The sequence below is a fragment of the Verrucomicrobiota bacterium genome, from assembly GCA_016200005.1.
In the GTDB taxonomy this organism is placed as follows: domain Bacteria; phylum Verrucomicrobiota; class Verrucomicrobiia; order Limisphaerales; family PALSA-1396; genus PALSA-1396.
In genome coordinates this window covers 1-41851 of sequence record JACQFP010000075.1, presented here as the reverse complement: position 1 = coordinate 41851, position 41851 = coordinate 1, and the positions used below count along the sequence as shown (strand labels likewise).

35 protein-coding genes and 1 pseudogene are annotated in these 41851 nt (G+C 57.2%); 27 read left to right on the top strand and 9 right to left on the bottom strand.

The window, feature by feature from the left end; genetic code table 11:
* Positions 1–332: 332 nt before the first annotated feature.
* Together HY298_24425 and HY298_24420 are read right to left on the bottom strand one after the other, a co-directional pair.
* Positions 333–1052 carry a hypothetical protein gene (locus HY298_24425; protein ID MBI3853405.1) on the bottom strand — a complete coding sequence of 240 codons (720 nt, stop codon included), beginning with the start codon at positions 1050–1052 and terminating at the stop codon, positions 333–335.
* Positions 1053–1056: 4 nt separating this feature from the next.
* On the bottom strand, positions 1057–1665 hold the full coding sequence (locus HY298_24420) for a hypothetical protein (protein ID MBI3853404.1): 609 nt from the start codon (positions 1663–1665) through the stop codon (positions 1057–1059).
* Positions 1666–1892: 227 nt separating this feature from the next.
* Between HY298_24420 and HY298_24415 the strand changes: the two genes are divergently transcribed.
* The 3 genes from HY298_24415 (at position 1893) to HY298_24405 (ending at position 4913) form a co-directional block, all read left to right on the top strand.
* The gene (locus tag HY298_24415) at positions 1893–3092 is read left to right on the top strand and encodes a PQQ-like beta-propeller repeat protein (protein MBI3853403.1); all 1200 of its coding nucleotides are present in this window, start codon (positions 1893–1895) and stop codon (positions 3090–3092) included.
* Between the two features lie 266 nt (positions 3093–3358).
* Entirely contained in the window at positions 3359–3517 is a 159-nt protein-coding gene (locus tag HY298_24410; protein MBI3853402.1) for a hypothetical protein, read from the top strand.
* Positions 3518–3578: 61 nt separating this feature from the next.
* A complete protein-coding gene (locus HY298_24405; protein ID MBI3853401.1) occupies positions 3579–4913 on the top strand; it encodes a transglutaminase domain-containing protein in 1335 nt (444 codons plus the stop codon).
* Positions 4914–5041: 128 nt separating this feature from the next.
* Here the strand turns inward: HY298_24405 and HY298_24400 are convergent, their stop codons facing one another.
* The gene (locus tag HY298_24400; protein ID MBI3853400.1) at positions 5042–5533 is read right to left on the bottom strand and encodes a winged helix-turn-helix transcriptional regulator; all 492 of its coding nucleotides are present in this window, start codon (positions 5531–5533) and stop codon (positions 5042–5044) included.
* A 150-nt stretch (positions 5534–5683) separates the two neighbouring features.
* Between HY298_24400 and HY298_24395 the strand changes: the two genes are divergently transcribed.
* The 8 genes and pseudogenes from HY298_24395 to HY298_24360 all read left to right on the top strand — a co-directional run bounded on the left by HY298_24395 (position 5684) and on the right by HY298_24360 (position 13955).
* Positions 5684–8014: a PQQ-binding-like beta-propeller repeat protein gene (locus HY298_24395; GenBank protein MBI3853399.1), complete on the top strand. Its 2331-nt coding sequence runs from the start codon at positions 5684–5686 to the stop codon at positions 8012–8014.
* Between the two features lie 16 nt (positions 8015–8030).
* Positions 8031–8275 (top strand): annotated as a pseudogene (locus tag HY298_24390) (DUF4160 domain-containing protein).
* Positions 8276–8277: 2 nt separating this feature from the next.
* Positions 8278–8571, top strand: coding sequence for a DUF2442 domain-containing protein (locus tag HY298_24385; GenBank protein MBI3853398.1), 294 nt, complete (start codon positions 8278–8280; stop codon positions 8569–8571).
* Positions 8568–10322, top strand: coding sequence for a PQQ-binding-like beta-propeller repeat protein (locus HY298_24380; protein ID MBI3853397.1), 1755 nt, complete (start codon positions 8568–8570; stop codon positions 10320–10322). Before HY298_24385 ends, HY298_24380 begins: the two co-directional genes overlap by 4 nt.
* A gap of 46 nt (positions 10323–10368) precedes the next feature.
* Positions 10369–12042 (top strand): MFS transporter, encoded by a 1674-nt coding sequence (locus HY298_24375; protein MBI3853396.1) that lies wholly within the window; start codon positions 10369–10371, stop codon positions 12040–12042.
* A gap of 33 nt (positions 12043–12075) precedes the next feature.
* The gene (locus tag HY298_24370) at positions 12076–12480 is read left to right on the top strand and encodes a nucleotidyltransferase domain-containing protein (GenBank protein ID MBI3853395.1); all 405 of its coding nucleotides are present in this window, start codon (positions 12076–12078) and stop codon (positions 12478–12480) included.
* Entirely contained in the window at positions 12470–12862 is a 393-nt protein-coding gene (locus HY298_24365) for a HEPN domain-containing protein (GenBank protein MBI3853394.1), read from the top strand. The genes HY298_24370 and HY298_24365 overlap by 11 nt, the downstream gene beginning before the upstream one ends.
* 16 nt (positions 12863–12878) lie before the next feature.
* A complete protein-coding gene (locus HY298_24360; protein ID MBI3853393.1) occupies positions 12879–13955 on the top strand; it encodes a hypothetical protein in 1077 nt (358 codons plus the stop codon).
* An 84-nt stretch (positions 13956–14039) separates the two neighbouring features.
* Here HY298_24360 and HY298_24355 read toward each other — a convergent pair whose 3' ends face one another.
* The gene (locus HY298_24355) at positions 14040–15347 is read right to left on the bottom strand and encodes an exo-alpha-sialidase (protein ID MBI3853392.1); all 1308 of its coding nucleotides are present in this window, start codon (positions 15345–15347) and stop codon (positions 14040–14042) included.
* Positions 15348–15476: 129 nt separating this feature from the next.
* Here HY298_24355 and HY298_24350 point away from each other — a divergent pair, with 129 nt between their 5' ends.
* Positions 15477–16121 carry a hypothetical protein gene (locus tag HY298_24350; protein MBI3853391.1) on the top strand — a complete coding sequence of 215 codons (645 nt, stop codon included), beginning with the start codon at positions 15477–15479 and terminating at the stop codon, positions 16119–16121.
* A gap of 261 nt (positions 16122–16382) precedes the next feature.
* Here HY298_24350 and HY298_24345 read toward each other — a convergent pair whose 3' ends face one another.
* The 4 genes from HY298_24345 to HY298_24330 form a co-directional block, all read right to left on the bottom strand.
* Positions 16383–17714: an NAD(P)/FAD-dependent oxidoreductase gene (locus tag HY298_24345; GenBank protein ID MBI3853390.1), complete on the bottom strand. Its 1332-nt coding sequence runs from the start codon at positions 17712–17714 to the stop codon at positions 16383–16385.
* Between the two features lie 9 nt (positions 17715–17723).
* A complete protein-coding gene (rsmH, locus tag HY298_24340) occupies positions 17724–18773 on the bottom strand; it encodes a 16S rRNA (cytosine(1402)-N(4))-methyltransferase RsmH (GenBank protein ID MBI3853389.1) in 1050 nt (349 codons plus the stop codon).
* Positions 18774–19153: 380 nt separating this feature from the next.
* Positions 19154–19681 (bottom strand): NUDIX hydrolase, encoded by a 528-nt coding sequence (locus tag HY298_24335; GenBank protein MBI3853388.1) that lies wholly within the window; start codon positions 19679–19681, stop codon positions 19154–19156.
* A 5-nt stretch (positions 19682–19686) separates the two neighbouring features.
* Positions 19687–22314 (bottom strand): hypothetical protein, encoded by a 2628-nt coding sequence (locus HY298_24330; GenBank protein ID MBI3853387.1) that lies wholly within the window; start codon positions 22312–22314, stop codon positions 19687–19689.
* A 171-nt stretch (positions 22315–22485) separates the two neighbouring features.
* Here HY298_24330 and HY298_24325 point away from each other — a divergent pair, with 171 nt between their 5' ends.
* The 11 genes from HY298_24325 to HY298_24275 all read left to right on the top strand — a co-directional run bounded on the left by HY298_24325 (position 22486) and on the right by HY298_24275 (position 33075).
* Positions 22486–24009: an adenylyltransferase/cytidyltransferase family protein gene (locus HY298_24325; protein MBI3853386.1), complete on the top strand. Its 1524-nt coding sequence runs from the start codon at positions 22486–22488 to the stop codon at positions 24007–24009.
* A gap of 115 nt (positions 24010–24124) precedes the next feature.
* Complete coding sequence (locus HY298_24320) at positions 24125–25144, top strand: SDR family oxidoreductase (GenBank protein ID MBI3853385.1); 1020 nt, start codon at positions 24125–24127, stop codon at positions 25142–25144.
* 33 nt (positions 25145–25177) lie between these two features.
* Positions 25178–25792, top strand: a complete 615-nt coding sequence (locus HY298_24315) for a hypothetical protein (GenBank protein MBI3853384.1) — start codon at positions 25178–25180, stop codon at positions 25790–25792.
* A complete protein-coding gene (locus HY298_24310) occupies positions 25770–26840 on the top strand; it encodes a hypothetical protein (protein ID MBI3853383.1) in 1071 nt (356 codons plus the stop codon). Before HY298_24315 ends, HY298_24310 begins: the two co-directional genes overlap by 23 nt.
* 25 nt (positions 26841–26865) lie before the next feature.
* Positions 26866–27672, top strand: coding sequence for a transketolase (locus tag HY298_24305; GenBank protein ID MBI3853382.1), 807 nt, complete (start codon positions 26866–26868; stop codon positions 27670–27672).
* A complete protein-coding gene (locus HY298_24300) occupies positions 27672–28601 on the top strand; it encodes a transketolase (GenBank protein ID MBI3853381.1) in 930 nt (309 codons plus the stop codon). Before HY298_24305 ends, HY298_24300 begins: the two co-directional genes overlap by 1 nt.
* A 53-nt stretch (positions 28602–28654) precedes the next feature.
* On the top strand, positions 28655–29320 hold the full coding sequence (locus HY298_24295) for a methyltransferase domain-containing protein (protein ID MBI3853380.1): 666 nt from the start codon (positions 28655–28657) through the stop codon (positions 29318–29320).
* Positions 29317–30363 carry a zinc-binding dehydrogenase gene (locus HY298_24290; protein MBI3853379.1) on the top strand — a complete coding sequence of 349 codons (1047 nt, stop codon included), beginning with the start codon at positions 29317–29319 and terminating at the stop codon, positions 30361–30363. The genes HY298_24295 and HY298_24290 overlap by 4 nt, the downstream gene beginning before the upstream one ends.
* A 9-nt stretch (positions 30364–30372) precedes the next feature.
* Complete coding sequence (locus HY298_24285; GenBank protein MBI3853378.1) at positions 30373–30915, top strand: cupin fold metalloprotein, WbuC family; 543 nt, start codon at positions 30373–30375, stop codon at positions 30913–30915.
* 49 nt (positions 30916–30964) lie between these two features.
* Complete coding sequence (locus HY298_24280; protein ID MBI3853377.1) at positions 30965–32206, top strand: class I SAM-dependent methyltransferase; 1242 nt, start codon at positions 30965–30967, stop codon at positions 32204–32206.
* 41 nt (positions 32207–32247) lie between these two features.
* Positions 32248–33075 (top strand): SDR family oxidoreductase, encoded by an 828-nt coding sequence (locus tag HY298_24275; protein MBI3853376.1) that lies wholly within the window; start codon positions 32248–32250, stop codon positions 33073–33075.
* On the opposite strand, the gene HY298_24270 is transcribed toward HY298_24275, so the two are convergent.
* Positions 33072–33260: a hypothetical protein gene (locus HY298_24270; protein MBI3853375.1), complete on the bottom strand. Its 189-nt coding sequence runs from the start codon at positions 33258–33260 to the stop codon at positions 33072–33074. The two genes, HY298_24275 and HY298_24270, sit on opposite strands and share 4 nt — an antisense overlap.
* Positions 33261–33323: 63 nt before the next feature.
* Here HY298_24270 and HY298_24265 point away from each other — a divergent pair, with 63 nt between their 5' ends.
* The 4 genes from HY298_24265 to HY298_24250 all read left to right on the top strand — a co-directional run bounded on the left by HY298_24265 (position 33324) and on the right by HY298_24250 (position 41432).
* Positions 33324–34457, top strand: coding sequence for a class I SAM-dependent methyltransferase (locus HY298_24265; protein MBI3853374.1), 1134 nt, complete (start codon positions 33324–33326; stop codon positions 34455–34457).
* Between the two features lie 430 nt (positions 34458–34887).
* A complete protein-coding gene (locus HY298_24260) occupies positions 34888–35997 on the top strand; it encodes an FAD-dependent oxidoreductase (protein ID MBI3853373.1) in 1110 nt (369 codons plus the stop codon).
* 22 nt (positions 35998–36019) lie between these two features.
* On the top strand, positions 36020–37258 hold the full coding sequence (locus HY298_24255; protein MBI3853372.1) for a hypothetical protein: 1239 nt from the start codon (positions 36020–36022) through the stop codon (positions 37256–37258).
* A 208-nt stretch (positions 37259–37466) separates the two neighbouring features.
* Positions 37467–41432, top strand: coding sequence for an immunoglobulin domain-containing protein (locus HY298_24250; protein ID MBI3853371.1), 3966 nt, complete (start codon positions 37467–37469; stop codon positions 41430–41432).
* Positions 41433–41851: the final 419 nt, after the last annotated feature.

The following is a 41851-nucleotide window of genomic DNA, read 5'->3' as shown; positions in this document are numbered from 1 at the left end:
GGGGAGAAAAACGGTCAAGAACCGCTTGCGAGAGTGCAGGGAAACGGTGTGGCGTTGAGTAACAATAATTTTGCTCAGGCGCAGAACGGCACCAGAAGGCTCCGCCACAGCAACCCAATTCTAAGTCCGACAAATTCCTAGCGGTGAGCAGATACTTGCTTATCAAACCACGCCATCAAAACTCCTGCCTGATATGAAGTGGCCATCTGTAGAAGTTGAAAAGCTTATTTTGGTATTTGACGAAGCCGCCTGTAGCGCAGGGGTGATTTTGGATAAACTCCGAACGTGAAAGAATACTCGGGGGAGCACGGTCCCCTTACGACACATCCAATTTATTTTCCAGCCGGTTCATTCGTTGCTGGTACTGTAATCGGCTCCGGCATTGAATTCGTGATTTCGTTTGTGAATTCACTTGGGTGTCTTGGAAAATCGATGCGCCCCTGTTTGAGCATGATCAGGAATAGTCCGCCGTAAAGGTCGCCCACCGATTTCACGTCGGTGACCACTTCGTTCGTCCAGCCGATGTCCCGCTCCTGGTTTTTGGCGGGGTGGCCCAGATCGGTGAAGCTCGCTTTACCGAGCGTCAGTTCCAAAGTGTCAATGCCGTCAAACTCGTATTTCGTTCGACCGATTCTGATCTTGTGTTGATGTTCGGCACGCGCTTCAACTCGTTCCAGCAACGCTGTCACATTGGTTTGGCCACTGGTGTTCTTGACCAAGTGCAGTTCGGCCAGGTTGAAGCGCAGGAGCAAGAGGTGCAGCCTGCGCAAGGCGAGCGCGTGGCGGTCGTACTCGACGTGAAACTCCGGAACGTCCAAAAAAACCGAACCGCCAAACTCCGCGGAATTGTAGAGCTTGAGATTCTTGATTGTGATGGTCGGAGAAAGCAGCCCGAAGTCAAACGCGCCGATCTTCACCTCCATCCCGGTTTCAGCGCGAATCCGGCGGACCGCGACCGGCTTGAGGATGTCGTTTTTGAAAATGATCAGCGCCATAAGCAGCGCCACCACGATGAGACCGGCTCGCTTCGCCCAACGGATAAAAACTTTCATCCGCTCAAAGTTGAATATCTTCCGGCTGGACATCGAGGCACTCGTCCTGGTCTTCCCACACCACGGCGGGATAATGTTCGACCAGCTTGGGCAGCAGCTCGCGCGCGGCAAACACCAGCAGACTCTCGGCCTCCTTGGCTGCCTGTTCAAATGCGCGATCGTAATTGCCCGCGCTTTTGCGCTGCCGGTCGTCCCAGTGCGCGACGGCATGAACCGGCGCATACTTGGACGCCCACGATTGCAATTCGGGCCGTAGCTCGGCGGGAATTTCCTCGAAGGGCACAAGCGTTGCGCTGCAATGCTCGCAGATCAGACCCGACTCCTGCACGTCGCGCGTGAGCAGGGGCAGCAGCGGCGCGCGGCAACATGACGATTCCGGATAGGCGGGCGGCAACGTGACCAGCCGTTTCAACCACACCTGCCGATCATGCGCCAGTTGCGCGCCGAGCCGATACGCGCCGAGCAACGGATGCGACAACCGCCACGCGCGCCCTTGCAATTGACTCAACGTCTGCGACAACCACCGGGCCAGCGTGAGGTCGTCGAAGTCGCGGAACACCAGGCCGTATTCCTTCCACAGTTGATCGAACGGCGCATCAGGATCGTTTGCCATTGTCGGCAGATTGAACTTCAAGAAATGATTTGTCGAGAAGCGACATGGTGGGAGCGCGGCTGTGTCGTCCTCGGCCAGCCGCAGCACGTCGAAATGCCCGGCGGCATCAGGTCCATTCCTACGGCCACTCGTTGCGAAGTTGCTGCGGCTGGTCTTCGACACAGCCGCGCTCCTATAAGGTTAGTCCGCACGGTTGACAGCCTTTGCTGACTGGTTAACTTGGCGACATGAAAACTCACTCGCTGCTTGTGTTGCCCGTGTTGTTCGCGCTCTCGACATTCGCAGCCGAAGCGCTGGACTGGTATCGCTGGCGCGGGCCGGACCTCGACGGCATTTCCAAGGAAAGCGGCTGGCAGACGACGTGGCCGAAGGAAGGGCCGAAGCAACTTTGGAAAGCCGCCGTCGGCATCGGCTTTTCATCGATGTCGGTCAGCAATGGTCGCGTCTATACGATGGGCAATGAGAAGGACACGGAAACGGTTTTTTGTTTTGACGCCAACACTGGCGAACTCCGCTGGAAACATTCTTATCCCTGCCCGATTGATCCGCACGTTTATGAAGGCGGACCGAACGCCACGCCCACGGTGGACGGCAAGCAGGTTTATACGTTCAGCCGCAAAGGTCATTTGTTCGCCTTCGACGCCGAGACCGGCAACGTAATCTGGTCGAAAAACGTTCACGACGAGCTGGGCCTGAAAATTCCGGAGTGGGGACTTTCGAGTTCGGTGCTGGTGGAAGGGGATTTGTTGATCATCAATGCCGGCGTCGCCGGTTCCGCGGTGAACAAGACGACCGGCAAAGTTGTTTGGACCTCCGGCAAAGAATCCGCCGGGTACTCGACGCCCGTGCCGGTCAATCAAGGCTCGCAACTAGCGGTGGCTTTGTTCTCCACGACGGAGCTCGAAGCTGTGTCGGTGGCGGATGGCAAACTGCTGTGGACGTTTCCGTGGAAAACCAAATACGGTGTCAATGCCGCCGACCCAATTATCAACGGCGACAACATTTTTATTTCCTCCGGTTACAATGAAGGCTGCGCCCTGTTGAAGGTGAGCGGCAACAAGCCGTCCGTGGTCTGGCAAAACAAAAACATGCGCAACCATTTCAACAGTTCTGTTTTGATCGCGGGCAACATCTACGGCTTCGATGAAGCGGACCTGAAATGTCTGGATGGATCGAACGGCGCCGTCAAATGGACCGAAGGCGGTTTGGGCAAAGGCTCGTTGATGGCGGCGGATGGCAAACTGATTGTGCTGAGCGAAAAGGGAATGTTGGTGGTGGCCGCAGCGTCGCCCGCTGGTTTCAAACCGATTTCCCGAGCACAAGTGCTCGGCGGCAAGTGCTGGACGACGCCCGTCCTTTCGAATGGGAAAATTTATTGCCGCAACGCCAGGGGCGATTTGGTTTGTGTGGATGTGAGTGGGAAATAAGCAGCGTGGTTTATCGAATCTTGAACTGGCTGAAGGTGTGATTTTAGGGCCACTCTTTTCTTCACAGCCGATTCTTTTGTTGCCGACGTCGAAAGCGCGAATGGCGTCTGCAAGGGTTTGGCCAGCCGATTCTGCAGTCGTACCTGCGGAAAAGCTGCGCTTCGATTCGGGGAGCCGGAGAGTTTTTTTGTGGAATGTTCGACTGGCGTGAGGCATTTAATCTGTCGGAAAGCGTAAACCATGTAGAGATTGGAATTGCTGAAACTATGAAAAATCAAACCCTCCAGAAATGGTCGTGGCTGCTGGTATTGTGTTTTATTTCAACGCTGGCGCTCTCCGCGTGCAAGCACACGGAGGAACATCCCAGCAAGGAGCATCCGAAAGCGGAGCATCCGGGGACCAACGCGCCTTCCTCCAAGCCCTAACCACTGAACCAGACGGGGCGACGCATCGTTCGACGATTCGTCACGCCGGGGAGCTCCAACAATGTCTGCACGACACGCTTCTGTTTTTGCGTGGTTGGTGAGCCTTGCTGCGCTGATGCCGTTTTGCACGGCCTTGGCGGCGCAGAAGACCACCAAGCCCGCCGTCACGATTGACGACATCGCGGCCGGGATCGAGAAACACATCGCCGAGCAATCAAAGGCGAGCGGTGGCTACTTCAAACTTCAACACAATAAAAAGGAGCTAAACCTCCAAATCGTGCGCGTCCATCTCGAGTATTTGTCCGATCTCGGCGACGGCGTCAGCTTCGCGTGCGTGGACCTCGTCGGGACTGACGGACCCGTTTACGACGTGGACTTCTTCCTGAAAGGTCCGCCCGGCGCGATGACGGTCACGGAAACCAGCGTCCACAAAATCAATGGGCAACCGCTTTACCTTTGGGAACAAAAGCGAAACGGCACCTGGCGCAAAGTCGCGGCCAAGAATGCGTCCCGGCGTCTGCTGGGCGTCATCAACGGCACCGATGAGTTTGAGTTCGTTTACCGGGTGAAATTGCCGGCGATCACCAACGCTGCGCGGCTCTGGCTGCCATTGGCCACGTCGGACACGTTTCAGCGCGTCGAAGTCAAAAACATCACCGCGCCCGAACAGTGGCGCGAGCTGGATGAGCGCAAATACGGGAACAAGGTTCTTTTTCTGAACGCCGGCCCGGCGGACAGCGGCAAGACCATCGAAGTCCGGTACCACGTCAAACGCTTCGAGAAATCGGAATATGCGGTTCGGGAGCCAATGACGCAAAAATATCTGAACCCCGAGCGTCTCGTGCCGACCAATGAAACCTTCCGCAGCATCGCGCAGCAAGTCACGCGCGGCAAAACCGCCGATCTGGCTCGCGCCCGTGCGCTGTACGACCACGTGATCGAAAAACTGCGCTACGCCAAATATGGTCCTGGCTGGGGCCGCGGTGACGCCGTGTACGCCTGTGACGCGCGCACCGGCAATTGCTCGGACTTCCACGCCTACTTCATCGCGCTGGCGCGCGAGGTTGGCATCCCGGCCCGATTTGCCATTGGCGCTGCCATTCCCTCGGAGCGGAATGACGGCGGGATTGATGGTTACCACTGTTGGGCGGAATTTTTCGCCGACGGCAAGTGGGTGCCCGTGGACATCAGCGAGGCCGATAAGAATTCGAGCCTGGCGGATTATTACTTTGGTCATCATCCGGCGAATCGGTTCGAGTTGAGCAAAGGCCGCGACCTGATCGTCGATCCGCAACCCGCTTCCGGACCGATCAACTTCCTCGCGTATCCTGTGATGGAAATGGACGGCAAAACGATCAAAGTCCAGACGGAGTTTCTATTCCAGCGGCACGGATGAACATCCTTACCCGATCCAGACTGATGGGAGTCAGCAGGGCGGCGACGCCTGGAATCGCACCCGGTTGATCCCGTTGGTGAAGAAATGGTTTGGCGGTTGGTTGCGTTGGACGCGGCAAAGCAACCCCCTCAGCGGGTTCGCTTGGAAGATTTTCCCGCCACGGCGCGACATGCGTCAGCCACCATCGTTAAATGCTCCAGGAATTCCTCTCGTCGATCTTCTGGCAGCCTGGTCAGAATCTCCGTCTGCAGCGCCAGTGCAACTTCACGCGCCGCTTCGTATTTGCGTTTGCCGGACGGTTTGAGGTGGATGCGATGGGCCCGCCGGTCTTTTTCGTGGAGGTGGCGCTCGACCAACCCGGCCTTCTCCATTCGTTCGAGCAGCGAGGCGACGGTGTTTGGATCGCTCGTCATGAGTTGGGTCAGTTCCCGCTGGGTCACGCCTTCATTTTCCAGCAAGGTGCGCATGACGGTGAACTGATCGGGGGTCACCCCAATGTGCGCGATGCGGCGTCGGAACGCCTGGTTCAAGCCATACCAGGCGCGGCGGAGCAGGAGCGGCAGCCGCCGGCGATCGGGCGAATCAATGGGCGACGCAGAAGCTCGGTTGGTTGACGGCATGATTAAATTTGAACGTTGTCAGCATTTTATACGTATAAGTATTATTGTCATTGCAAACTTTTCAGACCTGCAGAATAGTGTCAGCCGTCTGGGGAGAAAACCAGCAGCGCGCGTTGAGCGTGGCTGCTGTTTACGAACCGGAGTGCAACCATGAAACTTTCAACTGTCTTAAGCGCGCTGGGTCTTTTCCTCGCTGGCGGACCTGCCATTCCTTCCCAAACTTCAGCCGCACCGGTGCAGGGCTGGCTCAGTTGGCGCGGGCCCAATCAAAACGGCACCTCGAACGAAAAAAATCTGCCGGATACAATCGACGTCGGGAAACCACTCTGGATCGCCGACCTGCCCGGTCAGTCCGCGCCGGTGATCGCGAACGGCCGGCTGTACATCATGGGCTATGTGGGCGACGGCCCGGATTTGCAGGAGGTGCTCGCGTGCTTCGACGCTGAAACCGGCAAGAAACTGTGGCAGCAGGGCTACAGCGATTTTTTGAGCGACATCATTTATCACCGTTACGCAACCTCGAGTCCGACGATCGATCCTGAAACCGGCAATGTTTACATGCAAGGAACGCAAGGAATTCTCGCTGGTTTCACGCCCGACGGCAAAAAAATATGGGACATGTCGATGATGGAGCTTTACGGCCGGTTGACATTTCCGAATGGTCGCACGGCGTCCCCGTTGATTGATAAAGACCTGCTCATCACACGCGGTATCACGGCGAACTGGGGCGCGCAGGGACCGGGCGGTGACCGCTTTTACGCCTTCGACAAAAAGACTGGTGAACTGGTCTGGGCGTCGTCGCCAGGTGATCGTCCACATGACAATTCGTTTTCGCTGCCAGTGCTCGGCTGGCTCGAAGGCCGGCGCGTGTTTTACACTTCCACTGGCGACGGCAGCATCGTGTGCGTGAACGCGCGCACGGGCGATCCCATCTGGCGCATCCCGCTTTTCAAAGCCGGCATCAATTCCTCGGTGCTCGTCCATCACAACGACAAGATCATCGCCATTTACGGCACGCCGTACGAACCAGGCCAGATGGTCGCCATGAAAATTCCCCATGTCTTCCCCACGAATACCGTCGCCGGGCCGGTCGTTGTGGAGCGTTCGCAGGTGGAACTTTGGAATAACGAACTGCGCACTTCCACCAGTTCGCCGATTCTCGTTGGCGACCGCGTTTATCTCACGAGCGAAGTCGGCAACCTCGCCTGCATCGACGCGAACAGCGGAAGGATTCTTTGGAAACTCAAGCTCGGCATCGAGCAGCGCAACGCGTGTCCGATTTACGCCGATGGCAAATTGTATGTGCCGGTCTTGAACGAACCCGGTCAGAACGAACAAGCCAGCGAGGAAACCGCCGGCGGCAGAGGCGCGTTTTACATCGTCAAACCCCGCGACACGGACGGCCAGATTCTTTCTCATGTGGCGCTGGAGGGGCGCTGCTTCGGGGTTCCCACGCTCTATAACGGCAAAATCTACGTCCAGACGAGCAAGAAACTGTATTGCTTCGGCAAGAAAGGAAATAATCCCGGTCTGCCGCGCGAGATGGCCGACGAGAAATGGCCGGCACCTGGTCCGGCCAAACAACTGCAAGTGATTCCGTCGGAAGTCTTGTTGAAGCCCGGACAGGTCGCGTCGTTTCGCGTGCGCAAACTCGACGCCAACGGACTGACGGTTGAGGAAGTCAAGGACGTGAAATCCGTGAAATGGGCGCACTATGTTCCGCCCACGGCCAAGGTGCGCGCTTCTTTGGCGGGGGAGTTCAATGCGGAGGGCAATTTCGTCGCCGCTTCCGACGTGAAGGCGTCGGCCGGCGCTTTCGAGGCGTCGCTGGACGGTTTGAAGGGTTACATTCGCGGTCGGGTTTTGCCGGGGGTGCCGATCAAGCAGGACTTTGAATCGTTTCAATTGAGCGAAGTGACTTCCAACAACATCGAGCCGGCGACGCATTTCGCGTATCCGCCGTTGCCGTGGATCGGCGCGCGCTTCAAGTTCGATGTGCGTGAGAAGGACGGCAACAAGTGTCTGGTCAAGACCATCGACAACCGTTTTTTTCAGCGCGCCACGGTTTTCATGGGCGATCCGGCCTTGCAGAATTACACGATTGAGGCCGACGTGATGAGTGAAGGGAACAAACGCAAGATGTCGGATGTCGGCGTGATCAATCAGCGCTACAAAATTGTGCTCAAGGGCAACGAGAAAAAACTGGAGATCAGTTCCAACGACGAGTTGTTCCGGTTCAGCACGCCGTTCGATTGGTCGCCCAACGTCTGGTATCACTTGAAGACGCGGGTGGACGCGGTCGCCGACGGTTCCGGTGTGGTGCGTGCGAAGGCGTGGAAAAAAGGCGAGCCTGAACCTGACAAATGGACATTCGAAGCGCCGCACAAACACGCGCATCAAAGCGGCTGCCCCGGATTGTTCGGCTTCTCGCCGCAAGACATGCGCGTTTATATTGACAATGTGGAGGTGACGGCGAATTGAAACAACCACCGCGACCATGCCAGCAATTCTGTTCATCAACGGCTGGCGGTTTCACTTTTACTCGAACGAGCGCGGTGAGCCGATGCACATTCACGCTGAGAAGGCAGAAGCAGAATGCAAATATTGGATCGAGCCGGAGGCGTTTAACATTCGGGAGGCGTTTGCCTACAACATGACGCCAAGGTATGTCGGCAAGTTCGGCAGATCATTTTTGAAAACTTTGACTATATTGTGAGCGAGTGGCAAAGAATTCATGGATAACCATGAACACGAAATTTCACAACGTCGAAAGCGTCGGGTTTGACGGCGGCAGTCTGGTGTTGCGCGTGGACGGTAAAGTATTTCGGGTTGCCGTGGCAGCAGTTTCCGAGCGACTGACTCATGCAAACGAGGCGGCCAGGCGCAATTATCGGATCTCGCCTTCTGGCTATGGCATTCACTGGCTGGAACTGGATGAAGACTTGTCGGTGGACGGGTTGATCCGTGTGGCCAGCGGCTTGCCGGCTAGACCAGAAACGCAGAAGGTATACGTGATGAAAGACGAACCAAAGAAATGAAAATCAAAATTCCAGATTCCAACTCCAATGAAACGCCTGAGCGCATCCAGGCTCCAACCTGTCATGCGGGACAATCATCAAGAATCAGGCATGGCCATTGGCGCCTGGCGCTTGGTGCTTCTCTGATACTTGGTGCCTGGAGTTTGGAACTTTCCGCCTCCGCCGCCGATTGGCCGCGATGGGGCGGCAATGATCCGGGGCGCAACATGTATTCGCCCGCAAAAGGTCTGCCCGATCGCTTCGACCCCGGCAAACCCAAGGCCGGCACCGAGGAGATTGACATGAGTACCACCAAGAACGTCAAGTGGGTGGCCAAACTCGGTTCGCAAGCCTACGGCAATGTCGTCGTCGCTGGCGGCAAGGTCTTCATCGGCACCAACAACGAGAACCCGCGCGACCCGCAACACCAGGGGGATCGCAGCATCTTGCTTTGTTTCGACGAAAAGACTGGTGATTTTCTCTGGCAACTGGTCGTGCCCAAACTCGCCTCGGGCAAAGTCAACGACTGGGAAGGTTTGGGGTTGCTGTCTTCACCGTGCGTCGAGGGCAATCGCGTTTATCTTGTGACGAGCCGGTGCGAAGTCATCTGCCTCGACACCGAAGGCATGGCCAACGGCAACGACGGCCCGTTCCAGGACGAAGCGCAATATGTCGTCGGTCCCGGCAAACCGAAGGCGAAGATCGGCCCGAAAGACGCCGACATCATCTGGGTCTATGACATGATGGACGACCTCGGGGTTTTCCCACACAACGCGTCGAACTGCTCCTTGCTGATTGTGGACGACCTGGTTTATGCCTGCACCTCCAACGGTCAGGATTGGTCGCACGTGAACATTCCGTCGCCCAATTCGCCGAGTTTCATCGCGCTCAACAAAAAAACCGGGAAACTTGCGGCGGAAGACAACGCTGGAATAGGCCCGCGGATTTTCCACGGCCAATGGGGTTCGCCTTCAACCGGCAAAGTCAACGGCAAGCAGCTTGTCTTATTCGGCGGCGGTGACGGCGTTTGCTATGCGTTCGACGCGCAACCGCAAAAGGGCACGGGCGCGCCCATAGTGCCGGTATTGGCGGGGCCGGAATACAAACGCGATGAAGACAAGGACGCGGAGTATCTCAAGAAAGTATGGTGGTTCGACTGCAATCCGCCCGACCGGAAAACATTCAAATATCCTGCTGCCGAAGGCGTGAGCGAGATCAATGCGACGCCGGTCTTTTACAAAAACCGGGTCTATGTCGCCGTCGGCCAGGACCCCGAACACGGTGAAGGCGTGGGCATTCTGACCTGCATCGACGCCACCAAGACCGGCGATGTCACCAAGACGGCCCGGCTCTGGAGTTACGACAAAATTCATCGCAGCATCTCGACCGTTTCGATCGATCCGGACACGGGCCTGCTGTTCGTCGGCGATTTCTCCGGCTTCGTCCATTGCCTCGATGCCGAGACCGGCAAGGTCTATTGGGTGCATGACATGAAGGCGCACATGTGGGGTTCGACGATGGTCGCGGATGGCAAAGTGTATTGCGGCGATGAAGACGGTGACTTTGTGGTGATGGCTGCCAGCAAGGAAAAGAAAGTTCTGAGTGAAGTGAATTTAGGGTCGCCGGTTTATTCCACGCCGGTTGTGGCGAACGGCGTCGTCTATGTTGCTTCGAACGATCATCTTTACGCGTTCTACGATGCCGCGCGCGCGGCCGCCGGCAAAGACGAAGTGCCCAAGGTCGATTTGAAGAAACCGGACGATAGGAAATAACCGGTTTGGACTGACAAGCAAACCAGTTGATCAAAGCCGACTGAATATGTCCTCCGAGTCCAGTTCACGCTTTACGCTGACGCAGTGGTTGATCATCGCCATTGCCGCCATCGGCTTTCTGTTCGACACCTACGAACTGCTGATGACGCCGTTGGTGGGCGTGCCGGCCATCGCCGAATTGCTGCAAGTGCCCGCCAATAATCCGCTCGTCACGAGATGGATGGGCAACATGCTCTGGCTATCCGCGCTGTGCGGCGGGGTATTCGGCCTCCTCGGCGGTTGGCTCATTGACCGCTTCGGGCGCAAGCGGATCATGGCGGCGAGCATTTTTGTTTACTCGCTCTCGCCGGTGGCGGCGGCGCTCAGCACGAGCCTGGGTTGGTTCGTATTCTTCCGCTGCACCACGTTCATTGGCGTGTGCGTCGAATTCGTCGCGGCGATTACGTGGCTGGCAGAATTGTTTCCCGATAAACGACGCAAAGAAATCGTCATCGGCAGCACGCAGGCGTTCGCGTCGGTCGGCGGACTATTGGTGACGGGCATCAACGTCTGGGTGGTTTCGCACGCGAATACATTGCCCGCGCTGCCGCTGCCGGACGTATTTAACACGCACGCGGCGTGGCGCTACACTTTGTTCACGGGATTGATACCGGCGCTGCTGATTGCATTCCTCCTGCCGTTCGTACCCGAATCGCAAATCTGGCGCGAACGACGCCGGGCCGGCACGCTCAAACGTCCGAGCTTCGCCGAATTGTTCGCACCGGAACTTCGCCGCGTAACGCTGGTGACCGCGCTGCTTTCCGCGTGCGCGTATGCGGCAGCCTTCGGCGCGCTGCAACTCACGCCGTTACGCATTGCCCCCGGACTGCCGGAACTTGCCGAGCAACGCAACGCGCTGCGACCGCTCCAGGTCGGGGCCATCCAACTCAACACGAACCTTCTCGCAGTCATGCCGGCGTTCCTGCAGGCGGAGAAAAACGTGCCCGGACTTGCTGAACTCGCGGCGCAACGGGCGAAAACACGCATTGCCCAGCGCGCTGCGCGCAAGGCTGACAACAAGGAATTGCTCGCAACGCTTGGAACGCGCTTCAATCAATTGGAGACGAATCTTGTCCAGTTGACGGAGTCCAGACCCGACGCAAGGAAGGCTGTCGTCGAGCGGGAGAAAATCTTGAAGCTGCTCGGTGACAACCGCGATTTACAGGAGCCCTTCGACACCGCCATCAAAACGCGTGGCAACACCATTCAGCTTTTCCAGGAGACCGGCGGACTGGTCGGGCGAATTCTTCTGGCCGTGCTGTTGCTAGCGGCCATCACGCGACGGAATTTGCTGCGGCTCTTCCTCGTGCCCGGGCTGGCTTTGTTTCCGGTCACGTACTGGGTGCTCTACCACCAATCCGCTGCCGCGATGCAGTGGGGAATTTTCTTCTGCGGCCTGATGGTCGTGGCCCAGTTCAGCTACTTTGGCGAATACCTGCCGAAAGTCTTCCCGCTCCACCTGCGCGGCACGGGTGGTAGTTTCGCGACGAACGTCGGCGGGCGCATGGTCGGGACCTTCGCCGCGTTCGTCACAGCGAATTGGATCGCGCCCATGATTGGCGCGAAGAGCACGTTCGATTCCGTTGCCGTGGCCGCTGGCATCGTCGGCACGTCCGTTTTCATCATTGCGCTCGCGGCAACCTTCATTCTACCTGAGCCGAAAGAACAACTTGAGCCGTGAGCATCGCCGCGTGAAACTGGAATTGAAGATTCGATGAACCGCAAAGGCCGAAAACAAGCCAAACGACCCACAAACGGACAGGCACCCATCCGGCTGTGGCATCCAGAAGTGCCTGGCCCACTTTGGAACGGCACCCGGCGCGTGGGCCGCAATCAAATCGAACGCTATTGCCGCGTGGTGGCACGTGAGTTTCGTCCGAAGAAAATTATCCTGTTTGGTTCGTATGCGTATGGCAAACCAACACTGGATTCCGATGTGGACCTGGCGGTGGTCATGCCTTTCCGGGGACGCGACATCCAGATGATGGGAAAAATTCGCGGGCAGGTGGGAGCGCCATTTCCGATGGACCTGCTGGTTTGGAGTCCCGCTCGTGCGCGGAAGACGGATTACTTCACACGCGAAGTGCTGACGCGCGGCAAGGTGATGTATGAAGCCTGATACGGAGGAGTGGGTGGCCACCGCCGAGGAAGATTACACGATCGCCGGCCTGGCGTTGCGGAGTCGCACCCGGAAACCGACCGCCAACTCGATTGGATTTCATTGCCAGCAATGCGTCGAAAAATATCTCAAGGCGCGGATGGTTGAAGACGGAGCGCCCGTCATCAAGACCCACGACCTTCAAGTCCTGCTGAATCAATTATTAGTTCGCCATCCGCTTTGGGCCGCTTTCCACACGACGCTTGGCAACTTGACAAATTACGCTGTAAAGTTCCGTTACCCCGGACACGTCGCGACGCGGGCGGATGCGCGGGCAGCGCTGAAAGCGTGCCGCTCCATTCGCGCCGAAGTCCGCCTGAGTCTTGGCCTGCCCAAAAAGTGAAATTTGAAATTGAATTATGCCCATCACTGAATCCGAAATCAAATCCGCTCAAACTCAACTCGACGCTCACTTGCGCGAAATCATCGCGTGGCATTTCTCGCCGGAAACCGGCTGCCCGTTCTGGCTCGATTGGGCGAAGAAAAATTTCGACCCGCGCAAGGAAGTGAATGCCTTCACCGATCTCATCGCGAAGTTCCCGCACTTTCAGGACGAGACCCTGCGCGACTTGCAGCCCGAAGTCTGGGTGCCGGCAAAGCTCAAGGGTCGCCCATTCAATATTTTTGAGACCGGCGGCACGACCGGCATGCCCAAGCAACGCATCGGCTGGGACGATTACAAAGTCGATTACAGTGAGTTCTCCGAAAAGATTTCCGACACACATTTCCCGCGCGGTCAGGCCTGGCTCATGGTCGGCCCAACCGGCCCGCGCCGATTGCGCCTCGCCATCGAGCACCTTGCCAACGTTCGCGGCAGCTCCTGTTACTTCATCGACCTCGACCCGCGTTGGGTGAAGAAGATCATCAGTGCCAAACAATTCGATCAGGCCAAAGCCTACATGGAACACGTCGTTGATCAGGCGGTGACGATTTTGAAACACCGTAAAATCAGCGGGCTTTTCACAACGCCCAAGTTGCTTGAAGCGCTCGCGGAAAAAATCGATCTTTGGGAAGCGGGCATCCGCGGCGTCTTTTGCGGCGGCACGACCATGGCCCCGCAATACGTCCGCTTCATCGTCGAGGAGGTGCTGGAAGGTCGCATCGGATTTTATCCCACTTACGGCAACACATTGATGGGATTGGCCGCGAGCGTGCCATTGAAGCCGGAAGACAAATTCTCCATCACCTACTACGCTCCGCAACCGCGCGCCGTGCTCCGGGTCGTGAACCCGCAGCAAACCAGTCAGCTCGTCGGCTACGGCGAATGGGGCCGTGTGGAACTGACGACCATGACGAAGGAATTTTTCATGCCGCGCTTTCTCGAACGCGATGAAGCCATCCGCCGCGAACCGCGCGCGCCCTACCCCTGGGACGGCGTGGCCGAAGTCCGCCCCTTCGGCGCGATGGAGAAGAATATTGTGGAGGGGGTGTATTAAAGTGGCGCCGTACCGGGAATTGACGATTTGTTTTGGTCTGGCAATCCCTTCAGGTGAGTGGACGAGGATGGCGCCAGACAGATTTCAATTAAAGGTCAGCGTGTACTTGTAATTGTCGGCGCTGAAAATGTTGGTGGCATTTTCGCCATACAGCGTCAGGTAACATTCCAGTTTGTGAGACTCACGGTCCTCCAGCAATGAAAAGTTCGAGAATTGAATCGCGTCGCCTTGGCCGGGCTGGCGATCATCGATGGCGGTGACGGTGGCGCGTTTGAGGGCAGGAATTTTTTCGTCAACTTCAGCGATCACGAGCGGATAACGCGGCGAGTTGCCGTTGGGCGGCACGGCGGAGATGTTGCCGATCCAATACAGTTTCCCGGTCACACTGTGACGGATCATGCGGTGGTAGGAGGAAGGTGAGTAAAAGCGTGAGCCGTCGTCGTATTTCAACTCCTGCACTTTGCTCAAGGTCTTGCCGCCGTCGGAAGACGTGCTGAACCATTTGCGTCCCGGAGTTTGTGCCGTGTTCGAGCCACGCCAGATAACGAGGACGCGATGGTCGTTCAACTCCGCGACTTCCGGCTCCATTAAACCACGCGACGAAATCGTTGGCGCAATTTCAACCCGCTTGCCCGGCGTCCATTGGTAATCTTGTGCGCGGGCATTCCACTTGCCGATGAAGCACAACGAGCCCATCCGCCAGGCGCGTTTGTCGTTGGCCGGATCACCGGGAGCATTGGCGTGCGCGACGCAGAGAATGAGGGTGCCGTTGCTGAGCGGAAGGATGTGGCTGCCGAAGTATGCTTGATTGCGCTGGAGGAAATCCGGCCGAAGCGGGTCGGCAGGGTCGAAGTCCGCACCATCCTCATACCGCAGTTGTTTCGGCACACTCCAAGTCTTGCCGTGGTCGCGCGACAGCCGGTAGTAGGTAAAGCAGTTGTACCGTCCCTGCACCGCAATCTGCCGCAACCAAACCTCGACCAACACTCTTGCCTTCGAATCGTACAGCTTTGCGCCACCGCCTTCCCAGACCTCAACCTTGTTCGGATAACTGAGCGTGGGGGGTTGCGGTTCAAAGGCCGACCAGGTCCGTCCATTGTCCGTGGAAAAACGCCGCCTCGGCTCGCTCGGCACGTCGTCCCGAACCTCCAGCGCGTGGATTTCCATCCGCTCCAGCTTCGGCCCGACGTAACACACCGACACCAAGGCCGCCGCGCCCGGTTGGGGACGTTTTTTGTAGAGTTCCTTCGTGATTTGGACAATCGGCCGGTTGGTCCTCCAGGGCAGAACCTGGAAATTCTCCTCCGCAAAAGAGATTTGAGTCAGTGCCAAAAAGACCATCAACAACGCGGGTCGTTTCACTCCAAAGTTGCCCGGGGGGTTCGTGGTCACACGAGTTCTCTTACCTCGTTTGGCCGCCAAATGGCAACTCATTCAATCGTGACCAGATAAATACACTGTCCTGCGCGCGCTACGCTTGACAGGACGGGCGTGACGCATCAGCCTGGTGCCCGGTTCACCATGAAACGCGCGCCGCTTTTGAAATTCCTTTTCATCGGTGCGCTTTGTTCCCTCGGTGCCAACCTTGCGTTTGCCGATGATACGCCGGCCGCTCAAATTCCCCAACCGACCACAACCGATGTTGGCGTCGCGGACGTGCAGCGAGCCTATTTTCAGTTGCAACAGGAAATCCAGGCCACGCAACTTGCCCTCGAACGCAGCCAGCAGGACGCGCAGGCGGCGGTCCGGCGCGCGATTGAAGACATGACGGCGCGGTTCCAACTCCTGGAAGAATCCTTGAACACCCAGCGTGCCGGTGAATTGGCGGCCATGCAAAGAATGAATCATGTCGTACTGGTGGTGGCGGGCGCGTTCGTGGCGCTCGTATTCATCGCCCTGCTGTTCATTTCCTACTTCCAATGGCGGGTCGCCCATCGTCTCGCCGAATTGTCCTCTGTGCGTCCTAGCTTACTGACGATGGCGAGCAGCCGCGCCCTGTCGGACGGCGGACAGTCCGCGTCGAACCAGGCCGTCGAACAGGCGAACGCCCGTTTGCTCGGCGTAGTGGATCAACTCCAACGCCGCATCCTTGAATTCGAAAAAGCCGCGCGCGCGCCGTTGAAGGAGAATATCAGACCAACCCCGGCGCGTGTCGGCAAGGTCTGACGGCCCGTTACAGAAGTGCGCCAAGGTAACGACGCGGACGGGAGGTTTTGATTTGCCAGGGAATCCGCCTATCCACGTCGCCGGAGCGCGGACAGCCTTGTCCGCGCGTTTCTTTCACGGCTTCGCGAACTTGCGGACAAGGCTGTCCGCGCGGCGCAGCGACGCGAGCACGATGCCCGGCAACAAACCGTGGAGTTCTCCTTACGTCGGCGGCTGGCTCGCGGCCCGACATTTTTGAACGCGCGGCGCAGCCGCGCTTGATCAACAACTCCGCGCCATCGCTCGTCCGGCAATCCAGCCCGTCGTCCAGGCCGCCTGAAAGTTGAAGCCGCCTGTAAGGCCGTCAATATCCAGCACTTCGCCGGCGAAAAAAAGACCGGGACAGATGCGGCTCTCCATCGTCTTGAAATTCACCTCGCTCAACCGGACGCCGCCGCAGGTCACGAACTCATCCTTGTTCAGGCTTTTTCCGGTAACTGGGAATTCCGTGCGGCGCAATTGTTCAATGAGTTGGTGTTGCGCTGAACGTGAGAGTGCCGACCATCGCGTCCCGCGCGCCACTCCAGAGGCGAGAACCAGATGTTCCCAAAGCCGCGCGGGCAATGGTGCGATGGGTGAATTCACGATGAGGCGCGCCGGTTGCAAGCGCCGACGCGCCTGAAATTCCGCCGCGAGTTTCTCCGCGTTCAGGTGCGGCAACCAATTGACGTGAAGCGCGAAGCAATAATCCGTTTTGTGCAACGCGCGCGCGCCCCACGCCGACAAACGCAGAATCGCCGGCCCGCTCAACCCCCAATGCGTCACCAGCAGCGCGCCACGCTCGCATAATCCGGCGCCCGCAACGGAGGCTTCAACGGTTTCCACAGAAATTCCCGCCAATTCCCGCAACCACGGTGTGGCAATGTGGAACGTGAACAGCGACGGCACGGGCGGTTCGAGTGTATGCCCCAGCGCGACCGCCAATTGACCCAGCGCCGGCGTCCGGCATCCGCCAATCGCCAGAAGCAGCCGGTCGCAAGTAATGGGAGCGCCGGTCTCCCCCTCCGCGCGTTGGAGTTCACGCCTCACCGTGTCAGCCGAACAAGCTGAAGCTTGAACGCCAACCTCATCCCGCTGGAGCAGAGAGCCGCGCTCGGTTGCCAGCGCCACCTCAAACCCACGTCCCGCGCGCGCGACACGCTCGACGCCACAATTCGTCATCAGCTTCACGCCCGCCCTGCGCGCTGCGTTGACCAGGCAATCAATGATGGTCTGCGACGAATCCGTCGTGGGAAACATCCGCCCATCGCTCTCGGCCTTGAGCTTCACACCGCGCGCCGCGAACCACGCCACCGTGTCGCGCGCCTGAAATTGTTTGAATGGCGCGATCAATGCGCGCTCACCGCGCGGAAAGCGCGTGGCAAATTCGCGTTCGTTAAAGCAGGCGTGCGTGACGTTGCACCGGCCACCGCCGGAGATTTTGACCTTGGAAAGAAACTGGGAAGTCTTTTCGAGGATGACAATTTCATCCGTGCAACCGGAATCGACGCACGCCAGCGCGGCAAAAAATCCCGCCGCTCCACCGCCCACGATGACCATGCGCCGTGAATTCATCCACATCCCCTAACGTTCAACTTTTCGCGCCCAGCGAAGTTTGGCGGGTGAGGAGCGAGGATTGTTGCGCCGCTCGTCGGGCGTGGGACGAACGATTTCGCGAGCGATGTCCGCGTAGAGCTGGTCACGCAAACCGGCCGCAAACGCCTTTTTCACGCGTCGATCCTCACCGGAATGGAACGTGAGAATCGTCACGCGGCCGCCCGGATTCAGGCACGCAGGCAAATGACGCAAAAACATATCCAACGCGGAGAATTCGTCATTCACAGCAATTCGCAAAGCTTGAAACACACGGCGCACGGTGAGTTCAACCTCTTCCTTGTTCACCCGCCGCAAGGTGGCACGGATGGCTTTGGTCAACGCTTTGGTCGTGGCAAAGCGGCCTTTCGCAAGGACGACAGCCAGTTCGCTGGCGCGGGGTTCATCGGCGTTTTCCCGGAGTAACTGGGCGAGTGCATCGGGTGAAATCTTTTCCAGCCACACCGATGCCGGAAAGCCGCGTTGCGGATTCATCCGCATATCGAGCGGCCCATCGGACTTCGCCGAGAAGCCGCGCGACGGATCATCGAGTTGCATGGATGAAACGCCGAGGTCAGCAAGGATGCAATCCGCGCCAGGTAATGCGGCTCGGGCCAGCGCCTGTGGCAAACCGGCGAAGTTGCTGCGCAGGACGGTGAGAATCTCCGACCCAAAACCGGCGGCCCGCAGGCGGGCCTCCGTCCTCGGTAATTCGATCGGATCGGTATCGAGGCCGAGCATTCGCCCACCGGGCTGGAGGCGCGCGAGGATTTCCTCGGCATGACCGCCGTATCCAAGCGTGCCATCCACCGCCACTTCACCGGGTTTGGGCGCGAGGACTTCGAGAATTTCTGCGACCATGACGGGCCGGTGTGTGCCGGCGGGCGTCTTGCCGGACGCGAGCACTTTCGCGACGGTTTCGCCGTAACGCTGCGGGTCATGCTCCTTGTATTTGTCGCCGAACCGGCGCGGATTTTTGCCGGCATAACGCGGGCGACGGCGATGCGGCGTCGCCGGCAGCGGATTGTTTGAAGATGGCAAAGGGTCGCTCACAGCTCAGATAAAATGAGACAGAATCAACCGATTGAACAGACTTGAATCCATTTGGGATTCGGAATTGGAGCGGGACTCTGTGAATCGCAGCGCGGGGAAAACGGGAAGCGGTGGTAAGGTTGGGCGCGGCTTGCGAGTGGGAGTGGCCGCGGCGACTGCAACTGCCGCTCGGAAACAAAGTTCGTTCAACGCTTGCCCTCCCCATAAGACTGGCCGGGGATCGTCTCCCAAACTTTGTCGCGTATGCGACAAAGTTTGTGAGTACCGGATTCATGGATACGGTGGCGGCAAGGCCCTGCAAGACGCTGTTGGGACTCCGGGCATTTCTGTGGTGACGCCCGGTCTCGCCCGAAAATGTTCCGGCACGGTCAGACTTTCAGTTTCCCTCGCAGCACGGCAGCAAACAAAGCCGCATGACTGGGTGCGCTCAAGAATTCCTTTTCGGTCAGGAGCGATGGCAAAGGCTTCTCAAAAAAGACCGGTTCGATTCCGGCCTCGCGTTTCAAGTCCGGGCGCGAACCCGGCTTGACGTCGGCGGCGAAGAAACACCATAGCCGATTGGTGAAACGCGCGGTGGAGGGCGAGAGCTTTGTCAACAACTCCAACGTTCCAGCTTCGTGGCCCGTTTCCTCCCACAACTCCTTGCGCGCCGCGTCTTCGGGAGTTTCGCCCGGCTCGATGTGGCCGGCTGGCAATTCGAGCGTGAATGCATCAACCGCCGGTCGGAACTGGCGCACCAGCAAAAGTTTTCCCTGACAATTCACCGCCACAATGACAACGACATCAACCGCCTGGATCGAGTAATGTGGCTGGTCAAAACCCGCCGGACGGTTGGCGAGGATTTGAAACCACGGTGTCGTGAAAACAATTTCCCCTTCGGGATTCAATGGGGCCATATTCGTCACGCGGCCGCCCGCTTGTGCGACAGCATTACGAAAGCCAGCAGGGCGAAGCCGGCGAGGATCGCTGCCAGCGTGAGGTAAAGACTTCCCTCGCCGGACGAGAAACGAAATTCCACCAGATGCTCACCCGGCGCGAGTTGAACCCCGCGCATCAGGTAATTGCAGCGCAGCAGGGTGGCGGGTTGGGAATCAACGACTACGCGCCAGTTCGGATCAAAGTGATCGTTTAACAAGAGCACCGATGGGACTTCGGCCCTGGCGCGTAGGACAATATGTTTGGGCGAGTAGCTGACAAATCCCACCGTGCCTGCGTTTTGATTGGTGGCAACGGGAGAGTTGATGGCCAGAAGTTTGTCGGCCACGAGCACCGTTTGGGATGGATCAAACGTCGGGCTGGCCAGTTGTTTCAAGGTTGCTTCGTCGTTGGTGCTCACCTGCCAGTTCGCGTAAAGTTTTGCTCGCGGCAACGCGCCGGTAAATTCGATCAAAGCGTATGGGCCGGTGGCATTGGTTTGCACCAGGATGGGGCCGCCTTGAGCGGTTTGATAAAAGTTAAAAAGCGTGTGAATTTTGAAACGCTTTTGTGCCGGGTCGATTTGTTGATTCAGCGGATCGAGAAAACCCGCAGCTCCGAGCAGGTAGCGCGTATTGGTCAACTCCCAACGTCGGGTCAGCGGCGTGCCTTGAGCCCGCACAGCCCCTTCGAATGCCGCGAGGTCTTCCGGCGTGCGCGACATCTGAACGATGTCCAGCGACTGAATCTTGTAGTACTGAAAGAGATGTTGCAGCCATTCGATCTGATAAACCTGCTGCATGGCGGAGAGTTGCGGCGGAGACTGGAAGGGCAGCAGCGCCACGCGATGGTCGTAAGGTCGTTGCTTTAGAAAATCGATGACGGCGTTGTTGCCAGCCTGGATGTATTTCTCGTCCGCGTTCCAATAAAAAATCCACGGCGCGTTGGCGCGGGCCAGATCAACCGTCAGCAGCAGACCCAGGAGAATTCCGGCCCATTTCGCGCGTGCCCCGACGAACAGACCACTCATGATCCAGGTGACCAAACCCAGTGTCAGCGTCAGGAACAGGACGAACCAGCCGACTTGATTCACGCTGAACCTTGCCATTTCGGCTGCGCCCGTGGGTTCGAAACCAACGGTCTGCAAGTAACTTTCCAGATTCGTGCGCGACGAGGCATAAACCAGCCAACCAAGCACGCTGGCGAGCAAGGTGATGATGGAGCCAAAGATCCATTTTGGGTCGGCGGCTTTGACCTTGGCCCACCAGTTTTGAGGTTGCACTCCCTTTACAACGGCCCGGGCTTTTTCCAGGTAAACGCGGCTGAATCCCTGCAAGCCGTAGCCGAAAACTACCAGGAGTGCCCAATCAAAAATGTGCAAAAACTTGGCCGGGTTTCGAATCGTTGACGCATACGGTAAGGCGTAGAAAAGCTTGTAAAATGGCGCATACCGGCCAAAGGCCAGCAAGAGCGAAAGCGCCGCCATGCCCGACCAAAACCAGATGTATTTCCGTTCGCTGACGCTGAAAGGAGAACTGGACTTACGGAAAGATTGGAGCACACCCCAAAGAGCCAGCACCAAAACAACCAGCCCGCCGTACGTACTTCCACCAGTAAAACGAAGCATTCGGCCAGTTGGCGGCTGCCCTTGCCGACCAGAATCCAGATACCGCGTCCATTCGGGATCCTGTCCCATGGAGCCCCAGTAATTGCCCCCTCCGGGCGTGTCCATGCGATATCCAAACAAACCGGGCACGAGGTACTGGAGCGTTTCGATCTTGGGCAGACTCCATTGTGTGGCCCAATCCCAGCGTTCGGCCTTGGTCTGTTCATCTTGTTTTGTGCCGGCCACTCCTTTGATCTGTGTGCCCACCAACGAACTCAAAGTTTGCGCGGAAATCAAGGCGGCAAAAATGGCCACCAGCACGATGCGAAGAATGCCTTGAGTCCATCTCTTAGCGAGTGAACCTTCGCCAAACAATGCCTGAAAAAGCGCGAACGCCGCGATGAAGACGCTGAAGATGGCACCGATGTCGAAGCTATCCATGATACTGAAGCCCACCGCCATGCCGGCCAGCAGAGCTTTGACCCAGCGATATTTGGACGAATTATCTTGCAACGCCGCCAGGGCGAGAAACGCGGCCCCCAAGGTCAGCGGTCGCGAAATCTGTCCCCAGCAGGCGCTGGTAAAATAATTCATGTTGAGCGCCGCCGCGAGGCCGCCGATGACGCAAACCGTGGCATTGAACCGCATCTGCCGAAAATAAAACCAGGCGCACAATCCCAGGACCAAAAGACAAATTGGGACGATGATTTTCGAGTAAAGGATCGGGCCGGTGAGCAGAAGAATCAAAGTAACCAGCGAGGGCGGAACGCTCGGCTGCGCTGTCCCCAGCCAGTTCAATGGTTGCCAGACGCAATCAAGATTGTTCAGGGTGACGTCCGACTGTGAAACAAGCGCGCCCAAGGGACCGTCGTTGCTGAAAATCACCTGCCCCGATTGAAAGCTCTTATGGAACAGCACGACCAACACCGCGATCAAACCAAGCAACAGGATAAAAAAATCGCGCCGGACAGAACTGGCCGGCGTGGTTCGGTTCTCATTGGTGCGCATAAAGAATTGGTGCTAAACCAACAACGCCCCAAGCATACCGACAAAACATTCACCGCCAACTGCAAACTTTTCCGCCGATATTGCTTTGTACTTGGCGCTAATGCGCTCCATGTCTTAAATGAACCCAGCCCGACGGTGGAAGCGGTATGGACAAAGTAAAACGAAATGGAAATGACCAGCAATAAAGTCAAGCGACTGGGAGACCTCGCCAAAACCCTGGTATCGCTTCGGGAGCAGGGGAAAAGTATCGTCCACTGCCATGGAGTTTTCGATCTGCTTCACATCGGGCATATCAAACACCTGGAGGCGGCGCGCAAGCTGGGCGACGTGCTGGTCGTGACGCTGACTCCGGACAGCTTTGTGCGCAAGGGACCACATCGCCCCGCTTTTCCTGAGAAACTGCGGGCGGAGGCCCTGGCCTCGCTGGCCTGCGTGGATTACGTGGCCATCAACGAATGGCCGACCGCCGTTGAAACAATTCAGTTGCTCAAACCCAGCCTCTTCGTGAAAGGGCTGGTTCGTGAATCGGGCAAGCGCGACCATTCCGACGCCATCGAACGGGAGGAGCAAGCCATCATCGGCGTGGGCGGCAAGCTCGTTTACACGGATGAAGAGACCTATAGCGCGTCCACGCTCATCAACCGCTTCATGGAAGTCTTCACGCCGGAAACCAAGACCTTCCTAGAGCAATTCCGCAATCAGCACACCCCCGAAGAAGTCTTCGGCCACCTCCAAGCCATCCGCAAACTCAAGGTCCTGGTCCTCGGCGAGACCATCATCGATCAGTACCAGTTCTGCACCGTTCTGGGCAAATCCGGGAAGGACTCGATCCTTGCCGCGCAACACGACCGCACGGAGCAATACACCGGGGGCGTGCTGGCCATCGCCAACCACGTGTCCAACTTCTGCGACGAAGTGGCCGTGTTGAGCGCGCTCGGCGATATGAACTCCTGCGAGGATTTCATCCGCGCCAACTTGAACAGCAATGTGGCCTGCCATTTTGTCTGGCTGCCTGGCTACCCGACCATCATCAAGCAACGGTTCCTCCAGGAATACCCTGGCGGCAAATTGTTTGAAGTTTACGTCATGCGCGATGAGGAGTTACCAGCCGCGGTCGAGCTTGAGTTCTGCCAGCGCTTGGAGCAGCTCCTGCCCCGGTATGATGTGGTAATCCTGGCCGACTACGGGCATGAGTTGATCACCGAACAGGTCAAACGGCTCGTGTCGGAAAAGGCCAAGTTCCTCGCGGTGACCACACAAACCAACGCCGGCAACCGGGGGTTCAACACCATTTCGAAATATTCGCGCGCCGACTATGTCACCATCGGCGAGATGGAATTGCGGCTCGATGCCCGGCAGTTGACGGCGAATCTGGACCATCTTGTCCAACAACTCGCCGGCAGAGTCAGGAGCCGGAAGCTGCTGGTCACTCAAGGCAGTTACGGCGTATTGATTCATGATCGCGCGCAGGGAATCGTCCAGGTGCCGGCCTTCGCCATCCGCGTGGTGGACCGCGTCGGTGCCGGTGACGCCGTGCTCGCGATCACGGCCCCCTGCGTCGCGCTCGACGCTCCGCCCCTGGTGCTGGGGTTCATCGCCAATGTGGTCGGCGCCGAAGCCTGCACCATCATGGGTAATCGCAGTTTCATCGAACCGACCAACCTTTTCCGCCACATCACCTCGCTGATGAAATGATTCTCTGTGCTCCGCGCGCTTCGCCTTTCACCAGGCGTCCGTCCTGCGAGGCGGGACAAACGAATTGACTAAAGCCGACCCGCCAATAAGCTGTCCCGCCTTGAAGTCGCAATCTATGAGCAGCAACAATCCGAACGGGTTTGGTTCGATTCTGGTCACCGGCGGAGCGGGGTATGTCGGCAGCGCGTTGGTGCCGGATCTTCTGCAGCAGGGCTACCGCGTCAAAGTGGTCGATCTCTTTTGGTATGGACGCGAAGTCTTTGGCGAATGCAATCGTCATCCGCAACTTGAGCTTTTGGAGTTGGACATTCGAGACAGCGCGCGGTTGAAACAGGAGTTGAAAGGCGTGGACGCGGTGATTCATCTGGCCTGCATCTCCAACGATCCGAGCTTCGAGCTGGATCTCAAGCTCGGCAAATCGATCAACTACGACGCATTTGCCGGCTTGCTTCAGGGCGCCATTGACCAGGGCGTGCGGCGGTTCATCTACGCCAGTTCATCGAGTATTTACGGCGTGAAAGAAGAGCCTGACGTGCGCGAAGACGCCGAACCGAAGCCGCTGACGGACTACTCCCGGTTCAAACTCGATTGCGAAAGGGATTTGCTCGCGCATTCGAAGGTCAACGGCATGGAGCGCGTCATCGTCCGTCCCTCAACGGTCTGTGGTTACGCGCCGCGTCTGCGCCTTGACTTGACCGTCAACATTCTGACCATCCATGCGCTGGTGAATCACAAGATCCGCATCTTCGGCGGCAAACAACTCCGGCCCAACTTGCACATCAAAGATATGGTGCGTGCGTATCACACTTTCCTGGAAGCGCCGGGGGCGAAGATTGATTGTGAAGCCTTCAACGTCGGTTTCCAAAATCGTTCCGTGGAGGACATCGCCAAACTCGTGCGCGAAACGCTTGGCGATCCCAACATCGAACTGGAATACACGCCCTCGGATGACAACCGCTCGTATCACGTCAATTCGGAGAAAGTGAAACGCGTGCTCGGTTTTGAAACCCGTTACACGATTGAGGATGCGATCAAGGACATCGCCGATGCGTATCGCCGCGGCCTGATCAAAGACCCGTTCACCAACCCGATATATTCCAACATCAAGCGGATGCAGCAGTTGAAAGTAAAGTAGCGCCGGGGCATCGCGGCGATTCGTGAAGATACCATGGTCCTCGGCGTCGATTTTGATAACACGATCGTTCGATACGACGAACTGTTTCATTCAGTCGCCGTGGAGCGAGGGCTAATTCCCGCCACACTGCCCGCCCGCAAGAACGACATTCGCGACTTCCTCCGGAACCAGAACCGCGAGAGGGATTGGACGGAGTTGCAGGGTTACGTTTACGGCCCGCACATGGCGGGAGCGCAGCCGTTCCCGGGCGTGCTTGAATTTTTCACCCACGCAGTCCGGCACCGGTTGCCGGTTTACATCATCAGCCACAAGACCCGCACGGCTGTTTCGGGACCGGCGTTCGATCTCCAGCAATCCGCCCGCGAATGGCTGGCAGCGCAAGGCTTCTTCGATCCGCGACGCATCGGGCTTTCGCCAGAGCACGTGCATTTCGGCGAGACGCGGCAGGAGAAAATTCGCTTTATCCGGGAAACGGGTTGCACCTGCTTCATTGACGACCTGGAGGAAACTTTTCTTGAGCCTGCATTTCCGCATTTTGTCGTCCAGGTTCTGTTCGGACGACACGAAGCGCCCCACAACCTGCCCGCCGTGATACCCCTGGCTGACTGGACACAAATTTTCGACTATGTCTTCAACGCCGCGAAGTGAACTGCGCCCGGACGAGATGCGTGCGGCGCTGACCCGATTGCTCAACCGGAACGTGTCCGGCGTCGAACGCATTGGCGGCGGACGCAATAGCCAGGTTTATGAAGTGGCATTGGAAGGCGCGCAGCATTTTGCCTTGAAGGTTTATTTTCGCCACCACTCCGACCAGCGCGACCGGCTCGCCACCGAATACAACAGCTTTGTCTATCTCTGGGCGAGCGGCTTCCGCGATATTCCACAGCCCATCGCCGCTGACCACGAACTGGGCTGGGCGGTTTATCAATTCATCGAAGGCGACAAACTTCTTCCCGGTCAGGCCGGTGACGCGGAGCTAACCGCCGCCCTGGGCCTGCTGTGCCGGCTGCGTGAGCTCAGCCGGAAACCCGAAAGCCGAAAGTTGGGCGCAGCGTCCGAAGCTTTTTTTGCCGCGGGTCAGGTGGTGGATAACGTCCGCCAACGCTTGCAACGCCTTCGCGCCGCCGAAGGAAACACGCCCGCTTACCACGCCTTGCGCGACTTTCTCGAAACGGACTTGACGCCACTGTTTGAACAGGTGACGCACTGGAGCGAATCGCGGTTGAAAGCCGCAGGCGGCGCTTTTGCAGAGGAATTGAGTTGGGAGCAGCGCACGCTCAGTCCGTCGGATTTCGGTTTTCACAACGCCCTGCGCCAGCGCGACGGCCGGATGATCTTTCTGGACTTCGAGTATTTCGGTTGGGATGATCCGGCGAAGATGATTGCGGACTTTTTGTTGCACCCGGCCATGGACTTGTCGCCGGCTTTGAAAAAGAAATTTGCCTCGGGCATGTTCCGATGTTTTTCGGACTGGCCCGATCTGCTCCAGCGCGTGGAGAGCCTTTATCCACTCTTCGGCCTCAAGTGGTGCATGATTTTTCTCAACGAGTTCCTGCCGGATCAATTCCAGCGCCGCCAGTTCGCCGCCGTCGCAGCCCCGGATCGTGCCTCTCTTCAAATGCAACAACTGGACAAGGCCCGCCAGATCCTGAACCGGATTCGCCACGAATACGAACGCTTCCCTTACCGTGATTAAACCGCCGCCCGTCAACACCACCCCGCTGGACCGGCGCTCGCGCGAGCTGCGCTGCCAGATCGTCCGCATGTTGGAAAAAGGCGGGCGTGGTCACGTCGGCTCGGCGTTCTCGCTCGTTGAAATTCTGCGCGTGCTTTACGACGACGTGTTGCGCTACGACGCGAAAAATCCACGCTCAGCGCAACGCGACCGATTCATTTTGAGCAAGGGCCACGGCTGCCTCGCGCTTTACGTCTTGCTCGCGGAGAAGGGTTTCTTTCCGGAGGCGGAGTTGTGGAAATTCTGCAAGACCGACGGGATTTTGGGCGGCCACCCCGAATACGGCAAAGTCCCGGGCGTGGAAGCGTCCACCGGCAGTCTGGGTCACGGGCTGCCGATTGGCGTCGGATTCGCGCTGAACGCCCGTTACGAACAGGCCAACCATCGCGTCTTCGTCGTGGCGAGCGACGGTGAATCCAACGAAGGTTCGTTGTGGGAAGCCGCTCTGAGCGCCGGCAAACACAAGTTGAGCAATCTGACCGTGCTGGTGGACTACAACAAACAACAATCCTACAGCACGACTTACGAGGTGCTGGACATGGAACCGTTTGCGGACAAATGGCGCGCGTTCGGCTTTGCGGTCGAGGAAGTGGACGGCCACAGCGTCGAACAATTGCGAGCCGCGTTGAAACGGACGCCGTTCGACGCCGAAAAGCCAAGTGCTATCATCTGCCACACCATCAAGGGCAAGGGCGTCAGCTTCGTGGAGAACAATTTGAACTGGCACCACAAAAACAAGGTCACTCCGGAGGAAATCAAATCCCTGTTGGCTGAGTTGGAGGTAAAGGCGTAATGCGCAAGACCTGTTTGGACATGGTGTATGAGCTGGCCAAGAAGGACCCGCGTATTTTTTTCATCGGCTCGGATCTCGGCGTCGGCACGTTGAAGCAATTCAAGGCCGAAATGCCCGACCGTTTCCTGATGGAAGGCGTAAGTGAGGCGAACATCGTTGGCGTCGCCGCCGGGTTGGCGCTCGAAGGAAAAATTGTTTACGTCAACACCATCGCCACGTTTCTGACACGCCGATGTTTCGAACAGGTCGCCCTCGACCTCTGCCTGCATAACGCCAACGTCCGCCTCATCGCCAACGGCGGCGGCGTCGTCTATGCCCCGCTCGGACCGACGCACGAGGCCATCGAGGATCTGGCCATTTTCCGCGCGCTGCCGCGCATGACCATTCTCGCCGTGGCGGATGCCGAAGAAATGCGGCGCATGATGCCGACCACGGTGGACCATCGTGGCCCGATCTACATTCGTCTCGGCAAGGGCGGCGATCCGGTTGTGACGAATGATCGTGTGCCGTTCGAGATTGGCAAAGCCATTCCCATGAAAGAAGGTTCGGACGCATTGATCGTATCCACCGGAATCACGTTAAAGGCTGCACTGGATGCGGCGAGTTCGTTGGAAGCTGCCACGATTAAAGCCGCCGTCTTACATGTCCCGACCGTAAAGCCGTTCGATCAAGAAAAAATTTTGGAACTGGCCGGCCGCGTGCCGGTCATTGTTTCCGTGGAGGAACACACTGTCATCGGCGGGTTGGGCAGCGCCGTGGCGGAAGTAATGGCGGAGGCCGATTTCAAAACGCTAAAACGCTTTCGGCGGATCGGCCTCCCGGATGTTTTCCCCGACCAATACGGTTCACAGGCCAGCTTGATGAAGCGTTACGACATCACGGCTGAAAAAATTGTTTCCGTCGTCCAGGAACTTTCTCATACTCGGTAGCTGAACCGCGGGCAGCCGCTGGGGTTGCCCGAAGATTCCGAACCAAAAATATCATGGGCCGATTGCTGAACATCGTTACGCCGCTGCATAAGGCCACCAAACGCGATTACCTCGCGCGCATGGTGGACGACAAAGTCACCTGCATGCTGAAGGCCAAGGAATATGAGGCCGACTATTGGGACGGCGACCGGCGGTTTGGCTACGGCGGCTACAAATACCTTCCCGGACGCTGGAAGCCGGTGGCGCAGGCGCTGATTGATATTTATGGACTCAAGGCCGGGTCGCGCGTGCTCGATGTTGGCTGCGGCAAGGCGTTTCTCCTGTACGAAATGCAACTGATCGAGCCGGGACTCGAACTGGTTGGTTTCGATGTTTCCAAACACGGCCTTGCTTCGAGACTTCCGGAATTCAAAGGCCAGACGTTCCAGCATCGCGCGCAAGATCCGTATCCGTTCGGTGACAAACACTTTGATCTCGTCATCTCGCTGACCACGCTGCACAACCTGCGGGTCTTCGAATTGGAAGCCGCCCTCAAGGAAATCGAGCGTGTTGGCAAAAACAAATACATCGTGGTCGAGAGTTATCGCAACGAACTGGAGATGTTCAACCTGGAGTGCTGGGCGCTGACGGCCGAATCGCTGTTCGATAAAGAGGAGTGGATCTGGCTCTTCCAACACTTCGGCTACACCGGCGATTACGAATTCATCTACTTCGAATGAAAGCGGCGATCCTGGTTGAAAACAACAAGCCGCTGGTCGTGGCCGAATTGCGCGTGCCGGAGAAACTCTCCTTCGGCCAGGTGCACGTCAAAATCCATTACAGCGGTATCTGCGGCGCGCAGATCAACGAGATCGAAGGCGCCAAAGGCCCGGACAAATTTCTCCCGCATCTCCTGGGACATGAAGGTTCCGGAACAGTCACGGCAGTTGGTGCCGGCGTCAAAACCGTCAAGCCCGGCGATCACGTCGTGCTCCATTGGCGGCCCAGTGCCGGGCTGGAATGCGAAACGCCCAAATACGATTGGAACGGACGCACCGTCAACGCCGGATGGGTGACCACTTTCAACGACGAAGCCATTGTATCCGAGAACCGTTTAACCGTCATCCCGCCGGATTTCGATCTGCGGTTGGCACCGTTGTTTGGTTGCGCAGTGACCACGGCCATCGGGGTCATCAACAATGACGCGCAACTCAAGATCGGCCAGTCCATTGTCATCTTCGGCATCGGTGGTGTCGGGTTAAATATCGCCCAGGCCGCGGCAATGGTTTCTGCGTATCCCGTCATTGGCGTGGACATCGTGGACGCTAAAATGGAGCTGGCGAAACAATGGGGCGTGACCCACACGTTCAACTCCAGCAAGACGCCGGACTTGAGTGAGCGCATCCGGGAAATCGTCGGCCCGCAAGGCGCGGACGTCGTGGTGGACACCACCGGTAATGCTCGTGTGATCGAGTCGGCCTACGATCTGACGCATTCCGATGGGCGAACCATCCTGGTCGGGGTGCCGCGCAAGGGCGACAAGGCCAGCATCTACACGCTGCCGTTGCATTTCAAAAAAGTGCTCAAAGGTTCTCATGGAGGCAGCGCCGCTCCCGACGTGGAAATCCCGCGACTCATTCGCCTGATTAGGCAGAACCGGATGAAGCTCGACGGACTGTTCACTCACGAATTCAAACTCGACGAAATCAACGAAGCCATTCGCACATTTCGCTCCGGCGAGGCGGGCCGCATCCTCATCAACATGCAAAATGCGCCAGCCTAATTGTTCACCATGAACATCAAGACAGTATCCGACGAAGTTTTTTACGCCGAAGGCGAAATTGTCACCTTTAGCGCAGCCGATCTTGCTTTTCTCAAACAGCAGACGCAACGCAACCCGCGCAAACGCGCCCGTCTCTGCACCCATCACGACGTCAGCGACCCGTTGCATGAAATGATTATCGTCAATCTGCGCGACACCTACGTGCGCCCGCACAAGAACACGAACAAACCAAAATCGTTCCAGATGCTCGAGGGGATGATGGACGTCGTGGTGTTTGATGATGCCGGAAAGGTGACCGGCGCGACCCGTTTGGGCGCCTATGCGTCGGGCTACCCGTCCTACTTCCGGCTCCACGAGACACGCTTTCACACGCTTCGCACGATCACCCCCCTTGGAATGTTTCAGGAGACCACCCGCGGGCCATTTGTCGCCGGGGACACGGTGTTTGCCGCGTGGGCGCCGGAAGATCAGGATATCGCCGCCTGCACCCGCTTTCTCGAGCGCATGGACGCTGACGTGGCAACTCTTCGAAGTCTAAAGTCTAAATGCTAAATTTCAGCCTTCAGCTTTCAGCCTTTAGCCTTTAGCCTTTGCCCATTGCATGACCGCCTCCTTTCAAACGCGAAAAACCTGCCGCCTCTGCCACTCAGCCAAGTTGACGCCCGGTCTGCCAATGCAGCCCACACCCATCGGCGACAATTACGTCACCGCCGACGGTCGCAATGAGCGTGAGGAGATTTTCAATTTGGATTTGTTTCTCTGCGAAGACTGCGGCCAGGTTCAACTGCGCGACGTGGTCTCGCCCGATCTTCTCTACCCGGCGTTTCCGTACGTCACGTCAGTGTCCGTTGGACTGCCGGAACATTTTCGAAAATTCGCCGAGGATTTGATGAACCAGCACCGGATTGCGGCGGATTCATTGGTCGTTGAAATCGGGAGTAATGAAGGCCCGATGCTGCGCGCCTTCAAAGAACGCGGCTGTCGCGTGTTGGGTATCGAGCCGGCCGCGGAAATTGCGCGCGCCGCCACCAATGCCGGAGTGCCGACCCTCGCGCGCTATTTCACCAAGGAACTGGCCCGTGAAGTCCAGCGCGAACATGGCTACGCCACCGTCATTGCCGCCAACAACGTGCTCGCCAACATTGATGACCTCGACGCCGTGATGCAAGGCTTCAAACTATTGCTGGCTCGGGATGGAATTTTAGTGATGGAAACTTCCTATTGGCGCGACGTGGTGGGCAAGGGACTCATAGACACGATTTATCACGAACACATTTCATATTTTTCCGTTGTGCCGTTGCAGGCCTTTTTCCATCGACACGGGTTGCAGTTGATAGACAGCCAGTGGAATTCCAACAAGGGCGGCTCGATTCGTTTGACCGTGCAATGGAATGGCGGAACGCGAGCGGTCAATCCATCGGTCGCCCAACAGATCGCCATCGAGCAGCGGGAACAAATCCACGCGCTCGCAACCCTCGCCACCTGCCGCCGCCGTTTGGATGAACTGACTGGTAAACTTCAAAAAGCCCTCGGTGATTTCCAACGCGAGGGCAAATCGGTGATGGGTTACGGCGCGTCCGTCGGCACCACCACGATGCTTTACGAATTCAAGCTGGGTTCGTTGGTGAAGGAATTGTTCGACGACAACACGCGGAAGCACGGCAAGTTCAGTCCCGGCCTGCACATACCGTGCGTGCCGGCAGGCAAACTTGACGAATCGAGGCCCGACTACGTTGTCGTTTTCGCCTGGCGTTATCTTGAACAGATACAAAAAAAACATCCTCGTTACGGACAAGGCCAGGGTCATTATGTTTTGCCATTGCCGGAATTGAAAATTATTTGACCGGCGTCCGCTTGACACTTTCCTTATACTCCGCCGCGAGAATGAAAGCCGCCAATAAACCAAAACACGCATCCACCAAATCCCCGACGGTGAAGAGGCCGAGTTTGAGTGGCTTGGAGGGCCGGCACTTGCTGGTAATCGGCGGCACGCGTGGCATCGGTCGCGCCTTCACGCGGCTGGCGACAGAATTGGGAGCAAAGGTCTCACTGGTTTCCCGTACAGGAGGGACGCCTGCGGTTTCGACGGTTCATTCTTACGTCGCTGATGTGACCGACGCAAAAGCCGTGGAGCCGGTGATTTCCCGCGTGATTGCGGATCAGGGCAAATTAAACGGGCTGGTTTTTTTTCAACGTCACCGTGGAAAAGAAAACGCCTGGGCGGGCAATCTGGCCTCCACGCTGACCGCCACGAAGGAGGTTATTCAAAAAAGTTGCGCTCACTTCGACAATTCCCAGGACGCCTCCATTGTAATCCTGGCGTCCAGCGCCGCGCGGTTTGTTGCGGACGAGCAGGACGAGGGGTACCACGCAGCGAAAACGGGCGTGCTTGGACTGGTGCGGTATTTCGCGTTCAAACTCGGACCGCAAGGCATCCGCGTGAACGCCGTTTCGCCCGGCACATTGCTGAAGGAAGTATCCAAAAAATATTTTCTGGAAAATCCAAAACTCCACCGGATGTATCAGCGCATCACGCCGCTGCGTCGGATGGGCACCGCGGAAGAGGTCGCGCAAGTGGTGGCTTTTCTGTTGAGTCCGGCGGCCTCCTTCGTCACCGGACAAGAGCTTCTGGTGGATGGAGGAGTGAGCCTGCACTGGCATGAATCCATGGCGCGAGCATGGCTTGACAACCCGCTGCAAGATGAAAACTAAGGCGCAAGGATGCAGTTGAACACGCCCCTCACCCCGACCCTCTCCCCATCCGATGGGGAGAGGGTGAAACTCCAGCGACGTTGCGCCCAATTACCGAACGGTGCGTGTCGTCCCCGCGCGCGAAAACGTTCCCTCTCCCCGTCGGACGGGGAGAGGGCGAGGGTGAGGGGTTCGTCGGTCTGCATCGTTCCGGCTAAACCGCTGATTTCGGTTGTTCACCGTAAATCGCAACCGCATTTCCACTGACGATGCCTGCATCAAAAACACCTTTTGTTCATTTTTATTCCGCGCACGGAATCATCCCGACCCGGCAGGACATTTCCGATTTGGGCCGCCACATCGAACGTCGCCATTCCCTGTATCGCCATCTCGGTCTGCCGCCCGGAACTTTTCACCGGGCTTCAGTATTGGAATTTGGTCCCGGCAGCGGGCACAACGCGGTCGTGACCGGATTGCTGGGACCGAGCCGCTACCTACTGGTGGACGGCAACCCTCCCAGTCTCAAGAGCACCAACCGGGTTCTCAAACAACATTGTCCGCGCCTGAATTTTCAACTCCATCAATCCTCGATCTCAAGTTTCCGCTCCAAGGAAAAATTCGACATCGTCTTGTGCGAGGCAGTCATTCCCACACAAAAAAATCCGCCCGCTTTCCTGCGGCACGTCGCGAGTTTTGTTCGGCCGGGCGGCGTGCTGGTGTTCACCTGTATGGACCCCATTTCCCTGCTGCCGGAAATGTTGCGCCGTTGGCTGGCGTGGAATCTGGTCGAAGACATTTCGGATTTTGACGCGAAGGTTGCTCGGCTGGTGAGCTTTTTCCGCCCCGATCTCGCCGCGTTGCCGGGCATGTCCCGCCGTCCGGAGGATTGGGTCATTGATCAAATCCTGCATCCGTGGGTTGGCCCCTTGTTTTCGATTCCTCAAGCCTTGATCGCGCTTGGTAATCGTGGCGCATTGTTGGGCTGCTCGCCGCGGTTTCTGATCGATTGGCGTTGGTATAAGAGCATTGTTGGATACCGATGCGCTGACAACTCATTCGCCGTGGACTCCTACTACGAGTTGGGCCTCAACTTGATGGATTTTCGCGTCCGGTTGCCGCAAACTGAACGAAGTGTTGTCCGTCGCGCGGAAAACATTTCGCAAAAAATCTACGACGGCGTTTTCGCCCGTGAACGCGGCCAATCCACTTTTTCACGGCAGCAGATGTTGCCGTTGTTGCTGGCTCTGGAAAAACTGCTCCGCGACCAAAGCCCCCAGACTCATCGGTCGCTGAACTCCTTCATCCGTTATCTCCAGTCAGATATGGCCCGCGAAAGCGCGTTGACGGAATTTCGAAAATGGTGGGGGCGCGGTCAGCAATATGTAAGCTGTGTCATGCGCTGATGGCTGTTTAGTGTATGGAATGGTTGGCACAAATGATTGCTGGTTAAAAAATGAATAGCCCCTCACCCGGCCTTCGGCCACCCTTTCCATGAACCGCGATGCTGTACAAATTGTCGGATACGCGCGGAGCGTTTGGAGTGCGGCGACTTGTCGCCGCTGTTGCACGGGGCGTGTGGGGAAGACACACCCGCTGTGGAGTCGGCACCTTCCCAAAGCGGCGACAAGTCGCCGCACTCCAAACGCTGACGCGACCATCCGCATGCCCTTCGGTTCAGAGGCGCAAGGCGCATGCGAAGTTCGGAGAATTTTTTCCCCATCCGATGAGAGAGGGCGGCCCGAAGGCCGGGTGGGGGGCGTCGTACTAATTGGAAATTACTTTTGGCAACTGGTATAAGTTTTTCAACAAGCAGAATCTGAATATCGAATAGACATGAAATCAGCATTGATCATTGGCGGTGGATTCGCGGGTTGCGCTGCGGCGCATCAACTCGAACTGCAAGGCGGCTGGGATGTCACCTTGGTCGAGGTCGCGCCCTTTTTGGGCGCCGGGGTGCGCACGCAATGGTACGGTGGTCACCCACACACGTTTGGACCGCGCCACTTTCTGACGCGGGACGAGCGCCTGTTCGATTTTCTCAATCGCTACGTTCCGTTGCGCCGGCTGAAACACGTTTTCCTGACGTATGTCGAGCGGGACGCCGAGTTCTACAATTTCCCCATCCATGTGGACGACGTGGAGCGCATGCCCGACCGCGATCAAATCAAACAGGAACTCGCCCAGCTCAAATCCGGCCAGCGCGCCACCAACGTTGAGGAATACTGGCTCGGCTCGGTTGGCCCGACGCTTTATGATAAATTTGCCAAACACTATAACCACAAGATGTGGCAAATTTCTGACAACCGCGAACTGGATGATGCCGTGCCCGAGTGGACCTCCAAGGGTGCGCTGTTGTACGAAGGGCCGCGTCACGGATTTCATGATGCCATTTCGGCGTATCCCTTCGCGCCGAATGGTTACGATGAATACTTCTCCATCGGCACCGCTCGGGCCAAGGTGCTGCTCTCCACCCGCATTGAGCAGTACGACATTCCCAAAAAACGGGTCAAATGGTCGGGCGAATGGCGGACGTTTGATGTCATCGTCAACACAATCGCGCCGGACATCCTGTTCGACTATTGCTTTGGTGAGTTGCGATTCGTCGGGCTGGACTTTCACCCCATCGTCCTGCCGATGGAGCAATGTTTCCCGGACGACGTTTTCTTTTTGTATTATAGCGGCCAGGAAAAATTCAAGCGCCTGGTGGAGTATAAAAAATTCACGCAGCACAAATCTCCCACCACCTTGATTGGCATTGAGTTTCCGTCCATGAACGGCAAGCATTACGCCATGCCGATGAAATCCGAGCGGGGCACTGCCCTAAAGTATATTGGGTTGATGCCCGACGGCGTTTTCTCCATTGGACGGGCCGGTAGCTATCGGTACATCGACATCGATGATTGCATCGCTCAGGCGATGGATGTTGCGCTGAAGCTTAAGTGAGCATCTCTAAACCAATGACACCATGCTGACAGTCGAAGAATACAATATAAAGGAAAGCGCGGCTGTGGCTGCCTTGCCCAACCGGGTCGTGGAGATGGTAAGTCCGGTGATGTTTTCCTCCGAGGGATATCCCACTAGGCTGCGCAGCGATTCAGAGCTTTGGAAGTATCTCGATGTCATGCACGAGACGCGATTCGAGCGGGATTTTGCGACGCTGTTCGGCGGTGGTATCACCGAGCAGGAATTTGCTCTGTTGCGGCGCGTCGCTCAACTTGCCTGCGAATTCAGTAACGCGTCCTTTGGGCGAAACCTGACGACACGCGGCAGCCTGCTCCGCGCGCTCAACGTCTATCGGCACATCAACGATATTTTCGGCGGTTCACCCGCGAGGGTGTGTGAAATCGGTCCCGGCTCTGGCTACTTGGGCTGCTTGTTTATTCAAAACGGTTGGAGCTATGCCGCATCGGATATAACCCAGGCTTTTTACCTGATGCAAAACCACCTGTGGAACTTCGCATCGGGTGGTCGCATCAAGGAATTGGTTACCGATGCGGAATGGGACGGCACGCTTCTTCCAAAACAACCCGTGCATATTCCGTGGTGGGAGTTCTACCGGCTCCTCGACAAGGGAACGCCTGCCGCGGACGTGGTCACTTGCAATCACGCGCTGGCGGAGATGCACCCCAACAGCATGGCGTTTGTGCTGCGGGTCGCCCACGAGATGCTTCGCGGAAAGGGATTGAAGGCGTTTGTGTTTGAGGGTTGGGGTTTCGAGAAGTTTGTGCCACGCTCGACGATTACAAAAGAATTCTATCGAAGCGGCTTCCGCCTGGTGCACAACGACGACCAGATCACTGTTTTTGCTCCGCGCGATACCGATTGTGCCTTGCCATCCGTAAATTTGCCAAGATTTACATTTCTTCACAGGCCGGCTTCGGGACGAGTGGGTGACGCTGTGCGTCATGCCACTCGACCGGGCAAGTTCGCTCGTAACATATCCGCGTTCAAGGCGGTAATCGGTTCGCTCGATTTTCTGTCTGGTCTGAAGCGATTCAGCAGTTCGCTGGCATTCTGGCCGCCACAAGTGTCGCTACCGATGAACACAGTTTCGGAGCGTGTCCTCTCGGCACGTCAGCGTCGCAGCACGGAACGATTGACCGGAATAGAACCGGTCAACGAGTTCTATGCAACCCTACTCAAATCGCGCGACTTTCGAACCCCGGACGAGCGTTTTCTGGATTCGATTGGCAGATCCTATTGAGAGAGGGGCATGAGCGTTGGCAGCTTTAATTATAGATTCATCCGCTATCTCGAATCGCGATTCAAGGGTCCGCAGCGGGCAAAGCGGGCGAGGTGCGACTTCGAAGTGACCTGCTTGTCTATTTCCTTGCATTTGCCCCCAACCATGTGAGAATCGGTCAACGTCGGAATTTTATTTACCTATCAGCCCAGAACTCATGGAGGACCAAATGCCCGCTCCTACAAATACAATCACTTCCCCTAAAATCTTTCTTTGGGCTGCGCTTCGTGCTTTCGCGGTGTTTTTGCTTTTGCCGTTTTGCATCCAAGGTCAACTCTGTGATCCCGTTCCTTCCAACCTGGTCAGTTGGTGGCAGGCCGAAGGCAATGCGTCTGACGCCAAAGGCACCAATCATGGGACGTTGGTTGGAAACACTGCCTACAGCGGGGGACAAGTCGGAAAGGCTTTTAGTTTTGACGGGAGCGGCGATGCCGTGCAAATAGGCAATCCGGCCAGTTTGCAGCTTCAAAGTTTTACCATCGATGCCTGGATCAAACGCAGCAGTACGACACAAGCTTCGCTCAGCGCCGGAGGGGGACTTGTGTTTGGCTATAATACTGGCGGATATGCGTTGGGCTTTTTGGACGATGGCCATCTGTTTTTGTCGAAGGTCGGAATCAGTCAGGTAACTTCGGGCGCCCAAGTCACCGACACCAATTTTCATCATGTGGCCGTGACCAAGACCGGCAACACCGTGGTGTTTTACGTGGATGGGGCGGCGTTTGCGGCGGCGGCGTTTGCCTCGGTCTTTTCGTTCACCAGCGGGGCGGCCATCGGGGCGCTGGGGGGCAACTCAGCGAATAGTTTTCTGGGACTCATTGACGAGATCGATGTGTTCAATCGCGCGTTGAGTGCTTCGGAAGTGCTGGCCATCTACAACGCTGGTGCCACGGGCAAGTGCGGCATTCCACCTTCCATCACTTCTCAACCCGCCAGCCAGACAGTGAACGTCGGCTCTAATGTAACGTTCACCGTCCTGGCCACAGGCACCAGTCCGTTGAGTTATCAATGGCGCTTTAACCAGACGAACGTCCTTGTCACGGCTACCAATGCCTCGCTGACACTGAGTAACGTTCAAGTTACCAACGGTGGCGATTACAGTGTCGTGGTGAGCAATGCGGTGGATTCGGCGACCAGCAGCAACGCAGTGCTTACGGTGAATGCGCCTGCCTGTCTTACTGCCCCGCCCGGCCTGGTCAGTTGGTGGCAAGGAGAAGGTAATGCGAACGACTCGGCGGACAGCAACAACGGCGTTTTGGTCAACGGTGCTTCCTTTGCTTCGGGCAAAGTGGGGACGGCCTTCAACTTTTGGGGAACAAACCACGTCGAGGTTCCCGCTGCGGTGAATCTGAATGTGCAAAGTTATACCATTGAGGCCTGGATTTTCCCCGCCGATGTGAGTGTGCTCAAACCCATCGTCGAGTATGGGGATGGCGGCAACATTGGGCTCCACCTTTGGCACAGTGTGCCGGCTGACGGAGGCGCCGGCGTCTCGCCGGGTAGTCTCTACGCCAATGTGGGCGATGCCTTTGGTCCATACAAATTCGGCACGGGAGGAGGCGTTATCCCCTCTAACCAGTGGACCTACGTTGCCTTGACGTACGACAGGGCTGCGGGAATTGCCCGGCTGTATGTCAATGGAACCAATCTGGCCACCGCCAACTTTGGATCGCTCACACCTTTGACAGCATTACCTGTGAACTTGGGATATCGGCCGGCTGGCGGCACCCATTTTGTCGGCAAAATGGATGAAGTGAGCATCTACAATCGCGCATTGGCTGCTTCTGAGATTCAGGCTGCTTTCAACGCCGGCAGCGCGGGCAAGTGTGATCCTTCCATCACTTCCCAACCCGCAAGTCAAACGGTGCCTGTCGGTGCCGACGTAACGTTTGCCGTAGTCGCGGCGGGCACGGGTCCGTTGAGCTATCGCTGGTATTTCAATGTGACCAATTTGCTCGCGACTACCAATGCCATCCTGACGTTGACCAATGTGCAATTGAGCGACGCTGGCGCGTATAACGCTGTAATAAGCAATTCGCTGAGTTCTTTGACTAGCAGTAACGCAACCCTGACGGTCTCTCCCCCGGTCTGTATTACAGCCTCCACGGGTTTGGTCAGTTGGTGGCAAGGAGAAGGTAATGCGGCCGACGCGGCGGACAGCAACAACGGCGTTTTGGTCAACGGCACGTCCTTTGTTCCGGGCAGAGTGGGGACAGCCTTCAACTTTTGGGGAACAAACCATGTCCAGATTCCGGCGGCGGCCAATCTGAACGTGCAAAGCTTCACGATTGAAGCCTGGATTTTCCCTGCCGATGTCAATGTGCCCAAGCCCATCGTGGAGTATGCGGCCCCAACCGGCAATCCCGGCGCTCACCTATGGCACAGTGTTCTCGCACCGGGCAGTCTCTATGCCAATGTGGCGGATGCCTTTGGTCCTTACAAATTCGGCACGAGCGCAGGCGTTATCCCCTCCAACCAGTGGACCCACGTTGCGTTGACCTACGACACAACTTCGGGAGTTGCCCAGCTTTTTGTCAACGGAACCAGTTTAGCCACCGCCAACTTTGGATCGATCACGCCGTTGACGGCCTTACCCATGAACTTGGGATACCGTCCGTCGGGCGGCAGCACGCATTTTGTCGGCAAAATGGACGAGGTGAGCATCTACAATCGCGCTTTGGCCGCTCCTGAGATTCAGGCGATTTTCAACGCTGCCAGCGCTGGCAAGTGTGCGTTGCCGCCCTCGATCCTGACTTCGCCGCAAAGCCGGACGGTTCGCGCCGGAACCTATGTTACTTTCAATGTCGTCTCGACCGGTAGCCAACTCTTGAGTTATCAATGGTGGTTTAACACGACGAATGTCATTGCCGGAGCCACTAACTCCTCGCTCGTATTAAGCAATGTGCAGTCGGCTCAAGCTGGCGATTACACCGTAGTGGTCAGCAACAGCGTCAACTCGGTGACGAGCGCTCCGGCCAATTTAAAGGTTCAATATGTTTTTGTTTTCGGAAACGGTCAGAGCCTCACCAATGCCCAATACAGCTTCGCCGGTTTGGTCACCATCCAGTTGCAAACCATTTTCACCAATGGTGCGATTCTCTACACCCTGGACGGCTCGGCGCCGACTTTCGATTCGACAGAATATTTCGGGCCATTTCTGGTAACGGATTCGTCGATTCTGCGCGTGCTCACTTACAGCGCGGACTTTTCCCAGTCCGCCGAATCGGACTCCATCACCTTGACCATCATTCCGACCTATTCGCTCATGGCAACCACACCGGGAGGAGGAACTGTTTCTCTAAATCCGACCAACGGCCCTTACGCGAGCAATACGGTGGTCAATGTGACAGCCACGCCGACCAATGGCTGGACGTTTTTGGGCTGGGCGGGAGACGCCAGCGGCACCAATACGACGATCGGTGTGACGATGAATCGAAATAAATTCGTGCAGGCACTCTTCGGCACGGGACTGGGTACCGCGGCGGCAGGCAACGGAGTAATTAGATTTATCCCATCCGTGTTTCCTGCCGGCGGGCCGTATCCCTTCGGCACGACAGTGTATCTTGATGCCGTGCCGCAAACTGGAAGCTACTTTGCGCTGTGGGGCAACGCCGCCAGCGGCAATATCAATCCCTTGAGCTTTGCCATGACCAAGGCCAACCCGACCGTCTCAGCACTGTTCACCACGTTGAACGTCGGCGAATTTGCGCTGACGGTCATCCCCAATGGATTTGGTCAGGTCACGGTCAACCCGCGGGCCAATCGATACACCAACGGACAGAACGTGATGCTGACAGCCGTGCCGGATACGGGACGACAGTTCATTGAGTGGAGTGGTGATGCCACGGGCACGAATAATCCGTTGATCGTCGTGATGAACCAGAGCAAAACCATCATGGCGGATTTCACCGGACGACCCGGCTTAACTGTCGCCGCTGAAGGGTTGGACGAACAAGGCTTGCACCTGATGCTGACGGGAGATGCCGGCGGCCATTATCGGATCGACGTCTCAACGAACCTGCTGGACTGGATCGCACTACTGTCGCTGACGAACAATGCCGGCACCGTGCCATTCATCGACCCCTCGGCCACGAATTCGTCCCTGCACTTCTACCGCGCGGTGGCGGTGCCATAACGCAATGATTCAATCGAGTGCCTTCTCGATTAGCCGATGACAACTTTTGCATAGGTCCGATCATCAATGAATTTTCGTGCCATATTCTGCAAAGTCTCCTATGGTCGGAATACTTGCCTTCTTGATACCAATCAGGAAATTATCCTTTCTCGTCACCAGCTTGATCTTCGCGAAGCATTAACTTAACGTTGTTTAAGTTATGCGAATGCGACCGATGTGGTGGTTTTTGTTGGGCTTGATGTTGTTGGTGCTAGGCGCATACGTCTGGCATTTAAGCAACGAATGGCAGGTCCGGAAGAACCGCACGACTTCGCCCAATCTAAACGAACGCTCCACTTCACCAGCAAAGAGTGTCCGGCTTGACTCTACGAATGCCGCACAATCTCCGCGCCTGGGGCTGTTGAGCACTCCATCGAATC

Coding starts and splice junctions, on each gene's coding strand:
- HY298_24370 (MBI3853395.1), top strand. CDS start 12,076: ATGAACCGCAAAGGCCGAAAACAAGCCAAACGACCCACAAACGGACAG.
- HY298_24415 (MBI3853403.1), top strand. CDS start 1,893: ATGAAAACTCACTCGCTGCTTGTGTTGCCCGTGTTGTTCGCGCTCTCG.
- HY298_24285 (MBI3853378.1), top strand. CDS start 30,373: ATGAACATCAAGACAGTATCCGACGAAGTTTTTTACGCCGAAGGCGAA.
- HY298_24405 (MBI3853401.1), top strand. CDS start 3,579: ATGTCTGCACGACACGCTTCTGTTTTTGCGTGGTTGGTGAGCCTTGCT.
- HY298_24275 (MBI3853376.1), top strand. CDS start 32,248: ATGAAAGCCGCCAATAAACCAAAACACGCATCCACCAAATCCCCGACG.
- HY298_24345 (MBI3853390.1), bottom strand. CDS start 17,714: ATGAATTCACGGCGCATGGTCATCGTGGGCGGTGGAGCGGCGGGATTT.
- HY298_24270 (MBI3853375.1), bottom strand. CDS start 33,260: ATGCAGACCGACGAACCCCTCACCCTCGCCCTCTCCCCGTCCGACGGG.
- HY298_24360 (MBI3853393.1), top strand. CDS start 12,879: ATGCCCATCACTGAATCCGAAATCAAATCCGCTCAAACTCAACTCGAC.
- HY298_24365 (MBI3853394.1), top strand. CDS start 12,470: ATGAAGCCTGATACGGAGGAGTGGGTGGCCACCGCCGAGGAAGATTAC.
- HY298_24290 (MBI3853379.1), top strand. CDS start 29,317: ATGAAAGCGGCGATCCTGGTTGAAAACAACAAGCCGCTGGTCGTGGCC.
- HY298_24300 (MBI3853381.1), top strand. CDS start 27,672: ATGCGCAAGACCTGTTTGGACATGGTGTATGAGCTGGCCAAGAAGGAC.
- HY298_24315 (MBI3853384.1), top strand. CDS start 25,178: ATGGTCCTCGGCGTCGATTTTGATAACACGATCGTTCGATACGACGAA.
- HY298_24425 (MBI3853405.1), bottom strand. CDS start 1,052: ATGAAAGTTTTTATCCGTTGGGCGAAGCGAGCCGGTCTCATCGTGGTG.
- HY298_24255 (MBI3853372.1), top strand. CDS start 36,020: ATGCTGACAGTCGAAGAATACAATATAAAGGAAAGCGCGGCTGTGGCT.
- HY298_24375 (MBI3853396.1), top strand. CDS start 10,369: ATGTCCTCCGAGTCCAGTTCACGCTTTACGCTGACGCAGTGGTTGATC.
- HY298_24400 (MBI3853400.1), bottom strand. CDS start 5,533: ATGCCGTCAACCAACCGAGCTTCTGCGTCGCCCATTGATTCGCCCGAT.
- HY298_24335 (MBI3853388.1), bottom strand. CDS start 19,681: ATGGCCCCATTGAATCCCGAAGGGGAAATTGTTTTCACGACACCGTGG.
- HY298_24420 (MBI3853404.1), bottom strand. CDS start 1,665: ATGGCAAACGATCCTGATGCGCCGTTCGATCAACTGTGGAAGGAATAC.
- HY298_24395 (MBI3853399.1), top strand. CDS start 5,684: ATGAAACTTTCAACTGTCTTAAGCGCGCTGGGTCTTTTCCTCGCTGGC.
- HY298_24250 (MBI3853371.1), top strand. CDS start 37,467: ATGCCCGCTCCTACAAATACAATCACTTCCCCTAAAATCTTTCTTTGG.
- HY298_24280 (MBI3853377.1), top strand. CDS start 30,965: ATGACCGCCTCCTTTCAAACGCGAAAAACCTGCCGCCTCTGCCACTCA.
- HY298_24410 (MBI3853402.1), top strand. CDS start 3,359: ATGAAAAATCAAACCCTCCAGAAATGGTCGTGGCTGCTGGTATTGTGT.
- HY298_24310 (MBI3853383.1), top strand. CDS start 25,770: ATGTCTTCAACGCCGCGAAGTGAACTGCGCCCGGACGAGATGCGTGCG.
- HY298_24330 (MBI3853387.1), bottom strand. CDS start 22,314: ATGCGCACCAATGAGAACCGAACCACGCCGGCCAGTTCTGTCCGGCGC.
- HY298_24265 (MBI3853374.1), top strand. CDS start 33,324: ATGCCTGCATCAAAAACACCTTTTGTTCATTTTTATTCCGCGCACGGA.
- HY298_24320 (MBI3853385.1), top strand. CDS start 24,125: ATGAGCAGCAACAATCCGAACGGGTTTGGTTCGATTCTGGTCACCGGC.
- HY298_24260 (MBI3853373.1), top strand. CDS start 34,888: ATGAAATCAGCATTGATCATTGGCGGTGGATTCGCGGGTTGCGCTGCG.
- HY298_24380 (MBI3853397.1), top strand. CDS start 8,568: ATGAAAATCAAAATTCCAGATTCCAACTCCAATGAAACGCCTGAGCGC.
- HY298_24295 (MBI3853380.1), top strand. CDS start 28,655: ATGGGCCGATTGCTGAACATCGTTACGCCGCTGCATAAGGCCACCAAA.
- HY298_24385 (MBI3853398.1), top strand. CDS start 8,278: ATGAACACGAAATTTCACAACGTCGAAAGCGTCGGGTTTGACGGCGGC.
- HY298_24350 (MBI3853391.1), top strand. CDS start 15,477: ATGAAACGCGCGCCGCTTTTGAAATTCCTTTTCATCGGTGCGCTTTGT.
- HY298_24325 (MBI3853386.1), top strand. CDS start 22,486: ATGACCAGCAATAAAGTCAAGCGACTGGGAGACCTCGCCAAAACCCTG.